The organism is Bacteroidales bacterium, from assembly GCA_016707785.1.
In the GTDB taxonomy this organism is placed as follows: domain Bacteria; phylum Bacteroidota; class Bacteroidia; order Bacteroidales; family UBA4417; genus UBA4417.
The window spans coordinates 1-55,004 of sequence record JADJGZ010000027.1; the positions used below are offsets into that span (position 1 = coordinate 1).

A 55,004-nucleotide genomic window follows, 5' to 3' on the forward strand; every position below is an offset into this window, starting at 1 on the left:
ACTAAAAAGTAAAGCCCCCTGAAAAATTTCAGAGGGCCCATAAAAGTGAGGAAGAAATATGTACTACAAGCTCTTGATCTCAGCCACAAGTTTCTGAAGAGTAGCTTTGGCATCGCCGAAGAGCATCCTGTTCTTGGGGTGATAAAAGAGATTATTAGGGATGGCGGCATAACCGGCAGCCATACTACGTTTCATTACGATGATATTCTTGGCATCGAGAGCTTTAATGATCGGCATACCATAAATCGGGCTTGATGGATCATCTTCAGCAGCAGGGTTTACAACATCATTTGCCCCGATAACAATAACCACATCAGTATTGGTCATTTCATTATTGGCATCTTCCATTTCAACCAGCTTTTCATAAGGTACATCAGCTTCAGCCAAAAGTACATTCATATGTCCAGGCATACGGCCTGCAACAGGATGGATGGCATATTTTACTTCCACACCTTTACTTGCAAGCAGATTGTCGAGCTCATGGCATAAATGCTGTGCCTGTGCAACGGCAAGTCCATAACCCGGAACAATGAAAACTTTCTGAGAATAGCTGAGCAATACAGCAGCATCTGACAAGGAGATTTCCTTAACGGTTTTGTCTTCAGCTTCTGTTCCACCTGCTCCGGCAACTCCGAAAGCACCAATGATAACATTCAGAAGGGAGCGGTTCATAGCCTTACACATCAGGATGGTTAGGATGGTTCCTGATGAACCAACAAGGATACCACCGGTGAGCATGGCCTGGTTTCCATAAAGGAATCCGCCCATGGCAGCTGCAACCCCTGTGAATGAGTTGAGCAGTGAAATAACTACCGGCATATCAGCTCCACCGATTGGCATAACGAAGGTTACTCCATAAATCAGTGCAGCAAGGGCAAATAAGTAAATTGGCCAGTTATTGTCGGCTACCGGTTTCATGAAAAGGATCACAACCAGGGCAACTAACAGAAGTACAAGGAAGCTTAAGTTTACAATTCGCAGGATAGGATGTTTGATATCACCAATCCTGCCATCCAGCTTACCGAAAGCAATCATACTACCGGCAAAGGAAACGCCACCGATCATCAGTCCGAGGAGAATGGCAATACCTTCCCCATTAAGCATATGGATGGCACCTTCATTAGCAAGCACGTTCTGCATTTTCGGGAATTCCATCAGGGAGATGAGTGCGGCGCAGGCACCGCCCATTCCATTAAAGATGGAAACCATCTGAGGCATGGCTGTCATTTTTACCTTGATAGAAGCATACCATCCGATAAAAGAACCAATAGCAAGTGCTATCACGATCCAGAGCACATTGCCGATACCCTTGATTTCGGTGGTTCCGTCGGGAAGGGTAACTTCAGTTTTGTGGAAAAGGATGGTGAACAGGATAGCAGCTCCCATGCCGGCAGCGGCCCACAGGTTCCCTGAACGGGCAGTGGCAGGATGACTCAACTTCTTCAGTCCTAAAATAAAGAGAACAGAAGCAAGGAGGTAGGAAATTTCGAGGATGGATATTTCACTCGAGAAATCAATGATTTTGGTAATTGTTTCCATGGTTTCTCCTCCTTATTTTTTCTTTTTCTTAAACATTTCAAGCATTCGGTCTGTAACTACGAATCCTCCTACCACATTTAAGGTTCCGAGTATCACTGCAATGAATCCAAGGATCAGAGAGAGTGTGTTTTCGGCATGGCCCATCACAATGATGGCTCCGATGATTACCACTCCGTGAATGGCATTGCTACCCGACATTAGCGGGGTGTGAAGAACCGCAGGAACGTGCGAGATTACTTCTATCCCTAAGAACACAGAGAGTACGATGATGAAGATCATCTCTTTGTATTCCAGGAAAAATTTTAGTACTTCTTCCATAAATTGAGTTATTTAAGTGGTTGTTTTATTGTTGTTAAATGGTGGATTTTTGTGATGAAGTGATGATGTGCCGATGTGCCGAAGTGCCGAAGTGCCGAAGTGCCGATGTGTGCCGATGTGCTTTAATTACTTTTAGATTGTGAACATGATCAATGAATTTATAAGGTATTCATAAGGTTGATGATCTCTGCTTTAATTTTGATACATAGATTTCTTATCTCTGTTGCTTTTGATTCCTCAACGTAATTAAAATCCTGAGCAAGATATGACATGCTTCGCACTTCACTGGCTGATGCTTTCGAAATTTGAAGAAATCTTTTAAAGTCAGCTTTAGAAAATCTTTCAAATCCTTCAGCAGTATTATTCATTACCGAAACAGCTGCATTATTGATCTGATTTCTGAATCCATAATCCTGAACTTCAAGAAATGTAAAATGGACAAGGTTCGCCAGTTTTCTGGCGTCTTTCCATATGATCAAATCTTCAAAGTTCTTAACCATGCAGAAATATCGGGAGTTTTTGTACTAGTTAATTTGAACTCTTTGATCCGTGACACTTTAACCCTTTGGAACCTCGGCCCTTTGGACCCACGGCACTTTGGCACTTTGGAACCCCGGCACTTTGGCACTTTGGAACCTTGGCACCACAGCCCAGTGGCCTCTGATTTGCTTATCCAATCACTGATTTCACTCTTTCGTGAACGATCTCCTTGCCATGAGTAACGGCTGTACCTTTCACCAGGTCATCTTCCCAGTTCAGATTTAATGCACCTTCCTTGGTGATCATCAGCTTGAGGAAATTGATGACATTCTTGCCAAACATGCGGCTCGAATCGGTCGGGATATCAGTCGGGAAGAAGGAATTTCCAATGATCTTCACCCCATTGTGAACATAGATTTCATTGTTTTTGGTCAATTCGCAATTGCCTCCTGTTGAAGCAGCCAGGTCGATGATCACTGAACCGGCTACCATTCCTTCAACGGTTTCTTTCTTTATCAGTAAAGGAGCACGTTTTCCTGGAATTTGAGCAGTACAGATGATTACATCACTCTTAATTGCCTGGTTGTGAATGGCCTGAGCCTGACGCTGCTTGAATTCGTCGGTCTGCTCAACGGCATAACCTCCGGCTGCTTTGTCATCAATAGCGCCTTCAACATCCACGAATTTACCTCCGAGCCCCATTACTTCTTCTTTAACAGCAGCACGGACATCAAATACATAAACAACAGCACCGAGTTTACGTGCAGTAGCTACAGCCTGTAATCCGGCAACCCCGGCTCCCAGGATCAGCAGGTTGGCAGGCTTGATGGTTCCTGCAGCTGTCATGAACATTGGGAAAAACTTGGGTAAGGTGTTGGCAGCAGTCAGAACAGCCTTATAACCCGAAGCCGTTGCCTGGGATGAAAGGATGTCCATGGCCTGTGCACGGGTAGTACGCGGAAGTACATCCAGACTGAAACTGGTAATGTTTTTGGCTGCAAGTTCCTTAACAAGGTCTCCACTAAAATAGGGATTCAGTACTCCCATGAAAACCTGTCCTTCCTTGAGCAGACTCATCTCCTCCTTGTCAGGTGCATTGACTTTAATTACCAGGTCTGATCCTGCGATCACCTGTGCTTTGGTTTCAATTTTTGCGCCAACCAGCTCATAATCTTTGTCAGATGCAAAGGATCTCATCCCGGCATCTTTCTCGACAAGAACGGCGACGTTCATTTTCACCAACATAGCGACTCCCTCAGGTAACATTGCGACCCGGTTTTCGCCTTCAATTTCTTTTAGTATTCCTATTGTCATAACAGTAGGGGATTTTTAGATTTTATACGGGCAAATGTAACGTAATTTACATGATTCTTTCAAATTATTGGGATGCGCTTTTTTGATAATTCAGTAAAACACGGAAGAAAAAAGATGCATCTTGTGAAAGGATTCACAAAAAATAAGACCTCAGAAATCGCTAATCACCACAGCATTAGAAGGAAGTAACTATTTTTTCACTATTTTGTATCTTTCAATATTTCATATTTAATTCACCCGAATGAGAGTGCCCTGCAAGGATTCATTTCGGTGTAATCAGTCTAAATAAAAATAGTGGACAAATCAAAAAGTATTTATTGAATTATCTCATTCGTGTATTGTCTTCTGAAAATCAAACATGAGCGAAAAAAATACGGTTCACGCATCGAATAATAAAATCAATTTTAAAAAGTTGAACGGTATGTACTTAGGATAGGCCGAATACCGTTAACTTAGCAGCAATAATGAGTTCCCAGGGAAAATGTACTACAAATTATTGAGCTTTCTTGTATTTCTGATTGGTTTTTATTCGTTAAAAGCAGCCAATTTTTCATATAATCCGGTAAAATTGTCCCAGGCTGATGGTAGTGAAATTCAGGTGTTTATTTCCGGGGATGAGTATTATCAGTGGATACATGATTCCTTAGGATATACGTTGCTGCAGGCAGACGATGGATTTTACTATTATGCGGTGCCTGATGGAGAATCTGTGAAACCCGGTATTTACAGGTATCCCTTGCTTACTCCTGAAATTTATGGAATCAGGAAATGGGTGAAAATTTCGGCAGGGGAGTACAAACGAAGAAAAGCCGGATTTGAGAAAGATGCGTCTCTTGAGATTGATTCACCACATTCCGGATTGATCAATAATATTGTCATTTTCATCCGGTTTGCTGATGATGTGGAATTTACGTCGACACGCCAGAGTTTTGAACAACGATTCAATACCCTTCCGGGCCCTTCATTACGATCTTATTATTCAGAAGTAAGCTATAATAACTATACCATCTCTTCTACCACCTATCCTGAATGCCAGTCCAATACAAATCTTTCATACCAGGATCCACATCCCAGGGGGTATTTCCAGCCCTATAATGCAGCTACAAATCCATTGGGCTACCAGGATGATCAGGCAAGGGTATTTCGTGAACATTCTTTGATAAGGGATGCGGTTCAGTGGATTAACATCCATTCGCCTATTCCTGAAACCCTTGTCTTAGATACTGATAATGATGGTTTTGTTGATAATGTATGTTTTATTGTCAAAGGCAGTAACGGGGGCTGGTCCTCCATACTCTGGTCACACAGCTGGACACTCTATTCATTTGATATCATGATTAATGGGAAGTATGTTTTTTATTATACTTTTCATCCTGAAATGCAATCAGAGGTAACTACTTTATGCCATGAGATGTTCCATACCCTTGGCGCGCCTGACCTGTATCATTATGTGAACAGCGGACTACAACCATTGTATGCCTGGGATCTTATGGATTCCGGTTCCGGGCATATGACTGCCTATATGAAATGGCATTATGGAGCGCAACAATGGATTGAGGAGATGCCGGAGATCACTTTTAGTGGTGTTTATACACTGAATCCGCTGAACAATCCGAATTCCAACTGCTTCAAAGTAAAATCGCCCTATTCTACAAGCCAGTATTTTGTCCTGGAATACAGGAAAAAAGAGGGACTATACGAAAGCAATCTCCCGGGGGATGGCTTATTGGTTTATAGGGTCGATGACTTTGTAAATGGAAACAGTGAAGGCCCTCCTGATGAGGTGTACCTTTTCAGGCCCAATGGCAGCTCTGCTTCCAATGGGAACCCTGAGTCGGCATTTCTGTCTGCTCAATCGGGACGCACTGCAATCAATGATACTACTAATCCACTTATATTTCTTCAGGATGGGAATCCGGGAGGTATCATGATTTCTGAGGTATCGGCAGCAGGAAGTCAGATCAGCTTTCGGGTCAGTCTTTCCAATACTCCTGTCGCCAGTGGATTTATTGCTCAGCCTGCAGGCGTTTCAGATATTGAGCTAAACTGGATTAAAAATGGCTTTGGAAATGATGTTCTGATTGCTTTTTCAACTGAACCAATCACAGGAAATCCGTGTATGGGGGTTAATTATTTGCCGGGAAGTGTGCTCCCTGGCGGAGGTGAGGTGGTTTACAGGGGTTCTGATGTTGGGTTCCTTCATACAGGCCTGACACAAAATACACATTATTATTACAAACTCTGGTCAGTTCAGCCTGGCAATTATTACTCTACAGCCATTATTGATGATTGTTTTACCAATTGTAGCCCGGGTTTTGCTCCTTACTATCAATCATTCGACTTATTAAGCCTTCCGAATTGCTGGGATACACAAGAAAGTTCATATGATGATGAAAACTGGAGAATCAGTATATCTTCACATGCCGGAGGATCGCCATATGAACTCATGTGTATTCCTGAAAACACGAATGGATATACCCGGCTGGTGATCAATCCCTTTAATACTTCTGGAGTCACAAAACTGAAGATGGTGTTCAGATTCTTATTCCTTGCTCATTTCCAGGGAACAACATTCAGGGTTCAAACCAGTAATAATCTGCAGGACTGGGTGAATGCCGACTGGTCGTATCACCCTTCACCCGGAGGCACTCAACTGCCTCAGAACATTGAATTATTCCTGACTGAAAACCTTGATAATCCACTTACCTATATTGCTTTCCTGGTTGAGGGTGAGTTGTTTTCTTTTTCAGGTATTTACCTGGATGACCTGGAACTCACTATTGAAGAGAGCGATTTTTTTGTGGTACAGACTGCTGCATTTCCTATTGAGGGTGGTACAGTGAGTGGTTCGGGCTATTATTATCCGGGGCAGAGTGTTACCCTGCATGCTGAAGCCAGCCCGGGCTATAATTTCCTGCAATGGGAGGAATCAGGAGTATTCGTATCACAATTGCCTGATTATAATTTTATTGCAGAAACCGATCGAAACCTTTCAGCCCGTTTCAGTACTACCCAGGTAAGTATTCTGACTCTGCCTGAGCCTGAAACCGGGGGAATAGTCACCGGCGGAGGAATTTATAATAAGTATGCTCCTGTGGATCTTGCTGCTTATCCGGCAGAGGAGTATGAGTTCGCTCATTGGAAAGAAGGCGGAAATATCATCACCACCGATGAGCAGTATAGTTTTTCTGCATATATCAGCCGCACACTTACAGCGGTGTTTACACCAAAAATGTTCAATATTAATTGCATGGCTACTCCTGATGTGGGTGGTGTTGTCCTTGGAGCCGGGAGTTTTCTGATGAATCAGGAGGTATCGTTACTGGCTCAAGCCAACGAAGGCTTCATTTTTGATGGCTGGTACGAGAATAACCTATGGGTGTCATCAACGTCATCTCTTTCTTTTACAGCTGAATATGACCGCTTTCTGGAAGCCAGGTTCCATTGCCCGGCCTGTAATGTGATCCTTGAGGCTGACCCACCACAGTCAGGTGAGGTGATCGGAGGTGGTTACTATGCTTCAGGTACTTCAGCAGAAGTGCAGGCCCTGCCAAATGAAGGCTGGAGTTTCCTTCACTGGACTGAAAACGGGAATGTTCTCTCAACGCAGCCTGAATATAGTTTTGTTGTCGACAGGAACCGAACAATGATCGCCCGATTTGTCAAGGTGCATCAGATTCATGCAGTCATAAACCCGGCAAATGCGGGTATGGTGACTGGTGAAGGTGATTATTCTGATGGAACCCCTGTAGAATTAATGGCTATTCCAGCCTTAGAGTATGAGTTCCTTGCCTGGACTGAAGGTGATGATACTCTCACCCATCAGCCGTTATTTGTTTTTGTGGCATCAGGCGACAGAAACCTCACGGCCTGTTTCCAGCGGATTATTTCCATTCCCGGGGATCAACCTGTTGAAGAGTTGTCAATCTATCCTAATCCATGCCGGGATCAACTTTTTATTGCTATACCCGGAAGTATGCAATCGGAGCGTTTTTCGTTTTCCCTCACTAACAGCAGTGGAATTGTTATTTGTAACCAATCACTATCCGTCGGTATCGCCGAACAGGTTATTGACCTGGGATCTGTCCCAAATGGATTTTACCTGGCCAGGTTACAGGATCAAAATGGAACGATGCATTGTTATAAACTTTCAATTGTTAAATAGTTTTTTTAAAGTCCTGGTCGGATAAAGCCGGCTGGGTGTATTTTTAAAGTTGAAAATAGAACAATTCTTATATCTCACTTGTACACTTTATATCTAACAGTTAAACTTTCTCACAGCCTGTCTGGCTTGTAGTCCTTTAGTCTTCTCTTGTCTGCTTTTATATCCGATGAAAAACATCTGATTTTCATTGTTTTCACCCTGTTACTTTTTAAGTTTTAGCCTATTAATTGTAAACATTCCCAGGCAAGGAACTATTCAGGGTTTATCGACAGAAAATGAACTTCATTACACAGAGGTTATTTTTGTTTTTGCTTTTCATGTTGCTTTCGGTATCAGGGATACAGGCAGCATGGTTTTCGCGTGTTCCGGTTGAAGTTGAACAGCCAGATGGAAGCAGTGTAAATTGTTTCATGTCCGGCGATGAATACTATCAGTGGATTCATGATGCAGAAGGATTCACTTTGCTGCCAAACCCGGAAGGATTCTATTGTTATGCCATTCAGGATGGAGGTGAGTTAAAAGCCGGGAAATACCGTTTTGGTGCTGTTAATCCTGCAGAAGTTGGCCTTCAACCCCATATAAACCTGCCCGAATCTGATTATCAGAACAGGCGTTCATCATGCAACCTGCTGACCGGTCTGCCTGCTACTGCTCCCAGGACTGGACTGATGAATAACCTGGTCATCTATATCCGTTTTTCTGATGATCCGGAATTTACAACCAGCCGTCAATCATTTGATGATCTATTCAATGCAGTCCAGGGGAATTCGCTGAAATCCTATTATTCAGAAGTCTCTTACAACTTGCTGAATATCAATTCGGGACATTTTCCTGCCTGCAGCCCTTCTGTTAACCGCTCCTACCAATCGGTTCATCCCAGGGGATACTATCTTCCTTTCCATACCGTGAATAATCCGTTGGGTTATGCTAATGATCAGGAACGCATTGAAAGAGAACACCACTTACTGAAGAGTGCTATCGAATGGATATTGATCAATTCCCCGATTCCATCTACATTGAACATCGATAATGATAATGATGGAAATGTTGATAATCTTACATTCATCACAAAAGGGGATCATGGTTCCTGGTCGCAGGTGCTCTGGTCGCATACCTGGCAACTGTTTTCCTATGATGTGATGATTAACGGTAAGAAAGTTTGGGGATATAACCTGCTGCCTGAATACCAGGCTGATGTAAAGACACTGTGCCATGAAATGTTTCATTCCCTGGGAGCTCCTGATTTATACCACTATACCAATGACGGGATTCAACCTGCCGGCTCCTGGGACCTGATGGAATCTGGCTCCGGTCATATGCTTTCCTGGATGAAATACCGGTATTCCGGTCATTCATGGATCAATGAAATTCCTGAAATCTCCGCATCAGGAACCTATACCCTCAACCCTGCTACCCAGGCTACCGGGCAATGTTTTAAAATTCATTCTCCATATTCTGAATCTCAATTTTTTGTGATCGAATATCGAATACAGGAAGGTAATTTTGAGTCCTTATTGCCGGGTTCAGGTTTACTGATTTACAGGGTTGATACCAGTCTTAATGGCAATGCAGCAGGCCCCCCTGATGAAGTCTATATTTACCGGCCAAATGGTACCCTTACCTACAATGGGTTTCCATCGAGTGCGAATTTCTGTATGGAAACCGGCCGGACAGCCATCAATGATGCTTCCAATCCGTCTGCTTTTCTGCAGGACGGCTCCGCAGGGGGATTACAGGTTTTTGATATAAGCCAGGCAGGGAATACCATCAGTTTTAAAGTACAAATGAATGATGTGCCCCCTCCATCAGACTTTGCGGCAGAGGCTTTGATTGAAGGAGAAATTAGCCTTCACTGGCTGAGAAATTCCCGGGGAAATTCGGTTTTGCTTGTTAAGAATTCATCCAATACCTTCGGAAATCCTGTGAAAGGTGTTGTTTTTCCTGTTGGGTCAAGTATTCCCGGAGGAGGTGAAGTAATTGCCTCAGGGGAGATGGATGCCTTTATTCATAATGGATTGGGAAGTCATGAAACCTGCTTTTACAAAATATATTCAATTGGCGAGGGTGAAGATTATTCTGACGGAGTACTGATATCAGCTACCACACTTTGCGGGTCATCATCTATCCCTTATATTTCTGGTTTTTCAAATGGAAATTTCCCTGACTGCTGGAGCTTTCAGCATGGAGGTGATGCAACCACCGATAATTGGGATCTTATTGCAACCAATAATGCTGGTGGAACAGGATACGAACTGAGATCCACCTTTCAGCATGCAGATCAGGGGGTGACACGAGCAATACTGCCTGCACTAAATACTACTGGAATTGCTGAACTGGAGATTCAATTCAGGCATACTTTCGATGACTGGGCCAGTGGTGCCACGCTCAGAATTCAGAGCAGCAGTGATGGTGTGAACTGGATCAATGAAGATTGGTCGCTGAACAGTAAGTCGAACCAGACAGTTGGACCACAGCAGATTACAGCATTAATAACGAATAATCTTAATCTTAGCCATACTTACATCGCCTTCACTGTTGAAGGAAATCTTTTTAAGTATGATTACTGGTATATTGATGATGTTTCCGTGAAAGTTCATGGAATGATCCCTGTGATGGTGGATGCAGAAGCTTTTCCTCCTCCGGGCGGACAAGTGGAAGGGATTGGATCCTATAATTATGGCGATGAAGTCAGTCTTGTTGCAACCTCAAGCGAAGGCTGGGGATTTCTGAACTGGACGGAGAATGGTGTGCCGGTCTCCACCCACCAGGAATTTACCTTTGCAGCTACAGAGCGATCCTTGTTAGCCAATTTCAGTACAACAGATGCCAGCCTTGGGGTTGAGATCATTCCTCCATTATCCGGCCTCGTAAATGGTCCGGGTGTTTACCCGATCGGAAGTTTTGTGAATCTTCAGGCTACTCCAAAACAGGGATTTGATTTTGATGCATGGAAACTGGGGGATTCAATAATTTCTCATTCATCAGCAATCATGATTCAGTTGGAGAAAACCACCAATCTCACCGCTGTTTTCGCCATACATCCGGTCGTGACCTATTTAGTGAATCTGCAGGCAGGCCCTGTTGAAGGCGGAGTGGTTGTTGGAGGGGGTGAAGTGCCTGAACATGATCTTCGCACCGTATTTGCCTTGCCCTATGCCGGCTGGATTTTTGACTCCTGGCGGGAAGAAGATGCTATACTTTCTTTTCAGCCAGGGTTTACTTTTGTGGTTGAGAGGGATTATGCTCTTAAAGCTGTTTTCAGGCAACTTATAACAATCGATGCATTGGCAACGCCTGCAGAAGCCGGCTTTGTTAGTGGTTCAGGTGATTTTCTGTCAGGTGATCCGGTCACACTGATGGCTTATTCCCAGGATGGCTGGAAATTTAAAGGCTGGTCGCTGAATGGATTTATCCTGTCTGACGATTCCTCGTATACATTTCCTGCTTCTTTCGATTGTATGCTGAATGCTGAATATGAAAGGAATTTAGGGCATGAGGAGTTGGAGCATCAGCCGTTTAATCTGTTCCCTAACCCGGTTATCGGAAATGCACAGTTGGAATTGCCGTCAGGCTCTGTAATTCAGTCAGTAAGTGTTTATACCATAAGCGGGCAGCTAGTCTTTCAACAGCTACCAGGCAATAATACTTCTTCGCTGAGCTTGGATTTATCTTCATTACTTCCAGGTTCCTATATTCTCAGGGTAACATCAGTCAATGGTGAGGTAAGAAAGAAATTATTTATCAAAGCAATCTCCGGCCGGGCATCCTTCTGATTGTATTGATTTCAGCAGTCTCAAAGTATTGTTATTGTTTTATCCTTGCTGAAATATGCATATAAATGTGATTTGTATTTATTAACTTTGATAACAGTTTATTCCACTATTTCAACTTAAATATCTGCCTCATGAAATCCTCTTTCATTACCTTATTGTTAGTGTTCTTATTATGTAATATTTATGCTCAACCGCAGCAGGTTCCATTACCGGAGAAATTCAGGAAACAATACAGGCCGGCATCATTAACTCCAGGCAAAACCAATGTGCATTCTGAATCATCATTTGCACCTGCCTGGTATCCGGCTGAAACAGTTGGCACCACTTATTATGACCTTCAGTCGGAATGTTGCTCACCATCAGGCAGAGTATTGTATTTTGAAAACGGAACAATTTCTACCGTCTGGACGCAGTCGTTTGATACCCTGGACTTTTCTGATATTGGAACCGGTTATGCACATCATGATGGAGATTTATGGTCAGAGCCCCCAACCCAAAGAATTGAAACTGTTCCTACCAGGGATCCGGTGATTGCTGAACTAAATGGGGGAGAGGCTGTCCTGGCATCAAGATATCCCTTTGGAGCCTTGCATATGAGTAAACGGCCTGTTGCAGGGACAGGTAGCTGGGAAGAATCGGATTTGCCGTTGCCGGCTGATGTAACAGGACTTATTCACCCTAAAATGGTAACCAATGGATTTAACCATAGTATCCTCCATGTGTTGTCGCAAACCTTAACCGTTGCAAAGGGTGGAGTTCCCTATCAAGGACAGGATGGAGCATTGCTTTATCAGCGTTCTTCTGATGGCGGACAAAGCTGGGATATCCAACCCATGGTGATTCCGGGTACCGGCAGTGATTCCTATAATGGATTTTCACCCGATACTTATGCTATGGCTGCTCCTTTTGGCAATAAGCTGGCTTTTGTGGTGGGTGATCCCTGGAGTGACCTGTTTGTCATGATATCAGAGGATAACGGACTGACATGGGAAAAAACAGTGCTATGGCAGCATCCCTATCCTTTCTGGAATGGAGAAGAACTCGATACAATTTATTGTCCGGATGGTTCGGTACATCTGGCTTTTAATCCTGAAGGTGTGTTGCATGTAGTATTCGGCCTAACCAGCTATTATTCTGATGGAAATAATGTTTACAGGGATCCCTATGTTGGGGGTATCGCGCAATGGAAAGACGGTCAATCCACCTGGACTACCGGGGATTTATATACCTGCCTGTCACCGGAATTGCTTGAATGGGAAGGAAGCCTGATAGGGAGTCATTTAATTGATTGGGATGGGAATGGAGAATGGAATATTTTGGGGAATTTCGGTGAATATGGGGTTGGACCTATCAGTTTTCCTCAGATTTCCTTCTTTGATGATGGTGTGCAATACCTGGTGATGTCAAGTATAGTGGAGAATTATAATAATGGAATTCAGGATTATCGCCATTTGTTATGCAGGAGCTGCTATTTTGGATCAAACTGGGGAACAACTGCTGACCTAAACGATGATCCTGTTTATTTTTTTAGTGAATGTGTTTATCCTTCAATATCTTCAAGACCAAATTATTTTGAAATTTATTTTGGGTTCCAGCAAGATCTTAATCCTGGCCTTAGTATAAGCGGTGATGGTGATGTTTTTTCTGAAAATGAATGGATGATTGGAATTCTTGAAGCTCCAATACCAGGCCCATATGTCAATCTTTCACTTACTTCATTGCCTACTGAAGGAGGTATAACATATGGAAGTGGCATTTATTTATTTGGAGAAGAAGCAACAATAGAAGCTCACCCAAATCCGGGATGGGAATTTGTATGCTGGACTTTTGGTCTTGATACCTTATCAACGGATTCAATTTACACATTCTATACAGGATGGGCCTGGTACATTACTGCTCATTTCAGATTGATTGCAGGTTCAACCGATAATTTTGCCGATCCTGTTCTGGTTTTCCCCAACCCTGCTTCAGATCAACTGAACTTCAGGTTGCCTGAGTGTTACCATGGGCAATCGGTGAAGCTTTCCCTTTCAAATATTCAGGGGATCAAGATGATGGAAAAAGAGTATAAAACTGACACCCTCAAATGGCTGAACATTGCTTCTTTTCCACCCGGTGCTTATTTGCTGATGCTCACCTTCGAAGATGGCACAGTTCACAGGCAGAAGCTGGTACTGAAGTAATTCAGGGTTAATGTGAAATAATAACTTTCCCGGTTATTGGTTTTCTGTCGGGTAGCTGTATGCTGTAGAGATAGGCGCCAGCTGAAAGATTGGATGCATCCAGAAAGACATTGGAATCGTTCCCTTTCGATTGCCTGATAAGGTTTCCGGAATAATTGAATAAGCTGAACAGATAAGGCTTCTCAGTTTTATTCTCAAAATAGATTCTTGTCTGTGATATGACCGGATTTGGAATAACAATGGAACCCATATTTCCATATTCAAAATAAGGAATAGCAATGATTCTGCTATATCCTTGTCCACCCAGTTCCAACCTGTAATAATTGATCTTATTCTTAACCGGGAATTCATCAGTAAATGAATAAGGGACAGGGGATTCAGAACTTCCACAAATACCGGAAATTTCACCAATGGTTTCGAAATGTATGGTATCCTCCGAACGTTGAATGAAGGTGCCATTACAGGTTTGGCCGGAGGAAATTGTCCATTGGAGCAGCACTTTTTCATCCGAGGCTTTCCCAATGAAACCTGACAATATAAGTGACTCCTGTGCCAGTAAAGTCACAGTTAGTAATAGGGCGGGCAGTATGATCAGGAAAGGTTTCAGACAATTGTTGTTTAAGTGAATAAACAATCATCAACGCTTATGGTTCAGAATTGAAGCAAGACTTCTTCTGTCCTGGCTAACATCTCATCAGTAAAATCAAGGTGAGTTACGAATCGGATAGATTGTGGAGAAAGTGCCAGGGCATGAATATCGTGCCTTTTCAATTTCTGAAGTAGTTCCTGGGCAGGGAAGGCGGGATCTACATCGAAAAAGACGAGGTTACTCTCAATGGGTATCACTTTTTCAACAAATGGAAGTTTTTCCAGGATATTCCCTAATTGGCGTGCCCTGCGGTGATCATGTTTCAACCGTTCTACATGGTGGTCCAGGGCGTAAATTCCTGCCGCAGCCAGTATCCCTGCCTGTCGCATTCCTCCTCCGAATACTTTACGAATCCTTCGGGCAGAATGAATAAAGCTCTTTGAACCTATAAGCACTGACCCAACTGGTGCACCCAATCCTTTGGAAAGGCAAATGGAGATGCTGTCAAATATCTTTCCGAAGTCCAGGGGTGTCTCAGTTGTTTCAGCCAGGGCATTAAACAACCGGGCGCCGTCCAGGTGATATTTCAGGTCATTTGCTTTGCAAACCTTTGCTATATCTATTAATTCACTGAAATCATAGATAGAGCCGCCACCCTTATTCATTGTGTTTTCAACGGCAACCAGACGGCTTAATGGACGATGAACATCATTCACAGGGTTGATGTGATCTTTTACCTGTTTTGCATTGATTCTTCCCTTATCGCCTGGCAACAGGCATACCGAAGCCCCGGAATTCATTGCAATCCCTCCGCCTTCGTAGTAATAAATATGGGAAAGCTCATTGCAAATCACTTCATCACCCGGATGGGTATGAACTTTTATGGCGACCTGGTTGGCCATAGTGCCTGAAGCACAATACAAAGCGGCCTCCATACCAAACATTGATGCAACTTTAGCTTCCAGTTCATTCACCGTTGGATCATCACCAAAAACATCATCTCCCACTTCAGCTTTCATCATGGCATCAAGCATCCCGGGTGTTGGACGGGTAACAGTATCACTTCTCAGATCTATGAACATCGGTTATTTGGAATAAAGTGGGTTTAACTTCTTGATAATGAGATTGAATTGAAATTTTATAGTTTTCATCTTTGGGATCAGTTACTGGTATTTACCAGCGCATCCCGAAGCTGATTCATGGCTTTTTTCAGGATTTCAATGGGACACCCGATATTGAGACGCATAAATCCTTCGCCTCCCTGTCCGAACATTATGCCCGGGTTCAATCCCAGCTTCGCCTTTTGAAGAAAGAAATCATTCAGCTCCTTGTCGTTCAAACCGAGTGCCCGACAATCCAGCCAGACAAGAAATGTGGCTTCCGGTCTGAGCATTTTTATAGTGGGGATTTCAGTCTCCAGGAAATGCTGAAGATAATCCAGGTTCTTCCCAAGGTATGCCATTAATTGACGGGTCCAGTCATAGCCTTCTGTATAAGCTGATTCAGATGCTATATTTCCAAATACGGTGCCCAGTCCGATATGCAGGTGATCGAGTGTTTGTTTGAACTTCTTCCTGTATTCTTCATTGGAAATAATCACAGCGGAAGTGGACAGCCCGGAGAGATTGAAGGTTTTACTTGGCGCAATGGCTGTCAGGGTCAGCTCTGCAACCTTTGGAGATAAGGAGGCCAGTGGAATATGCTTATAAGGGTCATAGACAAGATCGCAATGGATTTCGTCGCTAACCATGATGATGTTGTAACGGATACATATCTCAGAGAGCTTTTCAAGTTCCTCCCTGGTCCATACCGAGCCACCGGGATTATGAGGACTGGAAATAATGATCATTTTAGCACCGGAAGAGGCTTTTTCTTCCAGGTCGTCAAAATCCATACAAAGCCTTCCGTCTCTGAGCTGCAAGGGGTTATTGAGTAGTTCCCTTCCATGATCTGTAACCGCATTGAAGAAAGGAAAATAGACGGGCGGTTGCACGATGATTTTATCCCCGGGTTCTGTAAAACTCAGTACCGCCATATTTACAGCCGGAACCACACCCGGACTGAAGCTGATCCAGTCTTTTTCAACTTTCCAATCATGATGTAGCAATTCCCATTCAATGATGGAATGATAGAAGCCATCGGGCCTCATGGGATATCCCAGGATTTCGTGATCCAGTCTTTTTTTAAGCTTTTCGATAATGAAACCAGGGGTCCTGAAATCCATATCTGCAACCCACATAGGGATAATGTCACCAGAGCCGAGGAATAATTCAGCAGCATCTGCTTTTATGCAGTCCGTTCCCTTCCGGTTGATGATTTCATCAAAAGAGTAATTCATAGTGTAACAGAGAGTGTCCTAAATGAAAAGCAAATATACATATATACCCCGGAAAACTCTTTTTAAAGCTAATGCCTTCTTGGAGGGGTGCTGTATGTACAATTCGATTATTTTTGTTTACGATCAACTGAGGATTTCATGAGAACATCACCACTTTCACTTCTGTCCCGAAAATATTATTTTGATGACACCCCTTTCATCAAGTTGATGAGAAAGCGCATCTATCATGTGTTATTGATTGCCAGTAATTATGATTCTTTTATCCTTGAGAGTGATGGTAGGATAGAGGAGCATATTTTCAATGAATACGTATCACTGAACCTGCGATATCCTCCGCAGTTCATCCAGGTTCCCAGTGAAGATGAGGCCTTTTCTGCCCTTGCCCGCGAAAATATTGACCTTGTCATCTGTATGCTCACCCTGGATGAGTTGGATACTTTCGGAATGGCCAAAAAAATCAAGCGGATCTATCCTGAAATCCCCATCGTCGTGCTCACTCCATTCTCCCGTGAAGTCTCGCTGAAATTGAATCACGAGGATTTGAGCGTTATCGATTATGTATTCAGCTGGCTTGGAAACCCAGACCTGCTTTTGGCCATTATCAAGCTGATTGAGGATAAAATGAATGCAGAGCATGATACCTCAGAAGTGGGCGTTCAAGTCATATTGCTGGTAGAGGACTCAGTGCGTTTTTATTCGAGCTATCTGCCAAACATCTATAAAATTATTTTCAATCAATCAAATGCCTTCATGACAGAAGGCCTGAATGAGCATCAGCAGATGCTGAGAAGAAGGGGCCGCCCTAAAATCCTGATGGCTACCAACTATGAAGAAGCTACTGCATTATATGATAAATACAGGCATAACCTGCTTGGGGTCATTTCAGATATCAGCTATAAAAGAGCAGGCAAGGAAGATCCGGAGGCTGGGTTTAAGTTTTTGAGCCATGTAAGGGATAAAGATGAATTTGTTCCTTTCCTTTTGCAGTCATCTGATACACATCTTAAACCAAAAGCCCTGGAGAAAGGGGTGGGCTTCCTCGATAAAAACTCCAAGACTCTTTCCATTGAGTTGAGAAACTTTATGATGGAATATTTTGCTTTTGGTGATTTTGTATTCATTGACCCGAAAACAAATAAGGAGATTATGCGTGCTCCTGATCTCAAAGCTTTACAGCAACGCATTTTTGAAGTACCAGACTTTTCACTTGAATACCATATTTTTCGAAATCATCTTTCAAAATGGCTGTATGCCAGGGCTTTATTTCCATTGGCGGAGTTTTTTAAGGATGTCAGACCGGGAGATTTTCCTGAATTGGAAGATATCCGCAGGTTTATCTTTGATTCCATTGCAGGTTACAGGTTGAATAAGGGCAGGGGTGTGATCGCCCAGTTCAACAGGGAAAATTTTGATGAATATGTGAGTTTTACCAGGATTGGCGAAGGGTCTATCGGTGGGAAAGCACGTGGATTGGCATTCCTCGATTCCATTATTAAAAAGAACCGGCTTTTCGATAGTTTCCCTGATGTAGCTATCAGTATCCCTCAAACGGTGGTTCTTTGTACTGATATCTTCGATGAATTCATGGAAGATAATGACCTGTATAAAATTGGCTTGTCGAATCTTCCTGATGCTGAAATATTGAACTATTTTGTAAATGCCAGGTTGCCACTGCGACTGCATGATGAACTGGTGGCTTTTATTCATGTCGGGAACCGACCCATTGCCGTGAGATCGTCAAGTTTGCTAGAAGATAGCCATTACCAGCCTTTTGCCGGGGTTTATTCAACCTACATGGTGCCCCAGGTTCCGGATGATGACAGGTTGATGCTTGAATTATTGAGCAATGCCATCAAAAGTGTATATGCCTCGGTCTTTTTCCATGATAGCAAAGCTTATATGGCTGCAACCAGCAACCTGATTGATGAAGAGAAGATGGCAATTGTGCTGCAGCAGGTATCCGGGACTCAATACGGAAACCGGTTTTATCCTTCATTTTCAGGAGTGGCGCGCTCTATTAATTTCTACCCCATTGCCCCTGAAAAAGCAGAAGATGGTATTGCCAGTATTGCTCTTGGATTGGGGAAATATATTGTGGATGGAGGTGTTTCCCTGAGGTTTTCTCCTCGTTATCCAAAAAAAATATTACAACTTTCAACGCCTGAAATGGCTTTAAGGGAGACACAGAAACATTTCTATGCCCTTGATCTTACTCCTGATAGTTTCTACACATCTGTTGATGACGGGATCAACCTTATCAAGCTGAAACTGGATGCTGCTGAAGAGAACCAGGCCTTCCGGAATATGGTTTCTACTTATGATTTCAATAGCCAGATGATGCGTGAGGGAATTATTACTGAAGGAAAGAGGGTGGCTACTTTCGCCAATATCCTGAATCATAATTCATTTCCGCTTGCCGAAATCCTTGCTAATTGCCTTGAAATGGGACAGTCAGAGATTGGTAAGCCGATTGAAATTGAATTTGCTGTTGAGCTGAATCGTCCGGCCGGATTGCCAAAAGTGTTTAATCTTTTACAGGTCAGGCCTATCGTGGATAGTAAGGAAACAGTGGATGCTCACCTGGAAGATATTACCTATAATGAAACGATCCTCTATTCGCATGAGGCTCTGGGAAATGGTATTATCACTGGACTAAAGGATGTTGTATATGTCAAGCCCTGCGGTTTCGATCCTGCCCGGAATCCGGAAACCGCTTTGCGTGTGGCTGCTTTGAATGAGAAGTTCTCTGCTGAAAAACAGTTTTATGTACTGGTAGGTCCTGGGCGCTGGGGTTCCAGTGATCCCTGGTTAGGCATCCCGGTGAAATGGCCCCAGATATCTGCAGCCAGGGTAATTGTTGAATCAGGCCTTGAGAATTACCGCATCGACCCCAGCCAGGGAACCCATTTCTTTCAGAACCTGACCTCTTTTAAGGTGGGATATTTTACGATTCATCCCTATATCAATGACGGATTTTTTGATGTGGAATTCCTGAATAAATTTCCAGCCATCTATGAAGATGAGTTGGTCCGTCATGTAAGGTTTGACGAAGAAATCCTCGTAATGATCAATGCACGGAATAACCTGGGAGTGGTGATGAAACCGGGTTCGGGAGAAAAGGTGGATAACCTGGATTGATATTTCTGGCAGGCGCTTTCTTTATTTTATTCAATGATCATGACACCCTGCGGTTTATGAATCATTGCGTCCATACAAAGACAGGAGTGAACGGGAAGTATAGCGATCAGATCTCCCGGCCGTAACTTATTTCCTCCCTCAAGACGAATAATGCCATGTTCCTGTGAAAGTGAAGAAACATATCCCAAGTTCCCTGAGGTTTCCCATCCATCCTGTGTTAGTTGAACAGCCAGTCCATAAGTCAATACTCCTATTTTTAGATTCAGGCTTTCTTTTGACAGGTGAACGGCCCCTCCATAGATCACTGCTTCTGCTCTTTCCGGGTGCACAGCTACCACAGGACAGGCCAATGCAAGGGCAATATCCGTCAGACTGCATGAACCAAGTTCCGACTGCATCAGGTCATAAAAAACAAAATTTCCCGGCCTGATTTCATCGATTCCCGGATATGGGTCAAATAAACTGCAGGAAGGGGTATCGCCTGTTGAGCAGATCATTTCCGGGTAAAAAGGCTGGTACTTTTGCTTGAGACGAAGCATCATTTCCCCGGCCTCTACCTGGAATTTCATGATCTCCGCCATGTCTTTCGCAGCATAGGTTTGTCCTGTATGAGTAAGAAATCCCTTAAATACCATCAATGAGTTCTGCCTGGAAGCATCCAGTATGGCATCAATGGATATTGAGTCATTCGGATCAACACCGGTTCTGTGATACCCTGTATCGATCTTAATGAAGAAACCTGCCTGGTTAGTCATATGCCCGGCAAGAACAGCCATCGAATAGGCAGATTCAACGAGTACATTCAGGGAAACAGTAGCAGCCAACCGGTTGATTTCCTCTAATTCCCTCAGGTTAACAGGGAATGCAATAGTGATATCATTCCAGCCTTCATCGGCAAAGGAGGTGGCCATCTGCAGGGAAGTTACCGTGATAGCATTCACACCTGCAGCTCTGAACCAGTTCCCGATTTCTGCCGATTGATGGGTTTTAAAATGGGGCCGGAAGCTGACCTGGTTCATCCGGGCATGATCTGCCATTCTTTGAATATTATTCAGGCAGATATTCTTGTTGATGAGTAAGGTTGGTTTTTTTACTGAATCCATAAGTGAAGTTTTCCAGGGTGTAAAATTGGTACTTTTGTATACTTAAATCCAGAAGTATGAAAAAAGTTTTAATTATTCCATCAATTCTCCTGTTATCACTGTATTTCACCGCCTGTAACAAACAGCAAAAAACCGGTGAATCTAATGTAACTCAAAGGATTCAATATGATGTTTCAATCATAAGTCCTGATCCTGAATTTGACTGGTGGGTCCAGAATATTGAAGGTTCTGGGCGGGAAGCATTTGTAAAAAATCTGCTGGGAGCAGTGTCAGATGGGTCAGTAAAAGCCTATGATTTCTTTTCATATAAACCTTTAACTTCAGCTGAGATCAAGGATATATTTAAAAGGACGGATACCATTGCCCTCGAAAGGCCTGATCCTCCTCATGAACTGGTAGATACTGTGCTTGTTCATGAATTGTCCATCAATGATATCAGCAGAATCCGATTCCTGGAAGAGTGGAACATGGACAGTAAAACACTGGCCTTTGATAAAAAAGTGGCCGGAATTTGCCCTTTGGTGGAGGTATTCACAGATAGCGGTGAATCCAAAGGATTTAAACCTTTATTCTGGGTTTTCCTGGATAAAAAGTACCCTGAAGCATTTAAATTAAGCAAGTAAATAAGGAAGATGATAAATGACCCTTACAGGATTCACAGGTTTGGGAATGGTATACGACTGGTTCACAGGCAAATCAATGGACCGGTTGCCCATTTCGGTGTGATAGTGAATGCAGGTTCACGGGATGAAACCCCGGATGAGCAGGGATTAGCTCATTTTATTGAGCATATGATATTTAAAGGGACCCTGAAGAGAAATTCCTTCCAGGTGATTAATAGCCTGGAAAATGTCGGGGCCGATATGAATGCCTTCACAACCAAGGAAGAAACCTGTGTGTATGCTTCCTTTCTTTCTCAGCATACTTCACGGACCGTAGAGGTGTTATCTGATATCCTTTTCAATTCAACCTTCCCCGATGAAGAGATGAAGAAGGAAAGATCTGTGATTATTGATGAAATCAACAGCTACAAGGATAATCCATCGGAATGGATCCATGATGAATTTGATGAAATTCTGTTCCCCGGGCATCCGCTGGGTATGAATATTCTTGGAACACCGGCAAAACTTAAAAAATATACAAGAACTGACCTGGTTAGTTTTATAGGGAGAACTTATGCTACTGACAGGATGGTATTGAGTTTCGTTGGAAATGTACCCTTCTCAAAGATCCTGAAATTAACCGAAAAGTACTTCGGATCTATGGCTGAACGTTCATTTAGCAGTAGCAGGCAAAGTCCCGGACAATACCTCAGGAGTCACACAACAAGGAAATTCGGCCGTCACCAGGCGCATCTTATATTAGGGAACAGGGCTTATGATTACCTGCATCCTCATCGTATCCAGATGGCCTTACTGAATAATATGCTGGGAGGTCCCTCCATGAATTCAATCCTGAACCTGGCTTTACGCGAGAAACATGGTATTGCCTATAACCTGGAATCCAACTATCAGCCACTCTCTGATACCGGTTTGTTTAGTATCTATCTAGGCACAGATGAAAAAATGATCGAAAAGGCTATTGAGCTGGTGGAAAAGGAACTAAAACTGCTGCGTACAAAACAGCTGGGAACAAACAGGATGAAGATTGCCCGGGAGCAGTTGAAAGGTCAGCTGGCGATTTCAATGGAGTCCATGCAGAATGAAATGATTACAGCAGGAAAGAGTTTATTGGTCTATAATAAAATTGATACCCTGGAAGAGATCATCCGAAAACTTGATGCAGTCCAGCCTGTTCAGCTGATGGAAGTAGCCAATAAGGTTTTTGATCCGGATAGCATGAGTCTCCTGGTTTTTAACCACCAGTGATCTTGTCACTCAGTCTGACAACTCCCATTTACCTTCTGAGTATTTAATCTTGTCCAGGTATCGGCTAATATCGGCAGCCTGATCATCATTGCTTTCAATAACCAGATCAGCAACTTCCAGGTAAGGGCCCATCTCTTTTAGGGGTTGATCTTTACTCTTCCTGATCATCAGGATGAATAAACCGGGAATCACCAGATCTCTCAGTCCCCGGCTCTCACAAACGATAGGTTCACCTTTCCAGTAGTTTTCAAGAAAGAACCGGAATGCTTCAAGCCGGTGGCTGTCTGTTGAGCGGATATAGTAGACATTGCGGGCATCGGACTGAATCATCTGAATAGTGTCTTTTTCTCCGGATGTCCGGGTTTCCTCCTCAATACTCCAGGGAGATTCAGATTCTTTGTCACCTGAATGATTTCCATGGAAAGATTCTTCTCCGGTTTTGAGGCGGGTAAATTTTAGTCCGATGACAGGATGGAGCGTTGCATGTTTCCTGATCACAGCACAGGCCAGTGTAGTCTTCCCGGAATGTCTTGTATTCCCTCCAATCAAAAGGATTTCGGGCAAACTGATCAATTCATCAAAGGGTTTTGGAAGGTGATAATTCTTATGGTTGTTCATTCCTTAACTCAGTCAGGAAATGATTGAATTCATCAGTCATGATCCGATCTACCCTTTGATGGAAATGCTGGAAAGCTTTGATGAGTTTTATACCATCGGCGGTGAGGTGTGTACTGCCACCATCTGCGCCACCCCGGCTGGCTTCAATGATTTTGAATCCTAACTGGCTTTCTATTTTCTTTAAATCATTCCAGGTGCGCCGATAGGTGATCCCCAACTCTTCGCAAGCCTGGACAAGGGAGCCGCAGGATTCGATTTTTTCCAGGATCTTCCATTTTCCATCTCCCAGGATACCCTCTCCCAGGTCGTTGGATAACCAGATTTTATAGGCAGGTTGAATATTGCTGAATTTCTCCATGATTTGAAAACTTATTGGTTTCAAAGTTACGATTCAGTTGAAATTCAAATAGCTCAATTGAAAAATATTCCAAAGAAAATTTAAATTGTTGAATTGGTGCAGGCACAACTCTTCGCAAAGGGATGATTGTCATCATTAATAGCAAAATAAGGATTGAATTCGGGTAATTTTTTGTATATTTAGCTTTAGTTTTTCTGATAAGGGCGGTTGTATATATATGGTTTTGAATGCACTCTGGGAATTGTATACTTCTGCAGAATAGGTTTGCGAATGATCTTATACGGAACAAGCTCAGCATAATTATCTAATCAAAAGTTTAAAAATGAATAGATACCGATGTTTTAATTGCAAACCTTAGAAAATACTGCTCCATGAAAAAAGAAATTCAGCTCGTTGAAATCTCAATGTCGCTAATTATAGCGTTTGTGATATTAGTCTTTTTTTCTGCCTGCCAGAAAGATGATTCTTCTAACCCTGAGCCAGTTAATGTAAAACTCATTGGAAGTGGAACAGTTGGCCCCACTGGGGAGTCATTAATGCTGAAGATGTTGTATTGGAGATACCAAAATCCTGTTTTACTTCAGAACAGGAAATCAAGGTTTACCAATCTGATGAGCAAACTGCCTTTGGAGCGGAAAGTGTATCAGGGCAATTTTACATTAAAGGATTACCCGATACCTATTCAAAACCACTCAGGATCAGTATTAAATACTCGGGTTCTCTCGCCAATGAAAGTTATATTGCATTTGGCGACTACTACTATTGCCATTCCCCTGTGGATACCATCCAACTGTATAAAATGCTTCCGGCAGAGGATTCATCCGGATACCTTGTATCATACATTTCTCCTGTTGTTGGAGGGAAAGCCAATACGCCACGTTACCAGGGAGTATGGGGATTACCGGTTTGCTTGATTTCAAATTATTATACATACACAACCAACCATTTCCAAATACGGTTCCCATTTCAGTACTCTGGTGTTCAAGGCGTGGAAGAAATTGGTGATGGGTTGGAAGGTGCGTTTGACAGCCTGACAAAATGGACGTTTCGTAATAGCAGGACTAAATATCCAATCGAGGTTACTATCATGAATTTGCCACCCAAAGTCTATGGACAAGGAGGCAGAGAAGCCCCATATGGAGTGAATGACGGGGTCATTCAGATTAATTCTGGTATTATGAACAACCATGAACTATGCCGGACCATAGGTGCTCACGAGTATTTCCACCTTGTGTTGGGATATTACTCAGAGAGTCATGATTACGACTGGCCACAGGATGCCTGTTGCACATGGTTTGAATCCTACTTTGCAAATAATCCTTCTACTTATCTTTCACCCACACGTGCTGGTAGGGAAGGAGCGCCATTCGACGGACTTCAGGCGGGTATAGTATCTTTCGGTGCAGATGAACATGGGTATGGAGCTTCTTCTGTTATAAAATATATCGCTAAAACCTGGGGTATTGATGCGATCAGGATGATCTGGGAAGCCGAGTATTCCCAGGGACAGACCCCCTGCAACGGCATGAGGCAGCAAACTGCCTTGTATACAGAATGGTGGGGTGATTTTCTCAATGAATACTTTCTTGGAAATATTTATTCAGATATGGGTCCTCAATGGGCCAGCGTAAACTCTGGAACCACTCTCCGTACCGAAACAGATACTGTATTTTCATTTAAAAAATCTTTCCCTGATCTTTCAGGTTATATTTACCGTGTTGAATTGGAATATACTGGTTTCAAGGAAGAATCATCCCTTCAGTTAGCCCTTTCAGGTGCAGGTTCCGGGATGTATGTCTACAGCCTGACAGGGTCAAATCTTACCCTTCTGGGCAGTTCAAGGTACAGCTATACCATCAATGGGCTTAAGGAACTTCAAACCAGCGGGGCTAAAATCTATATCCTTATTTATAATGACCATAGCAATCCACCCAATTACCTTGGGTCATCCGATATCACTCTTTCCGGAAAAGTATCCAATTCGATGCCTCCTGACTTTACCTCAGCTTATGTTCGTATTGATTGCCGTACATCATATACCTGGGTATGTCCGGGATCCACTTATGATCAAGAGGATGGATTCTCCCTGTATTCTCATACGATGAATGGATCATTTACTGGAAATGTGTTCACCGGCAGTTATGATGACCAGAATTATTCCGATAGTGTGACCATTACTTTAGATCCGGTTTTACAAAGAATCGTAAGCATGAACATCCGTTTTCATCTGACACAACCCAATGGAGATTATTTAGATAAAACAGCCACTTGCAGTAATATCCCTTATTATACTTCAGGAGGAAACGGTATTACTTATTATAGTATCAACGGGATAGAAACCTGCAACAGAATTGATGAGTTGACTGGAATAGGAACCTTCCAGGGGTGTACCCGTACATTGAATAATTACTGGTGTACAACGGATGGACTTGATAATCTCATTGAAGTTAAATTTATGAAATAGTACTTCAGAGTTTATTGTTGAGCTGATCTTCAAAATAAAATTGTTCGAAAGAGGTTTATTTTTTTGGTATCAGCATCCCAATCCTTATTCCGAAGGTCATGAGCGTTCCACTATATCCATAGTCACCCCACCAGTCATTATAGATCCTGTGCAGACCACTGCTTTGATCATCAAAACTGAACCTGATTCCTGCGCCGGTATAAAAGTCGATATAAACTATGTCCTGAATTATCGCCTGTACTCCGGCTGTTGCGGTCATTCCAACCTTATAAACCCCGGTGGTGATAGGCCCGTTTTTAACAATGGTATAAGGTATTCCATTTTCAATGACCTCCTGGGCATAAAGCCGGGTGTCCTCGATGGAAAAGTACTGGAACATTGGGCCGTATCCCAGGTAAACGCCTTTTGGGAGAAGAGCATTCTGTCCCAGGTAGTACCTGTGCTGTAACTCCATTCCAAGACCCCACATATGATCATAACTCCACAGATTAGGGTTGTCCGGCGAAAGATATACCTGTGGGGAAACAATCAGCCATTGCGGTTTTGCTTTCTTCAGGCGGTAATCAAGGTCGAGCCGGATCCCACTAAGAATGGCATATTGAGGAACCAACCCGATAGACCTGTTTTTTTCCAGTTTAGGCAGGTCCTGGGCATTTAGGGAAGTGAAAAGGAGGAGGAAAAATCCTGCAAGAATAAACCTGGTTTGAAAATTATTGTTGGATAGCATAAATCTGGGTTAAGGGGTGACGGGAATTGTACTCAACTTTGTGAGACCGTTGGAGTTAATGGCATATTGATGAAAACCATTTGCCCCGATGATCAGGAGCCTGCCATTGGTATAAATGACATCTTCAGCTACAATATTATTTATATATTTAAGCTCTTTGGGATTGTTTTTATTGGAAACATCCAGCATTTTTAGTCCCTGGTCACATACGAATAAGGTGTCATTATGAATATCCAGCCCTTGTGGGCTTGACATGGCATAACTCGAGAGTAAATATGCATCATTCGGATTTTGAATATTGACCACCTGCATTTCATTCAATCCTCTCCAACAGGTTTGGTTGTTGGAGTTCAGGGTGATATAGGCATACCCGTTTTCTGCTACTACCGGGTCACAGGACCTGATGTGCTGAAATAAGGTAATTTTTGTGGGCTGAGCAGGGTTAGTAATGTCATAAATGTACATCCCTGATTGCGTTCCCAATAATAATTCATTGCCATATGGAAAGATTGTCTCAGCGCCAAAGCCAAGGTATTCATCATCCACTTTCACCGGTTCAGAGGGATTTAACAGCAGCGAGAAGGTTGACAGACTGCTTTCATTCACCACATAGAGATAATCTCCTACAATGGTGAAGCGGGCCAAAGATCCTCCTTCACCTGTTGTCCCTGTTTCGTTATCGTCCTTGCTCATTGAGCAGGATTGGCTGATGATAATGAGCAGTAATAGGTAGATGATATTTTTCATGATCGTATATTTCTGTATTTGAGTTTTGCTTTTCTTGTTCAATTGCTTCTTTATTGAAGATTAGCGTAAATCCCCCGTCCGCCAAGGCGGACACCCCCTTTTTGCAAAGGGGGACATTCTCAATCCCCATACGCCATCCGAAGCCAAAGGCTCCCCTTCGGGGCATTCGACATTCCAATCCAGAGGCTTCCATTTTGGTTATGTTCAAAGGTGTAACTTAATACCACTTATCTATAATCACCAAAAATCCCGTCCCCAAGGCACCCCCTTAAGGGGACATTCTCAATCCCCATCCGCCATCCGAAGCCAAAGGCTCCCCTTCGGGGCATTCAACATCCGCCATCCCACATTCAACATTCAACATTCAACATTCCACATCCGACATTCGACATCCCACATCCGACATCCGACATCCGACATCCGACATCCGACATCCCACATCCGACATTCCACATCCTAACTAGACTTTTCCCACCTTACAATAATCCCATTCTTAGGCCTGTATTTCTCGAAAGAACGGGCAGTCCAGAATCCATCGGGGGACGAAGGTTCAGGCAATGCATTACGCACCCTGCCTTTCACGGAGAGAGTACTGTTTTCGGTATCTACCTGTATTGCCACAAGATCAACCGCATTGTCAACATACATAATGGAGCCTTTAATAGCAATATCCACGCATCCGTCGATACGGACAAAACCTTTATTTACAGGGTTTGAGGGGTCAGTATTATCAAAAACATGGAAGCCCTTGTATTTTTCATTAATGAACAGGTAGTTATCTTTAATATAAATCTTGCCCGGGTTCTTAACCGGTGCTGATGATTCATACTTAATAGCCTGCTCCATATCACTTCTCGTGATAAACACCGGAGTGTATTCATAGTACACAGGTTCAGATCCCATGAATACCAATGAAACAAAGGCAAATGCGAGTAACATTATTTTTCTCATGATGCAGAATGATTGGACGCTTCAATAATAATGAGGCAACAAATTGCCTGGGAAGTTGAAAATAATCTGTAAACAGATTATAGGGGAGGACAGCATGAAAATAGTTGCATGATCCTGATTGAAAAATCAGGAGAAGCTAAAGAAAATAGAAGAATAAATCCAGTGGACGTAAATTTCAGATGAAGAGCAATTCTGGGACAGCCTTATCCCATCAGTTGCTTCCAGAGCAGATCTTTTAATTGCACCAGCCCTTGTTGGGTGTGAGAAGAGATAAAGACATGCGGAATTCTTGGCAAACTCTTCTTCATCATTGAGAGCATCTCTTCATCAAGGAGATCCGATTTTGTAATGGCCAGCACTCTCCCCTTGTCAAGAAGTTCGGGATTATACTGTTTCAATTCATTCAGCAGTATCCGGTATTCTTTGGTGATCTCTTTGGCATCGGCAGGAACCATGAAAAGAAGTACTGAGTTCCTTTCGATATGCCGCAGAAAGCGAAGTCCCAATCCGCGGCCTTCATGGGCCCCTTCAATAATTCCCGGAATGTCGGCCATTACAAAGGAACGGTCGTCGCGGTAGGATACGATTCCGAGGTTTGGCCTGAGAGTAGTAAAAGGGTAATCGGCAATTTCCGGTTTTGCAGCAGAGAGAACAGACAGCAAGGTTGATTTTCCTGCATTTGGAAATCCGACAAGTCCTACATCTGCTAAAATTTTAAGTTCAAATATCCTGTAACCTTCAATTCCGGGTTCACCGGGTTGAGCATATTTTGGAGCCTGGTGGGTAGGTGTTTTGAAATGGTCATTACCTAAACCCCCTCTTCCTCCGGGCAATACAATATGTTCTTCACCATTAGCAGTAACTTCGCAGATTACGTCCCCTGTTTCTTCATCCTTTACAAGGGTTCCAAGCGGTACCTCAATAACCTGATCGCGGCCCTGAGCACCTGTTTTAAGGGCAGATGAGCCGGAAACCCCGTCGCCTGCATAAAGGTGCCTGGTATATCTAAGGTGAAGCAAGGTCCATAGTTGAGAGTTTCCTCTAACAATAATATGGCCACCCCGGCCTCCATCTCCTCCGTCCGGTCCGCCCCTGGGGTTGATTTTGCTCCTGTGGAAATGAGCAGAACCAGAGCCACCCTTACCGGAACGGACAAATATCTTGATATAGTCAACAAAATTGGATGAGGCCATTGTATGTGTTTCAGATTATTCAAACCCTAACGGGCTTTCTTCATTTTTGCCTCGACAGATAAGCTTAATCGTTCAAAAATTTCTTCATTGGTACCCATTGCATCCATGATCATGTGTTTGTTCTGTCGTTGATACAACTCCATAACCCTGGTGGTTTTCGACTCGTACTCTTCCAGGCGGTGAATGATAAGTTCGGTGGACAAATCATAAGGCCTGGCCCTGTCGGAACGGCTCCTGCGGTCGAGGCGCTTGATCATTTCAAGGGTTGGGGCACTGAGCTCAATTACACAAGATACATTCATATTCATCCTTCTCAACAATCCATCAAGAATATATGCCTGGAGAACAGTTCTCGGGAAGCCTTTAAAGATGAATCCCTTTACATGGTTATGCATTTTTATTTCTCTCTCAATCAGCTGGATCACGATTTCATCAGGAACAAGATCCCCGAGGTCAATGATGTCTTTTACTTTTCTGCCGATTTCACTGTCTGCTTTAACTTCTTTCCTGAGAAGTGAACCAGTTGAGATATAGTAGAGATTAAATTTCTTGGCAAGCATATTTCCCTGGGTCCCCTTTCCAGAGCCTGGAGGGCCGGAAAGAATCAGGTTAAACCATTCTTTCTGAAGTGTCTGTTCAATTGATTTGGTAAGTCGTTCGGAGATTTCCGGGATGGGGCCTACTCCATTGATGGGGAAATACAGGTTTCTTTCCTGGTAATACCCTTTAACCGGAGAGGTTTTATTTTCATATTCCTGCAATCTGAATTTGATGACATCTTCCGTATCATCTGAACGTCCGGAAGATTTCCCACGTTCCATCAAGCGCTGGATCAGCTCTTCCCTGGGTACTTCCAGGCTGAGCATACAGGATAGCTGAGTGTTCAGTTTCAGTAATAATCCATCCAGGATATAAGCCTGAACCAATGTACGGGGGAATCCATCGAAAAGAATTCCATCCCTGTCGACACTCTGCACTATTTTCTTCTCTATCAGTTCAATCATAATCTCGTCAGAAACCAGGCTCCCTCCTGCAATAATTTCCTTTACCTGCATACCAAGAGCAGTTTCTTCCGATATTTCCTGACGAAGAAGGTCCCCGGTAGAGATATAAGCCAGGTTGTATTTTTCAATCAATGCCTGGGATTGGGTTCCCTTACCTGCCCCCGGAGGGCCAAAAAGTGCAATATTAAGCATGTGCTAATGTTTGATGGTTGTAGAATACAGATAACTATGAATGCCTGAGAGAGAGGAAGTTATTATAGTTTAGGAAGATTGAATCTTATAAATGTCAGATGAATTCCGGCCTAAGCCATCATAATCAAGTCCATATCCCACAACGAACTCATTAGGGATACTAAAACACAGGTAATCAACCGGGAATGACATTTTGAATGCTTCGGGTTTCAGAAGGCATGATGCAATCCGAACATCAGCTGGTTCCATGATGGCCAGTTGCTGCAGGAATTTATTAAGGGTAAGACCGGTATCAACAATATCCTCAATTACAATCACATGCCGTCCTTTTAAGTCGATATCCAAACCGATCACTTCCTTAACTGTTCCTGTACTCTGTACCCCTTGATAGGAGGAGAGTTTGACGAATGCAATCTCACAATCAATGGTGATGTTCTTGATCAGGTCGGAAGCAAAAATAAAAGCTCCGTTCAGAACAACGATAAAAACAGGAGTTTTCCCCTCCATGTCATGATTGATGCGGGAAGCAAGTGATTTTATCGCCTTCTGTATGTCGGCGGCTTCAATATATTTTGTGAAAGATTTATCTTTTAGTACCCAGTTTTTAGTCATAACCTTGGATTGAATCTCAGCAAATATAAGATTAATCCGTGGGATATCAATAAGCAGCTGATAGGTCAAAAGTGTTGGTTGTATCTTCTTATTTCCGAAAATCATTTCCGGATTGAAAGCATCCGGGATTATTCTTTTTGCCTTACAATCCTTACTTTTGCTAAATAAACCTACCTAAAATGAAAGCCTTAGTTAGTATCATCATGGGCAGTACCAGCGATTTGCCGGTTATGGAAGCTGCTGCCAAAGTTCTCAATGAATTGAAGGTCCCTTTTGAAATGAATGCCCTTTCTGCTCATCGAACTCCTGAAAAAGTGGAAGAGTTTGCTACCCAGGCTGCCGATAAAGGAATAAAGGTCATCATTGCCGGTGCCGGAATGGCCGCTCACCTTCCTGGGGTAATAGCTGCTTTTACCCCGATCCCGGTGATTGGTGTGCCAGTGAAATCCTCTTTCGATGGACTCGATTCTCTCCTGGCAATCGTCCAGATGCCCCCGGGGATCCCGGTGGCTACAGTAGCTGTTAATGGCGCCCAGAATGCCGGGATCCTGGCTGCACAGATTATTGCAACTGCAGATGTTGAACTTGCCAGACGGGTATTGGAGTACAAAGAGAACCTGAAAAAGAAAATTATACAGGCTAATGAAGAACTGAAGAATGTTAAATTTGACTTCAAGGTCGATTAAACATACTTTTTTTAAAGAATCCCTTCATTCTTAATGAGCAATCTTGTCGATCCCACTGATATTTATCAGTCTATAAAATCTTGATCTTAAAAAGATAACCTATATTTTTGTTGTAATTAATCAAGAAAACATGTGAATTATTTACATGTTTTCTGTTTTTGAATACCTGAACTGAATACAATTAAAAATGGGAATGAAGTTGGAAGAGGAAATAGGTTAAATCTTTCAACGCATCCCAAAACTGATACTTAAACCCTTCCAATGGCAAATGTATTGCTGACTCAACGGTGTGTCCGGTCTTGTCCATACTGTTTTGCGAAAAAATACATGGCTGATTCTCCCTTTGAGGAGACTTTGTCATGGCCTGACTTAATATACATTGCAGATTTCCTGCTTGCATCCGGTGAGAACAGAATATCCCTGTTAGGTGGAGAACCTACACTTCATCCTCATTTTACTGAGATTATCCTTTACCTGATCGAGAGAAATTTCCATATTAATGTCTTTACTTCAGGAGTAATGACCCCTGAACGATTCGAAGATGCCAGCAAACACCTTTCCGGCATTCATCCGGAACGGCTTTCTTTCGTTTGTAATGTGAATAACCCGGCTAAATCTCCTGCCGAAGAGGTGAAGAAAGTGGAACAATTCCTGGAAGTCTTCGGACATCTCAGTAACCCGGGATATAATATTTACCGGCCTGATTTTGATATGGACTTTGTGTTCGATTATATCAACCGCTTTGGCCTAAAGAAGTTTGTCCGGCTGGGTCTCGCACACCCTATCCCCGGTAAGAAAAATGCATTTGTTGCAGTGGATGCCATGAAAAAAATGGTGAGCAGGTTCATGGATTATGCGCCGGTTTTTGAGCGATTTAAAGTGAAACCGGGCCTTGACTGTGGATTCCCTCTTTGTGTATTTACCGATGATCAAATAGGTAAACTGTTCAAAATTACCGGTGGAAGGTTGACCTTTGGTTGCGGGCCGGCAGTGGATATTGGACCCGATGTGATGATCTGGTCCTGCTTCCTCTTCGGAATACCATAAAAGATCCATCTACGATTTTGACTCCATCCAGGATATCCGCCGCTATTACGAGGATTTACATAAAAGTATTCGCGTTGAGACAGCAGGAATCTTTGAAGCCTGTGATGAATGTACACACCGCGATGAGAACCTGTGCCAGGGTGGCTGCCTTGCGCATGCGCTGAATAAATTCAACAATGAAGCACCCATAAGGATGGAGAAAGTTTATCCGGATGGGAAACTGGGATAGTGTTTTCTGGTGAAAAGAATCCAGCCGAAGGCCTCCTTCGGGAGAATCCAAAGAATCCAGTGCCTGGAAAGAATGATCAAGAGTTGTTTAGATATTTGTGAAGAAGTCATTCAAGGTCTTGTTGACATTTCTGCTTGAATGAGGACATTCTGGATTCCCAAAAGGAGCCCAAATTCAAAACAATGATAAATCATTCTTTTTATCAATATTATGCAGCATATCTTAGTTACAAACTTCAACGAAAACCTGTTGAAGTCGATAAGGGGAAAAGCTTTGGTGATCAGGACTTCCGATCTCTTTTCCTTCAGAAATATTGCCCATGTTGTAAATGAACATAATAAGCTTCATTGCATACAGGCAATTGTGAAGGGAAACCTTACGGAAATTCCTGTGAGTGAAGACTGGAGGGATATTCCTATAAACCTTTATGTTCCGTCATTTGGTGATATCAGGACATTTATTGAGAAGTCAGGGCTCTGGAGAAACCTTTCCGTCAGGATTTTCCTGTCATCTTCAAATCCGGAAAACTTCACACATCTGCAGATGATCGCATCCCTCGGAATCGATTGTGGAATATGGTTTGACAAAGGCACAACTGACTGGCAGTCAGCAAGCGACTTGCTTCATTATGCCATTTATGGGAAAGTACCTCATGGTAGCATTGAGCCTTTTGTCTACCTGGTGGACCATTATCATCCGACTGAATACACTGATTTTTCGTCAGTTTATTTCAACAATCCAACCCGGTATCTGCATATGGATTCGCAGGAAAACCTTGCTTTAACTGCTGAAAAACTTGTTGCGGGAGATTTTATCGGGACTCTTGATGAATTGGATATCATTACAGAAAAACCTGGTTATCAGTCGGCATTGATAGCCTGGCAGGATATTTTCATGGCAAATGAAGCCTGTTCGTCCTGTCCGGCATGGAGGGTATGCCTGGGGAAATTCAGTGCAACCCTTGATGAGAACCCGGGATGTGCTGATTTCCTGAATGATGTGATGGAAGCAGCAGAATTTGTGCAATCAAAATCAGGAGAACGAAGGGTAAAGCAATTATGCCAACTATAATATTTAAACCCACAGAAGCATGTAACTCATCCTGCATTTATTGTGATGTAGTTACCCGAAAAGCTCCCAAAACCATGAAAACGGATTTGCTGGAGCTGATCTTCGTTCGCATGGATGAGTATCTTAAACAGGAGATAAATGAACGGATTACGCTGATCTGGCATGGAGGAGAACCTTTGCTGCTTGGAGCCGATTACTTCAGGAAAGCCATCGGATTCCAGCAAAAATACTGTGCAGAAACATCGGATCGGATCGAACATGCCATTCAATCAAACCTGACACTGCTCAACCAGGAATTCGTGGATATATTCCGGTCGATGGGGATTAACCAGATAGGCACAAGTTTTGAACCTATTGCCAATATTCGTGGTCCCGGTGTGAAACGTGACTCTGAATGGTATAACCGGAAGTTCATGCAGGGATTAACCTGCTGGCAAAGAATAATATGGGTTGGGGATTTATTTATGTGGTAACGCGCAAATCCCTGGAAAACCCTCTCAAACTCTTTCATTACCTCACTAATTTTAAGATGAGTGGTGGATTTAATATGAACCCGGTCTTGATTTATGGTGAAGATAAGGATGATATAGCCATTACTCCTCTTGAGTATGCTGATTTTCTTGGGGCTATTTTCCTTATTGGTGGGAGCATCGAAGCCGTTTCCCGGATGTAAATCCATTTAAATCCATTCTTTCCAATTATGATGAGCAAGGACGGAATCTTTCACTGGGATGTGTGGACTCGGGGAATTGTGCTTATTCACATGTTTATATCGGTCCTGAAGGGGAAACCTCTCAATGTGGAAGAGCCGGTGATTGGGAAATCAACAGTTATGGAAATATAAAGGATCGTCCGCTGTTAGATATATTCAAAGATCCACAACGGGAAGAGTTTATCAATCGCACTGCTTATCTTAAAGATGCAGATTGCAAAGGCTGCCGTTTCTGGGAATTATGCCATGGCGGTTGTCCTTTGGATGCTTACCATAAACACAGGGAATTTATGCACAAGACAATGTGGTGTGAAGCCAAGGAAGTGTTCCTTGAAAAATACTTTGAACCTGTCACAGGGATGAAATTCAATATGGAGGCATAAAAGGAGATGAAAAATATGAAAGAAGAAGTCAGTCAGCCGATGCATGAATCACCTCAGGAAGAACAGGGGGCATCCAGCCTCAATATTGAGAATTGGATCAATCCGGTAGGTGGGTTAGGAGATACTTTGATGCTGTCAGGTGTTTTAAAGCTGGTCCATGAAAAGGACCCGGCCAAACGGTTTAACCTGGCACGCAGGACACGTTATGCAAGTATATTATCAGGGCATCCGGCTATTGATACTGTAGGGCATCCACCTAAGAATGCCCATGTTTTACCGACCGATTATTGGGCAAAGGAAACATTGGGTCCAGGCAATCAGCGGGCATTCCAGGTATTGGCAAGAATGTTTGGATTACAGACACCTGTTGAGGAAAAGCTCTATTTACCCATTGAGCCTGAAGATGATCCTATCCTGTATAAGTTCATTCCGTGGAAAGAGAAGAATGTGCTCATCTCACCCAGCTCAGAATCCCCAGGAAAATGATGCACCCAATGGCATGGCATATCATTACTGAACAACTATCGGCCCGGGGGTCAATGTGATGCAATCCGGACTTATTAATGAGTTGAGGATAAAGGGAGCCTATTCACTTTTAGGGATAACTTCCCCGCGACAATTGATCGCACTGATCCGTAAATGTGACCTTGTGATCACTTCAGATAATTTTGTAATGCATGCGGCCCACCTGGCAGCAGTTCCAACGGTTGCTCTGTGGGGGCCAACCAATCACCTGGTATATGGTTACGAAGAACAAACCCATTTACAGGCATCCCTGGATCATTGCCATTTAAAAGATGAATGCCTCGGAGTTGGGTTTGCCCAAAATTATCCAACCCCATGCCCATTGATGGAAAATCATTGCATCAATCGGATCCCGGTGGAAGAGATCATGTATGCAGCCATACAAAAACTATAATCCTGAATTTTTCCGGGGAGTACCCGGAAGTGAAAATATTTATTAAATTAACGCCAAAAACTGAATCATCATGCCAGCATCCGACGAAACGAAAGATCCTAAAGCTGATAAGTTACAGGAACAACCTCTCCAGGAAGAGGGAAACCGTAAGATGGCCCGCCGTGAAGCCCTAAAACGGGGAGCAAAAAAACTCTTTGGCCTGGTAGGAGTGGCTGCCGGAATGTCGGCACTTAAAGGAGCTATTGAACCTGCCCGTGCAGCAGCGCGTGACCTGGAATATTACTACAGTTATTATACCAGCTATTATTACAGTTATTATTATAGCTACTACGCTAATTATAACAGCGTTTATTACAGCTATTACAGCTACTATTACAGTTATTACAGCAATTACTACAGCTATTACAGTTATTACTACAGTTATTACAGCTATTATTCCAGCTACTATAGTAATTATTACAGCTATTATAGCAACTACAGCTCATATTATACCAGTTACTCGAGCTATTACACCAGCTATTACAATAGCCTTGGATATAACAGCAATTACAATTCCTATTACGGTGATTACTCCAGTTACAGTAGCTATAACAGTTATTATAACAATTACTCCAGCTACAGTGATTACACCAGTTATTCGAGTTATAACAGCTATAATTCCTATAACAGCTATACGGATTACTCGAGTTTCTCAAAATATTCCAGCATTTCTTAACTTATATGTGTCACAGAATAAGGGTATAAATTCACTGGAGCTTATCAACCTTACAACTCACCAAAGGAATCATTATGCCTGGTCAGAGGGAGTAACACCAGTCTGATATCAAACAGGAAATACCTGGAAGCAATCACCAATACATTTAAAATTAGCAATGAATTAATAATTTCCAAGCAGATGAAAAAAAGCAAAATAGCCGGCCGATTTTTATTAGTGTTCACATTTTTGTTGCTGCTTTTTTCTGTCGGGGCACAAGAAGTACCCGGCCCTTCAAAGAATTCTTCAGGGAAATGGGGATATACCAGTAAGGCTGGAACCGTGGTCATCAGTTATCTCTATGATGATGCCCGGACCTTCAGCAATGATCTGGCTGCTGTTAAGAAAGCAGGCCTTTGGGGATATATTTCGGTTGACGGGACTGTGGTGGTGGAACCTAAATATGAAGATGCCTGGTATTTTACCAATGGTTTAGCTGCTGTGAAAAGTTATGACAAATGGGGCTATATCAATAAAAAGGGGGAGGTGATGATCCCCATCGAATATGAGGATGCCGCTGAATTTGTCAATAGCCTGGCATGGGTGAAAAAAGATGGACTCATCGGTTATATCAATACCAGTGGTGAAACTGTGATTCCTTTCCAGTATAAAGCAGCTGTTTCTTTCAGTAAAAGTTATGCACTTGCTTACTATGAAACAGGCTGGGGAGTCATTGATAATAAGGGAACTCCGATGGCCGGGACAGCCACATTTGTTTTTGATGACGCCCGCCCCTTTGAAGATGACATGGCTCCAGTATATTCCAAGTCGGCAGGGAAATGGGGACTGGTGGGCACCGATGGTAAACTGAAGGTTGATTTCGAGTTTTCCTCGCCAACTATTGACAAAACGACCTCTGCTTTTACATGGGCTTATGCAGCTGCTTCCTATAATAATAGTGACAAGATCAATCTTGCTAAGCAGATCAGGCTCGGTACCGTCGGAATCGGGGTCAGGTATAATACGTATGATCAGTACCATGACCGGGTTCGCTTTTCGGCCATGGTTTATGATAATCCGGATTCCACCCTGGTGTATAATGGAAGTGAATATTCCCTGATGTTTAAGTTTATGAACAAACGGGATATCTCAAGAGGGTATAAAGGCTATGGATTTGCCGGTCAGTATTATGGTTTTGAACTTCGCTATGCCGATCTGCAATGTAATCCGATATATTCTGAAGTATATGATGAGAACTATATGCTGGTGGCTCAAACCAATATTTCACCTATTATTAAACGCTACGATGCGGCCATGTTAATTGGTTATTCAAGTAGCAGGAAACTCTTTTTCTGGGATATCGGTATGAGTATTGGGGTGGGTTATAAAGACCATGATTTCGGCGATTACGGAAAGACAGGTTACACCTACTCCGATGAAAGACTTACTGAAGGCTGGACAAAGGTTTACCTTGTTAATCGGTATTACTTAAGGTTTGGGATTAACTTGTTCTAAGTTCAGGCTATTTGCTTAAAGGCATTTATATGTGAATGCCTTTAAGGGTAGTCTCTTATTCGTTAAAGGACCTGATTTGTTTTACGGGTTCGATTTTACAAATTTTACCGTTTTCGATTTTAATGAAGTTGTCACGCTGAGCAGGTAAGTTCCGGGGGGCAATGCTGAAACATCAATCTGTTGCTGGCTGAGAACCCTTTTTGTATCAATTGTCCATAAAAATTATAGATAGAATATTCAATTGACGAATCAAGTTTCTCATCAGCAAAACTGACATTTAGAAAAGCTGTGGATGGATTTGGAGATACTGAAATAATTGAATTCTTAGCGTCTGTTTCTTCCATTCCGACTGATGCATTTTCAAGACGCAATAAAGCAAAATCAGTGAGTCCACCCGAAATGTTTGTTGATTGACCACCAAGCAGTAGTTTACCATCAGTTTGTATTGCCATGTCAAAAATTGAGCTTTGATCAGAGCCCATTACAACAGTCATTTTCCCATCCGAATTGAAACTGTTATCTAAGCTGCCTTCACTATTGTATTTTGCAACAGCGAAGTGAAATAAGCCGCCGTTTCCATCTTCATATCCCCTGCCACCCAGAAATAGACTGCCATTGTTATCCATAGCCATTGCGAAGGCTTTATCCTGGAAGTTATCGAAATCAGTAAAAGTGTAGCCGTTTGTTCCGAAAGTATTATCAAGTGTGCCATTGGTGTTGTATCTCATGACAAGGAAATCTCCTGCAGTATAACCTCCAATGACTATTTTACCATTTGTCAGCAACAGGACTTCTTCAGCAGAATCATCAGCAATGCCACTAATCGTCATTGTTGTTTTTCCAGAAGTTCCGAAAGTATTGTCCAGGGCGCCATCTTCCAGCATGCGTAGCATTGCAACAGAACTGTTTCCATTGCTGTTTTTAGCTGCTCCCACTATGATTATTTTGCCGTCAGTCTGTCGGATGGCATTCCTTCCAAAGTCATTGTAATTGTTAAAGTTGATAATTGTTTTGCCATTATCACCAAATGAAGGGTCAATGCTTCCATCAATATTAAAGCGGGCTGCGGCAAAATCGAAATTTGCGGAGTTGTAGGCTTCACCGATGGCTATAATTTTTCCATCTGGTTGTTGAATTATTTTATGAAATGATGAGCCATTCCCAGCCCCAAATGATAAGGTGAGCTTCCCATCTTCACTGAAATCAGTATCATATTCGCCATTAGGCAATAATCGGGCTAATGCTGCATTGCCATTGGATGAGCCGGCCAGAAGAAGATTATTGTCTGATTGCAGCAACACGGAATTGCAATATTCATAAGCAGAGCCAAAATCTATTTGCTTTTTGCCGGTAGAGTTAAATGATAAGTCAGGTGACCCATTAGTATTGTGTTTAGTAATTAAAATAGCCAAAGATGAATTAGAGTTTTCACCCACGGAAATTATTTTTCCATCAGGTAAAAGGACCATTGCATGGAAATAGGAAGAAAAATTTCCAAATGAGGTGTAAACTTTACCGTTGTTGCCAAAGGTATTGTCGGGCACCTGGGCTACAGGGGTTTTATGGAATAGGATTGATATGGTCAATAAGAATAGTGATATGATTTGATTGGTCTTCATTGGAGTTTTTATTAATGAATGATAGGTTGAAATGGTGATGTACAGATGAACCAGCAAGAATTAACTATTTATGAATTTAAGAAGAATGTCAATCGCAGGCTTTACGACGATAAGACTCAAAATATCAAAAAGACATTGCCTTGCTTTCAGCATAGTTATGATGAATAACAACTTAGTGAATGGTAAGTTCATTCAAATTCCCTCCTGTTCAATAACACGTTAAGCAATAATCACAAAAACGAAAAAACCACCTCTGTTATGGGTGGTTTTGCACTTTTTTAATTGGACCATTTTAACCTGGAAACATTACTCTTTCAGGGCTTGTTGAGAATAATCATCCTTTTTTCTGATCAACTATTTACCCTTTTATCTCTTAAGCACTCTGTTCAGCATGGATGGGCTCTATCAGGTCCCATAGGTTCCCATACAAATCTTCAAAAACTGCAACCTTGCCATAAATTTCCACAGAAGGCTGCCTTATAATCTTCACTTTTTTATCTAAGAGGTTAAGGTAATCCCGATCGAGGTTATCGGTATGGAGAAACAGGAATACCCTGCCACCCGTTTGATTGCCAATACTATCCATTTGTCTGCTATTGGCAGCTTTGGCAAGTAACAGGTTGCAGCCTTTACTGCCTGGCGGAGCTATCACCACCCATCTTTTCGTCTCGCTTAGCACAGTATCTTCAACCAGTGTGAAATGGAGTTTCGTGGTATAAAAGTCGATGGCTTCGTCATAGTCCTTAACTACAAGGGCAATGGCTGCTATATTTTGATGCATAATGTGTTTATAAGGATAATAGTATTTGTTTCTATCTTTTCCTGATCAAGGTCAATCCATCGCGGACAGGCAGCAATAAGCAATCAAGTTCATCTGCCGAAGCAACAAAGGCATTAAAAGCCATAATACCAGCGGTTTCCCTGTCTTTTTCGGCATTTTCTTCAATTACCCTCCCGTACCATAGAGTGTTATCAGCCAATATCCAACCCCCGGGGCTCATTTTATCCAGGACCAACTCAAGGTAATGGAGGTAGTTTTCCTTGTCAGCATCTATAAATACCAGGTCAAAAGGGCCGGGAATCCCGGGAATAATGGATAATGCATCTCCTGTATGCTGGATGATGCTTTCACTAACACCAGCCTCTTTGAAGTATCTGCCTGCAAATTCAACCATTTCAGGGTTAATCTCTATGGTATGAAGTTTACCTCCATCTCTTAACCCATCAACCAGGCAAAGTGCCGAATAGCCAGTGAATGTCCCGATTTCAAGGATGCATACGGGTTGTATCATTCGACTGATAAATCTGAGAAGTCCACCCTGTATTGGGCCGGATAGCATTTGAGGCATATGGCTACGAAGATGGGTCTCACGCCGGAGTTGCACCAGTAATGCAGGCTCAGGACTGGAGTTATTTTCCGCATAGGCCTCCAATAAGGGCGAAATAAAGAGGGAGTCTGGAGAATTCTTCATGCCGCAAATTTCGGTGAAATCATCGAAATTTTGGATAAAAGAATAAAAAGTTGAATGATGAAACTATCTTATCAGGGTAATGGTTCCCAGGTCAAGGTTGGGCATATTCTCCCGATTGCCAATATCTTGATTCTGCCAGGTTGTGCCATCAATAAAGGTAGCCTGGATTCTCCAGATATAAATTCCTGGCTGGCAAGGAACTCCTTTGAATGTGCCATCCCAGCTTTCTGTTGGCGAACCGTTCTCATCGAGTTTATCGGAACTCCATTGTAATTCCTGCCAGCGATTGTAAACTTCAACTCTGTATGAGGCCAGTTTTTCGCCTTTTGGTTGCCAATTCCCGATTAAAGCATCTGTGTTGCCAGGAGAAAAGACATTGGGAACATAAAGCCCTTTGAAAAGTTGTTGATAGCTCATTACGGCAGTGTCGCTGCATCCGCTTGAATTTGCGGTAACCAATTGGATAGTATAATTTCCATCTTCGTAGAAATTGGAAATCGGGGCGAAGCTTCAGTTGATGTAAATCCATTCCCGAAATCCCAGTAATATGTTGTACCACCAATAGATCCATTACTAAATTTTACCCTGCCTTGTTCATGGCCATAGTTTTCTTCAATATTAAAGACACTCATTGGGAACCCTGATACTTTGAGCGTGGAATCAAATTTTGATGTGCAGCCCTTTTCATCGCTAATGCTCAGCTTCAGATTATAATTGCCTTCCTCTGTCAATACAAACTCAGGATTCTGAAGTGTTGAAGAGAATGTTTGGTTATTGCCTCCAATTTCCCAATACCAGCTGTTTAAATCAGTGTTGCCTTTTTTCGACTGATCATACAAATGAATACTTTGTCCAACACACGATGCGTCACTGGAAAAAGAAGCGGACGGGGGAAGGACGATTTCAATATTTCTTTGAATTGTGTCAACACAGCCATATGAATTGGTAGCTGTGAGAATGGCTTCATGATTCCCTGGTGTTGCGTATCTGAATGAAACTTCCTGAAGATGAGAAGTGTTCATAGTTGAACCACTCTCTCCGAAAATCCATGAGTAGCTATCTGCGCCAAGGCCCTCTGAAACAGATAAGTTCGTGAAAATTGTTTCCTCTCCCAGGCAATGATTTTCACTGCTGAAATCAGCGTTCGGTTTAGGAAAGATATTGATCTGGAAACTTATCGAGTCAGTCACAATCATTGGGAAATCTGTTGTAATGATACGGGCTACAATGTTGTAACTACCCGGAATCTCATAAATATGACTGGCTGAGGTTTGATGCGCAGATTCCATGCCAGGAGCAGTGCCATCTCCCCATTCAATGATCCAGCTGGAATAGGTTCCGGTATAAGAAACGGAGGCAGTGACTTCTGATTGCTGGCAGGCATTATTGTTATTCAATACAAGTTCCAGCGTCGGAACTACGCCTACTTGCACAATTTGTGTACTTTGACCGGAACAACCATTTTTCCCTGAAACCAATAATTGAGAAGTATAATTCCCCGAATTCTCATAAACATGTGTGATCTCGCTTTGAGTTGGACTAATGGTCAATTGCTCTCCATCACCAAAATACCAGGTGTAGTTTTCAATGAGAGTGGATGGAGTATTTCCTTCTACTTTAAAATCTACTTTATGGTTTCCTTGATGTGTGGTAAAAGAATAAGATGAAGCAGGAGGGCTCAGAATATTTACATTATTGATGATCTGAGCATTGCAGCCATTAATATCGGTGATGTTTAATTGAACATGGTAAGTTCCGGCCTGGCTATAGAGATGTTGAGGGTTTTGCAGGTTGCTGGTATTTTCAATTCCCGAAGCCGGATCACCAAAATTCCAGTTCCATTCTATTAGATTATTTGGTCCCGAAATATCCTGAAAATGAACAGGTATGCCTGAACATTCATCTTGTGACCCGAATTGTGCAACCGGAGCAGGCAGAATGGTTATTAAAGCCATTCCTGAAACATGTGTCATATTTGCCTGGCAATGAGCATCTGCTATACTTAGTAAAGTATATTCCTTATGGTCGGCAATGGGTTTTACTTTTATTAAAAGTGGAGTTTGAGTAATATCATTGATTTCAAAAATCGTTATTCCATCCGTGTAGGTGAGATTCCATGGAGCAATACCTTCCAGTTCGAATCTCAGGGTTGCTGAATCATCCTGGCAAATTGATGCTGAACCACTGATCCTTGCCTTTGGATAGGCAATCGTAAGAATCATCTGATCTGTAACTGTATCCGTAGCCGGACTTTGTCCAATTGCAGAAAGTGTAATATTTACAGGTCCGGATTCATCAGTTGCAGGATGGTAAATTGGATTTAAACCATTGTTATTTGTAAAGTTGCCAAGTCCGTCGTGACTCCAGTAAAAACTGCTGTAATTTCCGGCTGAAGCGGTTGTGATCGTGTAAGAATCCCCACAGGAGGAAGCATCTGTTCCGGCATTGACATATACTCCATTTACATATTGAAGTTGCATATCGTCAGAAACAAAAATGCACGCATCCGGGTCGTTACTACTTAGTGTAAGTATGATATTTCCATTTATGGCATCGTTTACTCCCGGGAAATAAGTTGTATTTAAGAGGGTAGGGTCATCGAATGAACCATCTCCATCGCTGCTCCATATCACGGCCAAGCCAGTTGATGCTGTTGCATTCCCTAATAAATATGCAGTTTGTCCTGGAGTGAGAAAATCATCCGGCCCGGCGTTCACATTGATATTTCCACCAAAGTAAAGGGCCATTTCATCGGTAACTGAACCACAAGGGAAGTTTCCACTGGCATTCAGACTAAGGATCACCATCCCGATTTCCAGATCGTCAGCCGATGGGAAATAGGTTGGGTGCAAAGCCGCAGGATTATCAAAGGTTCCACTTCCTGATGTGCTCCAGTCAATATCCAGGTAAGCATTGGCAAGGGATGTGGAAAGGGAAATAAATGATTGACCCGGACAAATCGTTGTATCGTTCCCTGCAAATACATTTGGTTGCTCTGTTACCTGTATGAAAACCGCACTCGAAGATGCATCACAATTTCCATTTTGAATAGTCCAGTCGAATAAATAAGTTCCGGCAATCAACCCGGTCATTTCTGTATTGGGATCATTAAGATTGATGATATTCACAGGACCCGGACCGAAAATATAGGTCCAGTGCCCAATTCCAATTGAAGGAGTGTTTGCGCCCATTGTGAGGGTCGCCGGAATAGCAGAACAGATATATTGATCATAACCGGCAAAAGAAGTACTCGGTGCTAAATAGTTGACAACCTGCATAGTATCCCTGCTTTCACATGCACCGTTTGAAACCAGGTATTCAAATAAATAGGCTGTTTGATTTGGAATAAGTCCGGTAACTTCTGCTGCAGAAGGACTTATCATAGTGATGAGGGGAACATTGAATCCTGAAATAAGGTTCCAACTTCCAGTTCCCGGATATGCACTATTTCCCTGAAGAATTGTGGATGCCAGGCTGCAGATTTCCTGGTCATTTCCTGCGCTGGACTGGATGAAAGCATCAATCGTAAGAAATAGAGTGTCATTGGAGCAAAGAGCATCAGGTGCTGTTCCATCACAAATGCTGAAAATCACTTGATCCACACCAAAATAGGAAGGTACCGGAGTATAAATATAATTTCCTGTAGCATCAATGGTTACCGAACCATGTGAAGGTTGGGCAATGATCCCTGTCACTAAAGGGCTTCCTTCCGGATCATAATCTCCGTTTAAGATAGAACCTGCATATAATGAGCCTTCACACAGGCTTACAGTCTCGTTGTAAGTAACCGGTGGATTATTTGATGCCGGACCACTTTGGGAGTGTAGTCCCAAATTAGGAATTATGGAACTATACGCGTTACTGAAAGGGAAAAGTAAGGTAAATGCAGATAGGATAATGGATAAACCTAACACTTTCAAGGAGATAGCATTGCTTCTCCTGTAAGAATTGACTTCCCTAAAGAATGGAAGAGTGTTGAGATTCATTGTGTAGTATTGACGAGTAAGTCCGAGTAAGTGGCTTATGGATGTGCTAATAACCAGGCAGACCATTACCGCTTATATTGCTACACAATAAGAACCAAACATTTAAATAGTTGAATATCAATAAAATGATTTAAGATTGCCGGTGAAAAAGGTACCAATATGGGACAACTTTCAAATAGAATGTTTCCAAACAGGACAAAATCAGGAAAATATAAGGACTGATCCTGGTCCTTACCTGATAATGGTCACGGTTCCACTGGTAGAGTTATGAAGATTTGTTCGATCTCCCAAATCACGGTTTTGCCAGATACTTCCATCGCGGTAGATCGCTGTTATCTTCCAAACATAGGTTCCCTGCTGGCATGGACTGTCTTTGAAACTTCCATCCCATCCTTCAACTGGGGCTCCCTTTTCATCTAATGCAGTGGAAGTCCAGATGAGCTCATCCCAACGATTGAAAATCTCAACTTTATAGTATGCAAGGTTTACACCCACTGGTTTCCAATACCTTGTGGTTTGTTCAGGACCATTCGGAGAGAATGCATTAGGGATATAAAGGCCTTTGAACAGAAGGTCATAGGCAAAACTGGTCGAATCGGTACAACCGTATTCATTGGTGGTGTAAAGAATAATCTCATATCGGCCATCTTCAGTATATTCAACCACAGGCGATGTTTCCGTGGAGGTTTCTCCATTCCCCAGAATCCAGTTGTATTCGCTTCCACCCAGGGATCCATTATTTAACAGCAAGTGTCCCTGTTCATTTTCATAGTTTTCCTCAATACTGAAAGCACTGTAGGGTGATGGATATACTGTAACGGTTTGGGCGGTAGTATCAATACATCCGTTTGCATCGGTCACTGTCATAAGAATCGGGTAAACACCTACAGAATCAAAGGTAAAGGAGGGAGATGGCCCGTTCATCCATCCTACAATCTTTTCATTTCCAATCCTCCATCCCCAATGAATCAATGATTCCTCAAATTCCTGTGAATGTTCGAAGAAGTAGGTGGGATTGTTAAGACAAGCCACACTGTGATCGAATTGTGCAGTGGGTAATCCATTTACCTTTATCGGTTGAGTTACCGTATCACTACAACCGTATTGGTTTGCAACTATCAGGTTTGCATCAAAGAGTCCGGCTGAACTATAGACATAGCCTGGGTTGGCAGCAGAAGAGCTGTCAGAAACAGAAATCGGGTCACCGAAATTCCAGGTATAGGTCAGGCCACCGGCTCCATGTGTCAGAGTGGTATCAGTAAACATCGTCATTTCACCCAGGCAGTGCTTATTGGCAACAAATCCGGCTTCTGGTGAAGGATTCACATGGATAATCCGGGTTGTTGAATCAGCAATAGGATTGCCATTGTAAAGGGTAATAATCTTCAGTGATAACAGGAATGTGCCCGGCTGGGAGTAGGTATGAGAAATAGTAGGCTGGAATGTAGTATTTACTGTTGGTGCAGTTCCATCTCCCCAGTTCCAGATCCATGTGTCAATGGATCCACTGCTGCGGTTTTCAATAGTTATGGCTGTGTTCTGACAGATCAAAGTATCAGTTACTTCCATCGCAGCTTGTGGTGAAGGGCTGCAAAGGATTTCCTGGCTGAAGGTACTGGTACAACCATTTTTGTCAACTACCAATAAGGTGACTGTATAGTAGCCGGCCTGGGCATAGGAATGGCTAGCCGTTTGTACAGGTGCATAGTTGGTTTGTGATGTGCCATCGCCAAAATACCAGGTGTAGTAATCGATTGCTGCTCCCGCAATAACGCTGGTAGAGGTGAAATCAACTGTAGTGGAGAACTGACTGTTGCTCCAGGTAAAGGATGCAGTAGGAAGTGCAAAGATTTCTATCGTAGTTGTGGCTGTACTTTGGCATCCGAAGATATCAGTAGCTGACATATTTACCGTATAGAATCCCGTGGCACTGAATGTATGGCTGGCATTGACCTGTGTCGAAGTATTGCTGCTTCCTGATAAAGGATCACCGAAATTCCAAACCACTGAATTGAGCTGGTTTCCTGATGGAGTCAATACTACTGGAGTGAATGTGGTTGGTGTTCCAAAACATGCGGATTGATGTGCAATTTCAGTAGTGAATTCGTCTGGCACACAAACAGTGCGGGTTATGGTATCCATGCAGCCATGAAGGTCTGTTACAATTAAGCGAACATCATAGCAGGTGTCATTCTGGAAATAGCTGTAGCTCGGATTTCTCAGGGTGCTGTATTGATAAGGCTCAAATTCCCATAACCAGTTTGTAATGGTTGCCTGGAAGCTATAGGATGAATCCTGGAACTGCACTGCTCCATTGCTGCATGGTGTTGTGCTGTACCTGAAGTTGGCCGTAGGATTACGCCAGATCTGCACCGGTTGCGACTTTGTATGGCTGCATCCTGAAGCGGAGGTTGTGGTTAGTGTAACCGTATATACACCAGGTAGTAAATAGGTAAATGCCGGGTTCTGCAGGGAAGAGGTGTCGTTAGTGTTTCCAACTACACCAAAATCCCATTTCCAGCTTACGATCGATCCTGTGGCAGGTGGTAGTGATTGATCAGTAAACAATGTCTGTTGTTCAACACAGCTTTGTTCATAGCTGAAAGCAGTGACCGGTGAATCACCAATCGTGATTTCATGACTTATGGAATTATCACAACCTGAGGTGTCAATAATTGACAGGGTTACAATGTAGGTTCCAACTGTTGAATAGGTATGGGTTGGAGTCGGCTGACTGCTATGTGCTGAACCATCACCGAAATCCCAATCATAGGACTGGACAGCTGCAGTGTTGGTGATTGCCGGATCGGGCTGGAAAGTAACAGGCATCTCAACACAAGTGATGGAGTCATGAGTGAATTCAACGCCAGGCTTTGGAGAAATGGTAACCTGATGTGTTACAGTGTCAGTGCAACCATAGGCATTTTCACTGATAAGAGTCACTGTATACTGACCTGCAGTTGCGTATAAATGCACGGGGTTCTGTAAATTGCTGGAGTTATTGATTCCGGATCCGGGTTCCCCAAAGTTCCAGTTCCAGGATACAATGCTTACTCCATTGCTGGTAGTGGTCAGGTCAGTGAATTGTGTGGATTCTCCTTCACAGGTCGACTGGTATGTATATTCAGCTAAAGGAGCTGCTCCAATGGAAATCAATTGCTGATAAGTATTTTCACATGCATTCTGAGTGCTTACTTTCAGTGTTACTACAAAATTACCGGCCTGGGTATAAACATGATTAACAACAGGGCTATATGTGGTATAACTGATTTGGTTTCCGTCACCGAAATCCCATGACCAACCGGTAATTATATTTCCATTGGCATTTGTAAGGTCAGTGAAACTTACCTGCAAATCTTCACAGGCAGGACTTCCGATTGCAAAATTAGCCAACGGAGCTGCACTAATATTTACACTTGCTGTAATAGTGGCATTGCAACCATTATTGTCGGTGATGGTCAGGGTAACGGTATATGTTCCTGCAGCACCATAAATATGAAGCGGGTCAACCAGGGTAGAAGTTGTACCATCTCCAAACTGCCAGAACCAGTTTTGAGTGGTAGCCATATTTACAAAAGATGAACTGTTGAACTGGGTCGTGTCTCCATTGCAACCAGGCTGACTTGAGAAATCAACGGTTGGAGGAGGTGCGATTGTAATTGTATTGGTAATGGTATCTGTACAACCGGCATTGGTTCCTGCAATGAGCTGAACTGTGTATGTACCTGCTGTATTATAGGTATGCACTGGATTTTGCAGGGTAGAGAGGTTTGAAGAGCCACTTCCCGGATCTCCGAAATTCCAACTCCATGAAGTAATAAGGGCTGCAGTAACAGTTGAGTTATCAGTAAAGGTCGTGGTATTCCCTTCGCAACCGCTGTTATAGCTGAATGCAGCCTGGGGCCTGGATGATATAGTTACTGTCCGTGTAAGTAATGCAATGCAACTGTCGCTGGTTTTAACTGTGAGAGTAACATTGAATGTTCCTGAATTAGCATAGGTGTGTGAAGTGGCAGATGAATTCGGGAATAGGATGGTTTGTGAGTTTCCATCGCCAAAATCCCAATGCCAGCGCATGATATAGCCTGATGGAACCAGGGTGTTATCTGTAAACTGAACAGGGCTTTGGTTGCATCCGGGTGATGAGAAATCAAATGCTACAACCGGCGGTTCTCCAACAATTACAGGATGAGTAATAGTATTGGAACAACCTGTGGTATCAGTTACCGTAAGAGTTACCATATATGTTCCTGAAGTGGTATAGATATGTGTGGGGGAGCTTACATTACTGGTGATTCCATCTCCGAAGTTCCAAAGCCAGGTTGTGATCGTATTGATATTCATTACAGAAGGATCCGGGGTAAAGGTGGCTTCACTTCCGACACAACTGCCAATTGCATTAAATTCAACTTGTGGTAAAGGTTTGACAAGCACTGAATGAGAAATCGTATCACTACAGCCATTGGAGGTGTAGCTGACTAAAGTAACATTATATGTTCCTGCATTTGCAAAAGTATGAACCGGATTTTGCAGTGTACTGGTATTGCTCACACCGGATGTGATATCTCCGAAATTCCATGACCATCCAACAATTGCTTGTGGATTGGCAACAGTACTGATATCAGTGAATGTGACAGGGCTTTCACTGCAATTGCCTGAATGATAGAAATCTGCTTCCGGACCACCAAATACGTTTATAACCTGGGTTTCTGAACTTATACAACCTAAACTGTTAGTTACTGTTAAGGTAACATTGAATATGCCATTTATAGCATAAGTATGTGAAGTATTAGGAATGGCAGGGAAAAGAATGGTTTGGCTGTTTCCGTCGCCAAAATCCCAATGCCAGCTTGTGTTATAGCCATTTAAAGAGGTCGATTCATCTGTGAAAGTCACCGCTTCATTTGCACAATTATTTACTTCATAGGTAAAATGTGCAGCAGGAGGGATGGTTACATTTACCTGATGCGATACTGTAGCAGAACAACCTAGCGTATCAGTAATGGTAAGTGAAACAGTATAATTTCCCGGAGCTGTATAGTTGTTTTGGGTATTCCTGGTGTTGCTGGTGTTCCCATCTCCGAATGACCAGAAGTAAGTTGCTGTTGCATTGATATTGATGATAGTACTATCAGCCCAGAAGTAAGTAGGATTGTTAGTACAACCTGCACTGCTGATAAATTCAGCCACAGGTGCCGGATTTATCGTTACCTGCTGATTAACTGTATCTGTGCATCCATTAAAGTTAGCTACAATAAGCGTAACCTGGTAATTTCCGGGACTGGAATAAGTATGAAGCGGGTTCTGTAAAGTCGAGGTATTTGATCCTCCCGATAATGGATCACCAAAGTTCCACGACCAGGTATTCACTGCTCCGGTGCTTCCTGTTATACTCTCATCGAAGAACTGTGCAGCTTCATCTTCACAATTGCTTGTATAGGAGAAATCGGCAATTGGGACTTCTGTGATAGTAAGTGTCTGGGCATAGGTATCTGTGCAACCTTCTGAATTGGATACTGATAAGGTAACCTGGTATGAGCCTGCAATCAGGTAGGTATGAGAAATATTAGGTGTGCTCGGGAAAAGAATGGTTTGCAATGGTGACCCATCACCGAAATCCCAGGTCCACTCAGCGATATAACCTTGTCCGGAAGGATTGTTGGATAAATCAGTAAATTGTGTTGCAGTACCAAGACAGGTAGGTGTACTGAAATTGAAGTAAGCCTGTGGTAAGGGGCGAATCTCAATGTTATGTGAGACTGTGTAACTGCATCCAATGGTATCCTGAACGATTAGAGTTACTGTATAGGTTCCGGTTCCGGGATACACATGGGTCGGATTAACCGGGGTATTGTAAACTCCATAGGTGCCATCTCCAAAATTCCAGGTCCAATGACTGCTTTCCATAATATAAGACCCTGATACTGTGAAGTAAGTAGTATCTCCGAGGCAAGCACTATTCGCTGTGAAATCGGTTACAGGTGTTGGGTGAACAATGATCAAGGCTGAACCACTCAGCTGAGCAGCAGTTGCTGCACAATGAGAATCAGTTAATGCTGTCAGCGTATAGTTTATAGAACCTACAGGAGCAATCACACTAAACAGGTAAGGAGAGGCAGTAATATTAGATATCGTTGTTGAAGCTGCTCCATTTGAATAGGTGACATTCCACGGTGCAGTTCCGGTAAATTCTATGGTAAGCATAGCAGTATCTCCTTCACAAACAGCGGTGCCACCACTCAGAACAGCAGTAGGAAGCGGATAGATATCCAGCATCATCTGGTCAACAATAGAATCGGTGCATGGTGCATTACTAAATGCTTTGAGAGTCAGGATTACGTTTCCGGATTCACCAGCTGCAGCAGTATAAGTTGGGTTAATAGTGCTTGCTCCTGTAAGGTTACCCAATCCATTATGACTCCATAGCAGACTGCTGTAATTTGATGCTGATGAACCTGTTACAGTATATGGTGTGCCTTCACAAGCATCAGCATCGGGGCCGGCACTGCCAACAACATTTCTGATGATTGTAAGCGTCATTGCATCAGAAACATTGATACAAGGAGCAGCACTGTTTGCTGTGAGGGTTAAGGTGACAGTTCCTGACAGTAGATCCGCAGGTCCTGGTAAATAATCCGGATTAACAATGGAAGAATTACTGAAACTGCCGTCTCCGGAGGTTGTCCATTGAATAGATGTATAATTGCTGGCTGAAGAAGCGCCAAGTGCCACAGAGATTTCTGTTTCGCAAATAATTGCATCTGAACCTGCATTGGCAGTTGCTTGCCGTGAAATACCCAGAACCATTGAATCTAAAGCATCCGCACATGGCGCAATAGCTGTAGCCTGAATTGTCAGGGTAACCGTTCCGCTTATAATATCGGAAGCACCTGGAGTATATATAGGATTCAGCAATGTGGGATCGTTGAATGTACCGGTTCCGGAGGTAGTCCAAAGCAGTGAAACATAATCGCTTGCCGAAGCTGTTGAAAGTGAAATATTCCCCTGTGTCTCACAAATGTTGATGTCCGAACCTGCTGATGCAAGAGCTTGACTTGATATGGTTAGCGTCATATCATCGATGACATTAGCGCAACCTGCAAAACTGCTGCTTGATATTGTCAGAACTACTGTTCCCGCAGTAATATCAGCTGCACTGGGTGTGTAAACGGGATTTTGAATACCGGTATTATTAAAGCTTCCGGTTCCGGAAGTTGACCAGGTCAGACTTGAATAATTGGTGGCTGATGCAGTAGTAAGAGCAAATGAAGATTGTGTTTCACAAATGCTTGCATCTGCTCCTGCATTGACAACAACTTGTTTATTAATGGTTAAAATCATTTGATCTGTAACATCCGGACAAGGACTATTGCCTATACTCGTGATGGTGAGTGTAACAGTTCCGGATGCAATATCCGCGGCACTTGGAGTATAAATAGGATTAATGATGGATGAATTGTTGAAAGAGCCGGTACCATTGCTTGTCCAGATAACAGACTGGTAATTGGAAGCAGTTGCAGAGATCAGCGTATAGCTTGACTGTGTTTCACATATGATGTCATCATTTCCTGCATTGGCAGATGCCGGTTGCGAAATCTGAACCATAACGGAGCTGGATGATGGATTACAGGCACCATTGCTGATGGTCCAGTCGAACAGGTAAGTACCTTCGATTAATCCTGTTATTGAAGTATTTGGATTAGATGGATTTACAATGGTTGCAACAGAAGGACCTAAGATCTGAGTCCAGATACCTGTCCCGGATACAGGTGTGTTGGCTGACATAACTGTCGATGCCGGTGTTACTGAACACAAGGCCTGATCTGTTCCTGCAAACGAGGTACTGGGCTGACTTGAGTTGATAATCATCAGCTGATCAATAGAAGTGCAGGTGCCATTTACAATGGTATATTCAAAGATATAAGGTGTGGCACTTGTGATCAATCCTGAAGCCGTAGCAATTGCTGAGTTAGCAGGAGATACGGTAACAAGGGAAGGACCTGAGACAAATGTCCAGTTACCTGTTCCCGGTATTGGGTTATTTCCTGAAAGAGAAACAGAAGTAACATCACATAGATTCTGATCTATTCCGGCATTGGCTATAATGTTATCATCTACCAGAATGAATATGGTATCATTTGTACAGGCTACTCCTGGAATTCCATTGTCACAAATACTTACGATCACCTGGTCAACACCTGAGAAACCGGGGAATGGGGTATAGCTGTAGTTGCCGAGAGCATCAGTGGTGAATAGACCGTTAGCCGGACCAGACAGAGGAATAGTGATCACATTCAGAACAGTTCCGTCCGGATCAACATCACCATTCAGGATAGTTCCATTGTAACTTGATCCTTCACAAAGCCTGATAGATTCATTGATAGTAACAGGCGGGTCGTTAGTAGCAATAACCGTAATTGTAACTGTAGCTGTTGAACAATCTCCGTTTGAGTCGCAAATTGTATAGGTAAAGCTATCAATGCCATCAAAATTGGAGTTCGGGGTATAAAGAACCTGGTCATCAGTAGGATCCAGTGGTGTACCATTATCATCAACTGTTGCTGTTCCATTGAGTGGCACACTTGAAAGAGTAATGCTGCCTGCAGATGGCCCGTCGCATCCAAAATTATCATTTGCCAGTACATTAATCAGCACAGGTACATCTTCATTGGTTGATGAAATGTCATCAATAGCCAAAGGCTGATTGTTGCCGACAATTATATCAGTGCTACAACTTGCAGTATTTCCTGAAATGTCAGTGGCAGTGAGGGTGATGGTGATTATCTGTCCTGCTGAGGCACCAGTAATAATAGATCCTGCAACCGGGCTTTGGGTAATGCTGGCAATGCCACAATTATCGCTGGTGGTGCTAAGTGCAATCAGATCCGGAATTACAATCTCACAATTGATGCCAGGGACCTGAGTATATGATGGAATACATGTTATAACAGGAAGCGTCACATCAGGAACAGTATTCACCTGGTAACTTGCATTGAA

At 42.8% G+C, this 55,004-nt stretch carries 40 protein-coding genes; 17 read left to right on the forward strand and 23 right to left on the reverse strand.

Going from position 1 to position 55,004, the window contains the following annotated elements; genetic code table 11:
* Positions 1–63 precede the first annotated feature (63 nt).
* From IPH84_14300 to IPH84_14315, 4 genes are all read right to left on the reverse strand, one after another.
* Positions 64–1,539 carry an NAD(P)(+) transhydrogenase (Re/Si-specific) subunit beta gene (locus IPH84_14300; protein MBK7174367.1) on the reverse strand — a complete coding sequence of 492 codons (1,476 nt, stop codon included), beginning with the start codon at positions 1,537–1,539 and terminating at the stop codon, positions 64–66.
* Positions 1,540–1,551: 12 nt separating this feature from the next.
* Entirely contained in the window at positions 1,552–1,857 is a 306-nt protein-coding gene (locus IPH84_14305) for an NAD(P) transhydrogenase subunit alpha (protein MBK7174368.1), read from the reverse strand.
* 158 nt (positions 1,858–2,015) lie between these two features.
* Positions 2,016–2,357 carry a four helix bundle protein gene (locus tag IPH84_14310; GenBank protein MBK7174369.1) on the reverse strand — a complete coding sequence of 114 codons (342 nt, stop codon included), beginning with the start codon at positions 2,355–2,357 and terminating at the stop codon, positions 2,016–2,018.
* Between the two features lie 169 nt (positions 2,358–2,526).
* A complete protein-coding gene (locus tag IPH84_14315) occupies positions 2,527–3,651 on the reverse strand; it encodes a Re/Si-specific NAD(P)(+) transhydrogenase subunit alpha (GenBank protein ID MBK7174370.1) in 1,125 nt (374 codons plus the stop codon).
* A gap of 481 nt (positions 3,652–4,132) precedes the next feature.
* Between IPH84_14315 and IPH84_14320 the strand changes: the two genes are divergently transcribed.
* The 3 genes from IPH84_14320 to IPH84_14330 all read left to right on the forward strand — a co-directional run bounded on the left by IPH84_14320 (position 4,133) and on the right by IPH84_14330 (position 13,772).
* The gene (locus IPH84_14320) at positions 4,133–7,816 is read left to right on the forward strand and encodes a M6 family metalloprotease domain-containing protein (GenBank protein MBK7174371.1); all 3,684 of its coding nucleotides are present in this window, start codon (positions 4,133–4,135) and stop codon (positions 7,814–7,816) included.
* A gap of 275 nt (positions 7,817–8,091) precedes the next feature.
* Positions 8,092–11,589 carry a M6 family metalloprotease domain-containing protein gene (locus IPH84_14325; protein ID MBK7174372.1) on the forward strand — a complete coding sequence of 1,166 codons (3,498 nt, stop codon included), beginning with the start codon at positions 8,092–8,094 and terminating at the stop codon, positions 11,587–11,589.
* A 131-nt stretch (positions 11,590–11,720) separates the two neighbouring features.
* Positions 11,721–13,772: a T9SS type A sorting domain-containing protein gene (locus IPH84_14330; GenBank protein MBK7174373.1), complete on the forward strand. Its 2,052-nt coding sequence runs from the start codon at positions 11,721–11,723 to the stop codon at positions 13,770–13,772.
* Between the two features lie 7 nt (positions 13,773–13,779).
* Here IPH84_14330 and IPH84_14335 read toward each other — a convergent pair whose 3' ends face one another.
* From IPH84_14335 to IPH84_14345, 3 genes are all read right to left on the reverse strand, one after another.
* Positions 13,780–14,307 (reverse strand): T9SS type A sorting domain-containing protein, encoded by a 528-nt coding sequence (locus IPH84_14335; GenBank protein MBK7174374.1) that lies wholly within the window; start codon positions 14,305–14,307, stop codon positions 13,780–13,782.
* Positions 14,308–14,423: 116 nt separating this feature from the next.
* The gene (locus tag IPH84_14340; GenBank protein ID MBK7174375.1) at positions 14,424–15,443 is read right to left on the reverse strand and encodes a PLP-dependent transferase; all 1,020 of its coding nucleotides are present in this window, start codon (positions 15,441–15,443) and stop codon (positions 14,424–14,426) included.
* Between the two features lie 77 nt (positions 15,444–15,520).
* On the reverse strand, positions 15,521–16,699 hold the full coding sequence (locus IPH84_14345) for a putative C-S lyase (protein MBK7174376.1): 1,179 nt from the start codon (positions 16,697–16,699) through the stop codon (positions 15,521–15,523).
* 138 nt (positions 16,700–16,837) lie between these two features.
* Here IPH84_14345 and IPH84_14350 point away from each other — a divergent pair, with 138 nt between their 5' ends.
* Complete coding sequence (locus IPH84_14350) at positions 16,838–19,837, forward strand: phosphoenolpyruvate synthase (protein MBK7174377.1); 3,000 nt, start codon at positions 16,838–16,840, stop codon at positions 19,835–19,837.
* Positions 19,838–19,863: 26 nt separating this feature from the next.
* Here IPH84_14350 and IPH84_14355 read toward each other — a convergent pair whose 3' ends face one another.
* On the reverse strand, positions 19,864–20,940 hold the full coding sequence (locus IPH84_14355) for an alanine racemase (protein ID MBK7174378.1): 1,077 nt from the start codon (positions 20,938–20,940) through the stop codon (positions 19,864–19,866).
* Positions 20,941–20,996: 56 nt separating this feature from the next.
* Here IPH84_14355 and IPH84_14360 point away from each other — a divergent pair, with 56 nt between their 5' ends.
* Together IPH84_14360 and IPH84_14365 are read left to right on the forward strand one after the other, a co-directional pair.
* Complete coding sequence (locus tag IPH84_14360) at positions 20,997–21,563, forward strand: hypothetical protein (protein ID MBK7174379.1); 567 nt, start codon at positions 20,997–20,999, stop codon at positions 21,561–21,563.
* 9 nt (positions 21,564–21,572) lie between these two features.
* Entirely contained in the window at positions 21,573–22,808 is a 1,236-nt protein-coding gene (locus tag IPH84_14365) for an insulinase family protein (GenBank protein ID MBK7174380.1), read from the forward strand.
* 9 nt (positions 22,809–22,817) lie between these two features.
* Here IPH84_14365 and IPH84_14370 read toward each other — a convergent pair whose 3' ends face one another.
* Positions 22,818–23,426, reverse strand: coding sequence for a hypothetical protein (locus tag IPH84_14370; GenBank protein MBK7174381.1), 609 nt, complete (start codon positions 23,424–23,426; stop codon positions 22,818–22,820).
* The gene (locus IPH84_14375) at positions 23,413–23,784 is read right to left on the reverse strand and encodes a LysR family transcriptional regulator (GenBank protein ID MBK7174382.1); all 372 of its coding nucleotides are present in this window, start codon (positions 23,782–23,784) and stop codon (positions 23,413–23,415) included. Before IPH84_14375 ends, IPH84_14370 begins: the two co-directional genes overlap by 14 nt.
* Positions 23,785–24,337: 553 nt before the next feature.
* Between IPH84_14375 and IPH84_14380 the strand changes: the two genes are divergently transcribed.
* Positions 24,338–26,248, forward strand: coding sequence for a hypothetical protein (locus tag IPH84_14380; GenBank protein MBK7174383.1), 1,911 nt, complete (start codon positions 24,338–24,340; stop codon positions 26,246–26,248).
* 55 nt (positions 26,249–26,303) lie between these two features.
* On the opposite strand, the gene IPH84_14385 is transcribed toward IPH84_14380, so the two are convergent.
* The 7 genes from IPH84_14385 to hpt all read right to left on the reverse strand — a co-directional run bounded on the left by IPH84_14385 (position 26,304) and on the right by hpt (position 31,674).
* Positions 26,304–26,975, reverse strand: coding sequence for a hypothetical protein (locus IPH84_14385; protein MBK7174384.1), 672 nt, complete (start codon positions 26,973–26,975; stop codon positions 26,304–26,306).
* A 9-nt stretch (positions 26,976–26,984) separates the two neighbouring features.
* Complete coding sequence (locus tag IPH84_14390) at positions 26,985–27,722, reverse strand: hypothetical protein (protein ID MBK7174385.1); 738 nt, start codon at positions 27,720–27,722, stop codon at positions 26,985–26,987.
* 350 nt (positions 27,723–28,072) lie between these two features.
* On the reverse strand, positions 28,073–28,177 hold the full coding sequence (locus IPH84_14395) for a phosphotransferase (GenBank protein ID MBK7174386.1): 105 nt from the start codon (positions 28,175–28,177) through the stop codon (positions 28,073–28,075).
* A 1-nt stretch (position 28,178) separates the two neighbouring features.
* Positions 28,179–28,673: a hypothetical protein gene (locus IPH84_14400; GenBank protein MBK7174387.1), complete on the reverse strand. Its 495-nt coding sequence runs from the start codon at positions 28,671–28,673 to the stop codon at positions 28,179–28,181.
* A 203-nt stretch (positions 28,674–28,876) separates the two neighbouring features.
* A complete protein-coding gene (gene obgE, locus IPH84_14405) occupies positions 28,877–29,866 on the reverse strand; it encodes a GTPase ObgE (GenBank protein MBK7174388.1) in 990 nt (329 codons plus the stop codon).
* 26 nt (positions 29,867–29,892) lie between these two features.
* Positions 29,893–31,062: an adenylate kinase gene (locus IPH84_14410; protein MBK7174389.1), complete on the reverse strand. Its 1,170-nt coding sequence runs from the start codon at positions 31,060–31,062 to the stop codon at positions 29,893–29,895.
* A gap of 69 nt (positions 31,063–31,131) precedes the next feature.
* Entirely contained in the window at positions 31,132–31,674 is a 543-nt protein-coding gene (gene hpt, locus IPH84_14415; protein ID MBK7174390.1) for a hypoxanthine phosphoribosyltransferase, read from the reverse strand.
* A gap of 179 nt (positions 31,675–31,853) precedes the next feature.
* Here hpt and purE point away from each other — a divergent pair, with 179 nt between their 5' ends.
* The 10 genes from purE (at position 31,854) to IPH84_14465 (ending at position 38,930) form a co-directional block, all read left to right on the forward strand.
* Positions 31,854–32,360 (forward strand): 5-(carboxyamino)imidazole ribonucleotide mutase, encoded by a 507-nt coding sequence (gene purE, locus IPH84_14420; GenBank protein MBK7174391.1) that lies wholly within the window; start codon positions 31,854–31,856, stop codon positions 32,358–32,360.
* A 261-nt stretch (positions 32,361–32,621) separates the two neighbouring features.
* Positions 32,622–33,407 (forward strand): radical SAM protein, encoded by a 786-nt coding sequence (locus IPH84_14425; protein ID MBK7174392.1) that lies wholly within the window; start codon positions 32,622–32,624, stop codon positions 33,405–33,407.
* A gap of 439 nt (positions 33,408–33,846) precedes the next feature.
* Entirely contained in the window at positions 33,847–34,707 is an 861-nt protein-coding gene (locus tag IPH84_14430; protein MBK7174393.1) for a hypothetical protein, read from the forward strand.
* Entirely contained in the window at positions 34,695–35,180 is a 486-nt protein-coding gene (locus IPH84_14435; GenBank protein ID MBK7174394.1) for a radical SAM protein, read from the forward strand. The genes IPH84_14430 and IPH84_14435 overlap by 13 nt, the downstream gene beginning before the upstream one ends.
* Entirely contained in the window at positions 35,174–35,380 is a 207-nt protein-coding gene (locus IPH84_14440; protein ID MBK7174395.1) for a hypothetical protein, read from the forward strand. The genes IPH84_14435 and IPH84_14440 overlap by 7 nt, the downstream gene beginning before the upstream one ends.
* A 62-nt stretch (positions 35,381–35,442) precedes the next feature.
* A complete protein-coding gene (locus tag IPH84_14445; GenBank protein ID MBK7174396.1) occupies positions 35,443–35,802 on the forward strand; it encodes an SPASM domain-containing protein in 360 nt (119 codons plus the stop codon).
* 6 nt (positions 35,803–35,808) lie between these two features.
* The gene (locus tag IPH84_14450) at positions 35,809–36,288 is read left to right on the forward strand and encodes a hypothetical protein (protein ID MBK7174397.1); all 480 of its coding nucleotides are present in this window, start codon (positions 35,809–35,811) and stop codon (positions 36,286–36,288) included.
* Positions 36,289–36,346: 58 nt separating this feature from the next.
* Positions 36,347–36,721 (forward strand): hypothetical protein, encoded by a 375-nt coding sequence (locus tag IPH84_14455; protein ID MBK7174398.1) that lies wholly within the window; start codon positions 36,347–36,349, stop codon positions 36,719–36,721.
* 70 nt (positions 36,722–36,791) lie between these two features.
* The gene (locus IPH84_14460) at positions 36,792–37,436 is read left to right on the forward strand and encodes a hypothetical protein (protein MBK7174399.1); all 645 of its coding nucleotides are present in this window, start codon (positions 36,792–36,794) and stop codon (positions 37,434–37,436) included.
* A gap of 180 nt (positions 37,437–37,616) precedes the next feature.
* Positions 37,617–38,930 (forward strand): WG repeat-containing protein, encoded by a 1,314-nt coding sequence (locus IPH84_14465; protein ID MBK7174400.1) that lies wholly within the window; start codon positions 37,617–37,619, stop codon positions 38,928–38,930.
* A gap of 131 nt (positions 38,931–39,061) precedes the next feature.
* On the opposite strand, the gene IPH84_14470 is transcribed toward IPH84_14465, so the two are convergent.
* The 6 genes from IPH84_14470 to IPH84_14495 all read right to left on the reverse strand — a co-directional run.
* A complete protein-coding gene (locus IPH84_14470) occupies positions 39,062–40,549 on the reverse strand; it encodes a hypothetical protein (GenBank protein ID MBK7174401.1) in 1,488 nt (495 codons plus the stop codon).
* 373 nt (positions 40,550–40,922) lie between these two features.
* A complete protein-coding gene (locus IPH84_14475) occupies positions 40,923–41,330 on the reverse strand; it encodes a VOC family protein (GenBank protein MBK7174402.1) in 408 nt (135 codons plus the stop codon).
* A 31-nt stretch (positions 41,331–41,361) separates the two neighbouring features.
* Complete coding sequence (locus IPH84_14480) at positions 41,362–42,021, reverse strand: O-methyltransferase (GenBank protein ID MBK7174403.1); 660 nt, start codon at positions 42,019–42,021, stop codon at positions 41,362–41,364.
* A 63-nt stretch (positions 42,022–42,084) separates the two neighbouring features.
* Entirely contained in the window at positions 42,085–42,438 is a 354-nt protein-coding gene (locus IPH84_14485; GenBank protein ID MBK7174404.1) for a gliding motility-associated C-terminal domain-containing protein, read from the reverse strand.
* Positions 42,438–46,073 carry a PKD domain-containing protein gene (locus IPH84_14490; GenBank protein ID MBK7174405.1) on the reverse strand — a complete coding sequence of 1,212 codons (3,636 nt, stop codon included), beginning with the start codon at positions 46,071–46,073 and terminating at the stop codon, positions 42,438–42,440. The genes IPH84_14485 and IPH84_14490 overlap by 1 nt, the downstream gene beginning before the upstream one ends.
* Positions 46,074–46,238: 165 nt before the next feature.
* A partial coding sequence (locus tag IPH84_14495; GenBank protein MBK7174406.1) for a PKD domain-containing protein occupies positions 46,239–55,004 on the reverse strand: 8,766 nt, incomplete at its 5' end.

Coding starts and splice junctions, on each gene's coding strand:
- IPH84_14300 (MBK7174367.1), bottom strand. CDS start 1,539: ATGGAAACAATTACCAAAATCATTGATTTCTCGAGTGAAATATCCATC.
- IPH84_14305 (MBK7174368.1), bottom strand. CDS start 1,857: ATGGAAGAAGTACTAAAATTTTTCCTGGAATACAAAGAGATGATCTTC.
- IPH84_14310 (MBK7174369.1), bottom strand. CDS start 2,357: ATGGTTAAGAACTTTGAAGATTTGATCATATGGAAAGACGCCAGAAAA.
- IPH84_14315 (MBK7174370.1), bottom strand. CDS start 3,651: ATGACAATAGGAATACTAAAAGAAATTGAAGGCGAAAACCGGGTCGCA.
- IPH84_14320 (MBK7174371.1), top strand. CDS start 4,133: ATGTACTACAAATTATTGAGCTTTCTTGTATTTCTGATTGGTTTTTAT.
- IPH84_14325 (MBK7174372.1), top strand. CDS start 8,092: ATGAACTTCATTACACAGAGGTTATTTTTGTTTTTGCTTTTCATGTTG.
- IPH84_14330 (MBK7174373.1), top strand. CDS start 11,721: ATGAAATCCTCTTTCATTACCTTATTGTTAGTGTTCTTATTATGTAAT.
- IPH84_14340 (MBK7174375.1), bottom strand. CDS start 15,443: ATGTTCATAGATCTGAGAAGTGATACTGTTACCCGTCCAACACCCGGG.
- IPH84_14345 (MBK7174376.1), bottom strand. CDS start 16,699: ATGAATTACTCTTTTGATGAAATCATCAACCGGAAGGGAACGGACTGC.
- IPH84_14350 (MBK7174377.1), top strand. CDS start 16,838: ATGAGAACATCACCACTTTCACTTCTGTCCCGAAAATATTATTTTGAT.
- IPH84_14355 (MBK7174378.1), bottom strand. CDS start 20,940: ATGGATTCAGTAAAAAAACCAACCTTACTCATCAACAAGAATATCTGC.
- IPH84_14360 (MBK7174379.1), top strand. CDS start 20,997: ATGAAAAAAGTTTTAATTATTCCATCAATTCTCCTGTTATCACTGTAT.
- IPH84_14365 (MBK7174380.1), top strand. CDS start 21,573: ATGATAAATGACCCTTACAGGATTCACAGGTTTGGGAATGGTATACGA.
- IPH84_14370 (MBK7174381.1), bottom strand. CDS start 23,426: ATGAACAACCATAAGAATTATCACCTTCCAAAACCCTTTGATGAATTG.
- IPH84_14375 (MBK7174382.1), bottom strand. CDS start 23,784: ATGGAGAAATTCAGCAATATTCAACCTGCCTATAAAATCTGGTTATCC.
- IPH84_14385 (MBK7174384.1), bottom strand. CDS start 26,975: ATGCTATCCAACAATAATTTTCAAACCAGGTTTATTCTTGCAGGATTT.
- IPH84_14390 (MBK7174385.1), bottom strand. CDS start 27,722: ATGAAAAATATCATCTACCTATTACTGCTCATTATCATCAGCCAATCC.
- IPH84_14395 (MBK7174386.1), bottom strand. CDS start 28,177: ATGTGGAATGTCGGATGTGGGATGTCGGATGTCGGATGTCGGATGTCG.
- IPH84_14400 (MBK7174387.1), bottom strand. CDS start 28,673: ATGAGAAAAATAATGTTACTCGCATTTGCCTTTGTTTCATTGGTATTC.
- obgE (MBK7174388.1), bottom strand. CDS start 29,866: ATGGCCTCATCCAATTTTGTTGACTATATCAAGATATTTGTCCGTTCC.
- IPH84_14410 (MBK7174389.1), bottom strand. CDS start 31,062: ATGCTTAATATTGCACTTTTTGGCCCTCCGGGGGCAGGTAAGGGAACC.
- hpt (MBK7174390.1), bottom strand. CDS start 31,674: ATGACTAAAAACTGGGTACTAAAAGATAAATCTTTCACAAAATATATT.
- purE (MBK7174391.1), top strand. CDS start 31,854: ATGAAAGCCTTAGTTAGTATCATCATGGGCAGTACCAGCGATTTGCCG.
- IPH84_14425 (MBK7174392.1), top strand. CDS start 32,622: ATGGCAAATGTATTGCTGACTCAACGGTGTGTCCGGTCTTGTCCATAC.
- IPH84_14430 (MBK7174393.1), top strand. CDS start 33,847: ATGCAGCATATCTTAGTTACAAACTTCAACGAAAACCTGTTGAAGTCG.
- IPH84_14435 (MBK7174394.1), top strand. CDS start 34,695: ATGCCAACTATAATATTTAAACCCACAGAAGCATGTAACTCATCCTGC.
- IPH84_14450 (MBK7174397.1), top strand. CDS start 35,809: ATGAAAAATATGAAAGAAGAAGTCAGTCAGCCGATGCATGAATCACCT.
- IPH84_14455 (MBK7174398.1), top strand. CDS start 36,347: ATGCAATCCGGACTTATTAATGAGTTGAGGATAAAGGGAGCCTATTCA.
- IPH84_14460 (MBK7174399.1), top strand. CDS start 36,792: ATGCCAGCATCCGACGAAACGAAAGATCCTAAAGCTGATAAGTTACAG.
- IPH84_14465 (MBK7174400.1), top strand. CDS start 37,617: ATGAAAAAAAGCAAAATAGCCGGCCGATTTTTATTAGTGTTCACATTT.
- IPH84_14470 (MBK7174401.1), bottom strand. CDS start 40,549: ATGAAGACCAATCAAATCATATCACTATTCTTATTGACCATATCAATC.
- IPH84_14475 (MBK7174402.1), bottom strand. CDS start 41,330: ATGCATCAAAATATAGCAGCCATTGCCCTTGTAGTTAAGGACTATGAC.
- IPH84_14480 (MBK7174403.1), bottom strand. CDS start 42,021: ATGAAGAATTCTCCAGACTCCCTCTTTATTTCGCCCTTATTGGAGGCC.
- IPH84_14485 (MBK7174404.1), bottom strand. CDS start 42,438: ATGAGCTATCAACAACTTTTCAAAGGGCTTTATGTTCCCAATGTCTTT.
- IPH84_14490 (MBK7174405.1), bottom strand. CDS start 46,073: ATGGTCTGCCTGGTTATTAGCACATCCATAAGCCACTTACTCGGACTT.